Raw genomic sequence first — 56,727 nt, 5'->3', positions numbered from 1 at the left:
TGGCGATTTTGCGCCTTATGAGGATCGCTCTGCGCTTCTAAAGTGGCGTCACCCCGAACGAACGGGCGTCAACTTTCCGGTCAAGGAGCCAGTCATGAGCCGCATCGCCATCCCCGCCATCGAAACCGCCACCGGCGCAACCGCCGACGTGTACGCACAAATCCGCAAGGTCGCCGGCGGCACCGTCCCCAACCTGTTCGCCGCCGTCGGCCATCTCGCGCCGCACGCGCTCGCGGCCGTGCTCAACGCCGAAGGCGCGCTCGCCGGCGGCACGCTGAGCAAGCAGGATCTCGAAACGATCAAGCTGCTGGTCAGCGCCGACGCGGGTCTCGAGGATCGCGCGCCCGCGCAGCACCACGTGATACGGGATCTCGCGCGCAGGCGATCGTTCATACGTGACCGCCCACGGCGCGCCGAACGTGCAGCGGATTTCGAGCTTCCCGGTGACCGTGACGAGCGCCATGAAGCGGCTCAGCCAGTCGGATTCGAGCGTCATGTCGAGTGGTGGATCGGAAGTGCGGCGCACACCGCATGAAGTTTCGATTATCGCGCGGGAAGCCGGTGCAATCGCGCACGCTTCGTGTTCTTCCGCCGCGTCGCCAGTCCCGGCAAGGGTTTTGCTATCATTCCCGCTCCCGGTCTTGCCGAAATGGACATGCCCGCTCGCAGAGTGCCGCCGTCGCGTGGCGTCGATCGCACGCCGTCGATCGCCGACAAACATCGCCGCCCGATCTGCCCGCGGGTGCGTGAACGGGACCCAACCAGCGCGGCATCGACGTGCTGACGGCCTGGCCGTCCCATGCGCCCCTTCTTTCCGGAAACCACGATGCCGCTTGTCTCTTCCCCGCCTGTTCTCGACACGCCGCGCCTCATCCTTGAAGGCCATCCGCTCGGCGACTTCGAAGCGCTCGCCACGATGTGGGCCGAGCCGGTCGTCGTCGAGCACATCTTCAACGGCGAGCCGTCCGCGCCGCGCGACTCGTGGATGCGCATGCTCGCATATCGCGGGCTGTGGCCGCTGCTCGGCTATGGCTACTGGGCGATTCGCGAGAAGGTGTCGGGCCGCTATGTCGGCGATCTCGGCTTCGCCGATTTCCACCGGCTCATCGAGCCGTCGATTCGCGGCGTGCCCGAAGCCGGCTGGGCACTGGCGACGTGGGCGCACGGCAAGGGCTACGCGACCGAGGCGCTCGCGGCCGCGCTTGCATGGCTCGACGGGCAGCAGCGGTTCGAGCGCAGCGTGTGCGTGATCGCGCCGACCAACGTCGCGTCGATCCGCGTGGCGGAGAAAGCCGGCTATGGCGAGCCGGTCCGGATCCGGTTCAACGACGCCGACTCATTGCTGTTTTCGCGCGCGAGCCGGTAGGCTCGATGGCGTACTGGTAATCGCGGGCGGGCCGCATGAGCTTGCGGCGCCGGCGCGTCCTCGTTGCTCACTCCACCGCCGGTTCATAAAGACTGGAAAAGAGCCCGTTGTCCATCGGCCAACAGTTGCCACGCTCATCGAGCAATATCCAGTCACCCGGCTTCACCGGACGCCAGCCTTCCGGCGTGGCGACCGCCCGTGCGCCGTCACGGGTTTCCACCCGATCATGGTCGCCATCAACGAACCACCGTGTTGCATCGACATAACTGATGCGTTTTCGAAATCGCATACCGCCACCAAAACGTTGAGACCTGACAGGCCCTTCCAAAGACTGCCCGTGTATTGAGCATGTGCGTCGCGAGGGGCCATGAAACTCACGAGAGCCACGAAGGGGATCGGGAAGCCATGGCATCCGCCCCGGGCGACAGCGGCTGAGCGGCCAGCCGGGTTTCGTGCAACGCCTTCCGGCCCTCGGTGACGAGGGCTTCCAGCGTTTCCCTTGCGGCGATGGAGATCCGGATATCGGTCTCCCGCATTCTCCCGATCGCCGCATGAACCTCGTCGGGTTGATCGGGCTCGAGCGTCATCAGGAACATCGACCGTGTTTCCGCGGCGCGGACCGCCTCGCTCCAGTCGGCGCGGGCGACCGCGACTTCGATCGCGTTCGTGAGTGAATCGAGACTCCGGATGATTTGAAGCGGCGTCATTTCGCATTCCTATCAGAATATCGTACCGGCCGCACGTTTGCGCCTGGATGGCCCGGGTGACGTCTGCATCGATCCGCAAGCGTTGAGCACCGGCCCTGGCTCGCCGAAGGTACGCAACCAAGGGCGCAACGGCACGCCATCGGTCACCGCCTTCGCCGTTGCATTCTCTCTGGCGACCAACCGGAATCCGATGTGCGTGATGCTCGCCACTGAGCTGCCACGATTGTAAGGAACCGCACCCCACCCGGTTCGTAATATTTTGTAATGATATGTCGAGCAATCTTTACCGGGCTCTGCCCGGACAAGCGAGCAGGACGTTCTCACACGCAACCATTTCGCAAACGTTTTCGCCCGAACGATGCCTCGCCGGGTATCGCTGCCGGATGCGCGCCGGATATCGTTCCGAACCTGTTCCCCCGTCCATCGCGTCGTTCGACGGCGACACGGCGCCGTACCTTCACCCATTCGCATTTTTGCGTGACGGCGATGCCTTGGAGGCACGCAGGTTCACCGAGCGATGCAGATTTCGCCACATTCCACCGAAATGTTTCTCAGTATCATTCGCCTCTCTTCGGCTGCCCCATGATCGGACCGGGCCTGAGCGTTCGCCACCTTCCCGTTTCACCCCTTGTTTAGCGATGCCCATCCGAATCCTGCTCGTCGAAGACGACGTCCATTTGTCCGCGCTGATCGCAGACTATCTGCGCCTGCATCAGTACGAGGTGGACACGCTGTTCGACGGCACCGACGCCGTGTCCGCGATCGTCGCGTGTCGCCACGACCTGGTGCTCCTCGACATCAACTTGCCGGGCAAGGACGGCTTCGAGATTTGCCGCGAGGCACGCATGCAGTACGACGGCATCGTCATCATGATGACGGCGCGCGACGAACCGTTCGACGAGTTGCTCGGCCTGGAATTCGGCGCGGACGACTTTCTCCACAAGCCGGTCGAGCCGCGCATTCTGCTCGCGCGGATCAAGGCCCACCTGCGACGGATCCGCATGCGCCCGGCCGACGTCGCGCCGGCATCGCCTCACCGGTTCGAATTCGGCAAGTTTTCGATCGACCGGGCGGATCGCAAGGTTCGCCTGCCCGACGGTAGCGTGCCTCGCCTGACTTCCACCGAATTCGACCTGCTGTGGGCGCTTGTCTGCCGCGCCGGCGAGGTGGTCAGCCGCGAAGAGCTGACGCAGCTGCTGCGCGGCATCGAGTTCGACGGCTTCGACCGCTCGATCGACGGCCGCATCTCGAAGCTGCGCCGCAAGCTGCATGATGACTTGACGGAGCCGAAGCGCATCAAGACGATCCGCTGCAAGGGCTATCAGTTCAGCAAGCACGCGTGGGAATGATGCGGCCTGCGCGGTGACACGCTGCATCGCGTGCGACCCGTCGTGGCACACGACCACACGCGTCGATCGGCCGCCTACCGGCCATCGCGCGTGCGCCGCCCCTGCAGCCTTCGCCGTTCGGCGTCGGGCATGCCGATGCCGGCATGCAACCGGACACCGTCACGTGCCCTTCGTCTTCTCGCCGAGCACGGAAACGGGTGCCTCCGGATCGCGCGCAAGCCCTTGCGCGAACACCTTCAAGCCTTCGAGCAATGGCGTCAACGCGTCCCACAGCGCTTCGTCGTGCAGCAGCCGATAGACGCCGCGCACGCCGGGTGCGACATGCTCGTGCTGCGACGGCTGCCACGCGCCGACGTGGTGCAGTGCGTCGGCGGCCGCGAACACGGCCTTGCCGAACTGCTCGGGCGGAATGCGCGACAGCGCCGTCAGGAGCACCGCGAGATTCTGCATGCCGCTTTGCATGCCGGGCTTGTCGAACGCATCGACGAACGTGTCGGCCAGCCGCGCGTTCGCGCTGACGACCTCGTTCGCCAAATGGAGGAATCCATGTCGGTGCAGGCTGCCGAGCAAGTGTTCGAGCGCGTCGTGCGCCCCGGGCTCCGCGTGCGGAGGCGTCGTGTCGGGGGATTGACGTTCGGTCATCGGCTTTCTCCGGTTGGGACGCCACGTGGCCGTTGCGACGGCGGCCACGCGCGCCGGTTGCGTCTCGTTCGTCTGACACAGTGCCCGGCAACAGCGGACGCCGTACGCCGCAACGGGCCGGGCTGGCGCTCGAACCGCGCGCCATTTGCGCTGCGCCGGCTGCTGGCAGCGCGTTCATCGGCGAGCCATGCGGCCCGCGTGTCGAGCGGCCGTGCCGGTGCGCGCTGGCCGGGCGCCGACCTACCGCATGTTTCCCGTATGGCCCAGCGAATAGCGCCCCGGCTGCGGCCACACCGTCAGGCCGTGCGGCTCCATGCCGACGGGAATCGACCGGACCGCGCCGCTCGTGGTGTCGATCGCATAGACGACGTCATCGAAGCGGCCCGACAGCCACAGCGTCTTGCCGTCCGCGCTGACGTTGCCCATGTCGGGGCTGCCGCCACCGGGGATCGGCCAGGCCGCGACCACCTGGCGCGTCGCGAAATCGAGCACCGATACGCTGCCCTTGCCGTGGCGCGGCCCGTGGACGAGATGGGAGCCGCGATTCGCGATATAGAGCTTCGTGCCGTCGCGGCTCGGATACAGCCCGTGCGTCCCGACGCCGGTCGGGATGAAGCCGATCTTCGTGAAGCGGTCGCCATCGATGACGTATACGCCGTCTGCCATCATGTCGGCGACATAGAACACCTTGCCGTCCGGCGACACGCGGATGTCCTGCGGCATCCCCTTCCGGTCGAGTTCGAGGTAGCCGACCACCTTGCGATTCACCAGATCGATCTTCGCGAGCTTGCCGCCGAATTCGCACGTGAAGAGCGCATACCGGCCGTCGATCGAAAAGTCGGCATGGTTGATGCCCTTGCATTGCGGCACATCGAGGCTCGATTTCGGCGCCATCGTTTTCGGGTCGCGGAAGTCGAGCCGCGCATGTGCCTCGGCCACCACGATCGCGTCCTTGCCGTCGGGCGTGAAATACATGTTGTACGGATCGTCGACGCTCACTTCCTGGCCGGGCTTGCCCGTCTTCGGATCGATCGGCGTCAGGCTGCCGTTGGTCCGCCCTTCCGCATTGTTCGCGACCCACAGCGTCTGCAGGTCCCATGCCGGCACGACGTGCTGCGGACTGCGGCCGACGGCGAACCTGTCGACGACCTTGTACGTGGCCGGGTCGATCACATAGACGTCGTTCGATCTCAGGTTCGGCACATAGATGCGCGGCAACGCGCCCGATACCGCCGCGCTCATGCGGCCCACCCGCGCCTCGCCGTACAGGTTGTCGGGGTTGATGACGGGCGGCATGCCGGGTACGGCCGCGACGGCGGACGCCGCGATCGCCCCGTGGGCACCGAAGCCGGCCAGCGCTGCCGCGATGACGATCGCGGGACGGGGGAAGCGGATGTGACGGCGAAAGCGCGACGGCATGACGATGTCCCTGTTCGATCGAATGGCACGACGGCAAAGGTGGCGTAACGGCCCGGCTGCGTCAGCGGCCGGCGATGTCCTTTCTGATCGCATCGACGGTGCGCGACACGATTGCGTCGGTGCCGAGCCGGCCGAGTTCGACGCTCGCATGACGCGGATCGCCGCCGTAGACGCCGTCGACGGCACCGGGCTTCGCGGCATGGTGCAGCTCGTCGGCCCTGACCATGCGCGGCGCGACCGCCAGCAGCAGCGACGTATCGGCAAGCCCTGCATGCGTGCCGATATCCGCGGCCGGCACGCCGTGCTCTCGCAGGATCTGGTCATAGCCGTCGGAACTGGTGCCGTAATACTCGGCCGGCACGAACGCGCGTGCTCCCGTGCCGGCCCACGACTTGTTGAGCCGGGCGACGGACTGCCTGATGTCATTCTGGTAGCCGCCGTGGTCGCCGAGAAACACGATGTTCGTGAAGCCATGAACCCGGAAGCTGTTGGCTGCGGACTCGAGGGTTTTTTCGAAGACGTCGTCGGGCACGGTGATCGTGCCTGGAAAGCGCATGTGCGACGTCGGCGGCGCATAGCCCCCTTCGGGCACATAGGCGATGACGGGCGCGACGATCGCGTTGCCGAGGCCTTCTGCGATCCGCTCGGACAGCACCCTGACCCGCGCGTTGTGCTTGCCAAGCGCGACGTACGGCCCGCTTTGCTCGGTCGCGCCGATCGGAATCAGGATGGTGGTCTTGCCGGCCCGGATGCTGTCGCGCAGTTCGGTCCAGGTCATGTCTTCGAGCTGCACCGTTCCCGGCACCTGGGCGAGCGCGGCTTGCGCGACGGTGAAAGCGAGGGCGGCGAAGATGGCGCGTGGCAGGCATTTCATCGCGGATTCTCGACGGAAGGAAAGAAACGACGCTGCGTTCCCTCGCACCATAAACGAACTCGCCCGACTTGTCGCTGACCGCGGCGCAACGATTCACGCCAACGGTCGCGAGAAAGCCATTCGTCAGGATGGCGCGGTGTATCGCGAAGGCTCTCGCTCGTTTCAAGCACGCGACAAGCCGGTTCGATGCATGGACTGCGGCTCCTCGCGCCGGCCTCTCGTCAACGCGAATCAAGCCGGCAACACGGCCACCGCCTTGATCTCGACGATATAGCCGGGCGCGCCGCCCAGCATGTGCGCACCGACGGCCGTCCACGCCGGCTTCGGGTGCGCGGCGAGGTAGCGGTCGCGCACCTGCATGAACAACGGCAGGTCGCGCATGTCGGTATGGAAGGTCGTCAGGTCGACCACGTCGTCGAACGATGCGCCGGCGGCCTCCAGCACCTGCTTCAAATTCTCGAACGCCTGCACGATCTGTGCTTCACGGCCTTCGACGAGCTGCATCGCCGCATCGCGGCCGATCTGGCCGGATACGTACAGCGTATCGCCGACCTTCAGGCCGGGCGCGTAGCCGATCTTCTCGTACACGGCTTCCATTCCCGCCGGAACGATGGCTTTGCGATCACGCATGGGGGGCTCCGTGGCCGGCGTCGTCGCGCCGGCCGGTTGGTTGTCGATGAACACGTTGAACACTTGCAAGCGACGTCACGACGCGCCGCTCAACCCGTATCGCCGCCCGCGACCGGCAGCACCGTGCCGGTGATGTAGCTCGCGTCGTCGGACGCGAGGAACAGGATCGGCGCGATCTGTTCGTCGAGGCTGCCGTAGCGTTTGAAGAACGTCGATTCCGTGACCTGGCGCACGGCCTCGCCCATCCATGCCTGTTCCTGTTCGCTGTCGCCGGCTGCATTGCGCGGCACGCGGCGCGGCGGCGCGCTGGTGCCGCCCGGCGCGGTGGCTACGACACGGATGTTGTGCTCCGCGTATTCCATCGCAAGCGCTGCCGTCAGCGCATTGACGCCACCTTTCGCCGCCGAATACGGCACGCGGCGGATACCGCGCGTCGCGTTCGACGAGATGTTGACGATCGTGCCGCCGCCGCGTGCGAGCAGGTGCGGCAGCACCGCGTGACAGGTATAGAGCGTCGGCATCAGCGAGCGGCGGATTTCCGCATCGATCTGCGCCGGCTCGAATTCGGCGAACGGGCGCATGCGAATCGCACCGCCGACGCCGTTGATCAGGATGTCGATGCCGCCGAACGTCTGCACCGCGTGCGCGATCGCCGCGTGCGCACCGTCGTACGTTTCGAGATCGGCGACGAATCCGGCCGTCTCGCAACCGGTCGCTTCGGCGGCGACTTCGGCGACGAAATCCGCGCGATCGACGAACAGTACCCTGCCGCCTTCGGCCGCCGCGCGCAGCGCGACGCCGCGGCCGATGCCCTGTGCGGCGCCCGTGACAACGATGACCTTGCCAGAGAATCGTTGCATGGTCATGCCGCCTTTGCCGTGACGTTGGGGGTGAACTTCTCGTAGTGGAAGCTGTTCGGCTTCACGCCCTCGTCGTCGAAGTACTTGCGCACCGCGTCGACCATCGGCGGCGGCCCGCACAGGTAGACGTCCACGTCGCCGTCGTTCAGCGCATCGGCCGGGATGTGCTGCGTGACCCAGCCCTTGCGCGCATGGCTCGACGCAGCGTCCGCGACGACCGTCGCAAAGCTGAAGTTCGGCAGCTTCGCCGCGTAGGCTTCGATCGCTTCGACCAGCACGAGGTCGAGATCGCGCGTCACGCCGTAGATCAGGTGCACCTTCTGCTGCGAGCGGCTGCGCGCCAGCACCTCGAGCATCGACAGGAACGGCGCAAGCCCGGTGCCGCCCGCGAGGAACAGCAGCGGCCGCTGCACGTCGCGCAGGTAGAAGCTGCCGAGCGGCCCGTGCAGTTCCAGCGTGTCGCCGGGCTGCGCCGATTCGAGCCACGTGCTCATCACGCCGCCGGGAATCTTCTTGATCAGGAATCCGACCTTCGTATCGCCCGGCGCGGACGAGAACGAGTACGACCGGTGCTGGCCGCTGCCCGGCACGCCGATGTTCACGTACTGGCCCGGCAGGAACACCGGCGCGGCCGCGCTGACGTCGAGTTCGAGCACGATCGCCGCGTCGTTGTGCGGCGCGACCCGCGTCACGGTCGCGGCAAACGCGCTGTGACCGGTCTTGCACGCGACCGACGACGTCGGCACCGCGATCACGCAATCGCTTTGCGGCACCATCTGGCAGGTCAGCACGAGGCCGCCGTCCTTTTCGTCTTCGGTGAGCGCGTCGTCGATGTAGTCGTCGCCGAGGTCGTAATTGCCGCTTTCGGCGCGGCACTTGCAGGTGCCGCACACGCCGTCGGAGCAATCCATCGGCAGGTTGATCTTCGCGCGGAAGGCCGCGTCGAGAACCTTCTCGCCGGCCTTGCAGTCGATGAAGCGGGTTACCCCGTCCTCGAAATTCAGTGCAATCTTGTAGCTGGACATGGCGTCGCCTCCACTTCCTTTCCTTTCATGACGGAACAACGGGCGTCAGACGTGGTACACGTCGAGCACCTGCCGGATATAGTCGTTCTTCAGCACGATCTTCTTGTACGAGATCAGCAGTTCATCGCCCGCCCGGCGCAACGTGACGAACATCGTGCCGAAGAAGTGATCGGTCACGCGGTAGCGGTGGTTCAGCGTGTGAAAGTTGTAGCGCACGTCCACCTCGTCGTCGCGTTCGGCCAGCACCTCGACGTTCGTCACGTTGTGGCTGGTGCGCGGCTCGGGTGTCGATGCGCCGCTGCGCTCGGTCTTGATCCGGAACACGCGATCCTCGAGGCCGCCGCGATCCGCGTAGTACATCAGCGAGATCTGGCTTTGCGGATCGTCGGTTGGCCGGTCGTCGTCATCCCACGCGGGCATCCAGTACGTGACGTCCTCCGTGTAGCAGGTCAGCCACTCGTCCCACTGGCGATCGTCGAGCAGGCGCGCTTCGCGATACAGCGCCGCGCAAATGTTCCGGTGATCGAAGCTCATGCTGCCACCTCCCCGCGTTCCTTCTTCAGCGCATCGCGCATCACCTGCACCCAGTGTTCGTGCTGGCACACGAACAGCCCTTCGTCCTCGCTGCGCTCGCCGGAAATGCGCGGGTTCAGCCCCATCTTCTTTGCGTTCTCGTCGGGCCCGTCGACCCACAGCGGCGCGCCGCGCGACAGGTCGTTCCACATCGCCGTGATGCCCGCATAGCCGGCCTGGCATGCGCGAAACTCTTCGAGATCGTCGGCCGTGCCCATGCCCGTCACGTTGAAGAAGTCCTCGTACTGGCGGATCCGCACCGTGCGATCGGCCTCGCTTTCGCTCTTCGGCGCGAAGCAGAAGATCGTGACTTCCGTCTTGTCGACGCCGAGCGGCCGCACCACGCGGATCTGCGTGCTGAACTGGTCCATCAGGAACACGTTCGGGTACACGCACAGGTTGCGCGTCTGGTTGACGATGAAGTCGGCCTGCACGTTGCCGACGCGCGCCTTGATCTCGTCACGGTGCTGGTACACCGGCCGCACTTCCGGGTTCATCGTCTGCGTCCACAGCAGGATGTGGCCGTTGTCGAAGCCGTACACGCCCGCGACTGACTTGCTCCAGCTGTTCGCGTCGACGGCCTTGGTGCCGTCCTCCTTGCGGCGGCCCATGGTCGCCGCGTAGTTCCAGTGCACGGTGCTGACGTGGTAGCCGTCGCAGCCGTTCTCCATCTGCATCTTCCAGTTGCCTTCGTAGATGTAGGACGAGTTGCCGCGCAGCACTTCGAGCCCGTTCGGCGCCTGGTCGACGATCTGGTCGATGATCACGCGCGCCTCGCCGAGGTAGTCCTCGAGCGGCAGCACGTCGGCGCTGAGGCTGCCGAACAGGAAGCCGCGATAGCTCTGGAAACGCGCGACCTTCTTCAGGTCGTGCGAGCCGTGCGTGTTGAACTGCACCGGATACTCGGTCGTCTTCTCGTCCTTCACCTTCAGCAGCTTGCCGGTGTTCGAGAAGGTCCAGCCGTGGAACGGGCACGTGAAGCTGCCCTTGTTGCCGTGCTTGCGGCGGCACAGCATCGCGCCCTTGTGTGCGCAGGCATTGATCACCGCATGCAGCTCGCCGGTCTTGTCGCGCGTGATCACGATCGGCTGGCGGCCGATCCACGTCGTGTAGTAATCGTTGTTGTTCGGGATCTGGCTTTCGTGCGCCAGGTATACCCAGTTGCGCTCGAAGATGTGCTTCATCTCGAGCTCGTACAGCTCGGCGTTCGTGAAGATGTCGCGGCGGCAGCGGAATACGCCGGCCTCCCTGTCGTCCTGCACGGCGGTGGCGAGCAGGTGATCCAGGTCGTTGGCTTGGTCGATCGTGGCGGACATGTTGGCTCCTCCCATGCGCGTGCCGCGTCCTGCAAGCACGCTCGCATCGGTATCGGTTGAATCTCGCGGAAACCCGGCCGGCGGCGGCGCATCCGCGCCGCGCCGGCGGGCGGTTATGCCGTGGCGGAAGCGCGCAGGCGTTCGACGATCTGGTTGTCCTTGCCCTCGACGCGCGGCGTCAGGACGAAGTTGAACTCGATGTCCTGGTACGCATCGGCCTTCAGCCCGAGCGCGGCGCCGCCGGTCTTCGCGGTGACGGGCGGAATCAGCTCCTCGCGCGTCGCATACGCGAAGTCGTCCCAGATCAGCGGGTCGCCGTCGATGTTGAACTGCGTCGTCAGCTTGCGGTGGCCGTCGCCGGTCACGAAGAAGTGCACGTGCGCCGGGCGGTTGCCGTGGCGGCCGAGGCCGTTCAGCAACTGCTGCGTCGCGCCCTGCGGCGGGCAGCCGTAGCCGACCGGCATCAGCGTGCGGAATTCGTACTTGCCGTCGGCGCCCGTCTTCACCGCGCCGCGCAGGTTGAAATCGCTCTGCTTGCCGGTCGGGTCGAAGTGCGAATAGAAGCCGTGCGAGTTCGCGTGCCAGCATTCGACCAGCGCGCCCGCGACCGGCTTGCCGTCGAGGCCCGTCACCGTACCGTGGATCACGAGCGGGCCCGCGCCGTCGTCCGGGTCGAGGTCGATCTTCGACACGCCGTCGCGCACCGGTGCGCCGGCCACATACAGCGGCCCTTCGATCGTGCGCGGCGTGCCGCCGTCGAGGCCGACCGCCTTGTCCGCGGCATCCATCCGGATGTCGAGATACTTCTCGAGGCCGAGGCCGGCCGCGAGCAGCGCCGCTTCGCCGTCTTGGCCGAGCTTGTTCAGGTAGTTGACGCCGGCCCACACTTCGTCGGGCGTGATGTCGAGATCGTCGATCGCCTTGAACAGGTCGCCGAGCAGCCGCAGCACGACCTGCTGCGTACGCGCGTTGCCGCCCTTCGTGCCGTTCGCGCCCGCGTTCGACGCGGCCTTCAGCAGATCCTGCACTTCCCGGGTATCGAAAACTTTGACGCTCATGATGGTGTCTCCACGTGTATTGGGGGGAATGACGGCCTTTGCCTGGCTAGGGTTATCGCGCGGCTTTCGTCAGCCCGTCGCGGGTGAAACGCCTGACCTTGTCCTCGTCGAGTTCGATGCCGAGGCCGGGGCCGTCCGGCACGGTCAGTTCGAAGTCGCTGTAGTCGAGCGGCTGCGTCAGGATCTCTTCGGTGATCAGCAGCGGCCCGAACAGTTCGGTGCCCCACTGCAGGTTCGCGAAACTTGCGAACAGGTGCGCGGAGGCCACCGTGCTGAACGCGCCTTCGAGCATCGTGCCGCCGTACAGCTCGATGCCGGCGGCGTCCGCGATCGCGGCGACGCGCTGCGCGGCAAACAGGCCGCCGCTCTGTTCGATCTTGATCGCGAACACGTCCGCGCCGTGATGCTTCGCGATGTCGAATGCGCTGTCGGGGCCCTGCAGAATTTCATCGGCCATCAGCGCGACCGGAAAGCGGCGCATCAGGCGCGCCAGCGCCGCGGCCGAGGCCACCGGCTGCTCGACCAGTTCGCAGCCGGCATCGGCCAGCGCCGGAATCGCGCGCGCGGCCTGCGTTTCGCTCCACGCCATGTTCACGTCGACACGCACCGATGCGCGCTCGCCGACGGCCTTCTTGATCTCGGCCACGTGGCGGATATCGACTTCGGGTGCCTTCGCGCCGATCTTCAGCTTGAACACGTTGTGGCGGCGCAGGTCGAGCATCCGCTCGGCTTCGGCGATGTCGGTGGCCGTGTCGCCGGACGCCAGCGTCCACGCGACCGGCAGGCGATCGCGGCGGCGGCCGCCGAGCAGTTCGCTCACCGGCACGCCGAGCCGCTTGCCATGCGCGTCGAGCAGCGCGGTTTCGAGTGCGCTCTTCGCGAAGTGGTTGACCTTCGCGAGCTTGCCGAGGAACGCCATCAGAGCCTGGATGCGCGTCGCGTCCTTGCCGACGATCGCCGGTGCGAGATACGTATCGATCGCGAGCTTCATCGCTTCGGGGCTTTCCGGGCCGTACGCCATGCCGGCGATCGTCGTGCCTTCGCCGACGCCCGTCACGCCGTCGCTGCAGAACACCTTCACGAGCATCAGCGTCTGGCCGTGCATCGTGGCGACCGACAGCTTGTGCGGGCGGATCGTCGGCAGGTCGACGAGGCGGGTTTCGATGCGTTCGAGGGTGACGGAGGACATGGGGCACGCGGTGGGGGTGAAGTTCTTGAGGCGATTTATACGTCTCGGCCGGATCGAGCGTCCAATACTTTTAGGCGACCATTTCAATACCTGTCAGGTATTGAAACTCGAAGATATCGGCGATATTTCGCGACCAACCATACCTCCGATGACAGGTAATACGGTCTCTAAACCATACTGGATCTAGGCGAGCGGCCACCCGCGATGCGGGCCGCCGCAGACGGCAACGGCACCGGTCGCCATACGCGCAGCGACGTAAAAAAGCGGCCTCGGCGGGCCGCTGTCAGGGTTTTCCTGATGCCTCGCCCAGAGGGTTCGTGGGCAAGTTTCGCGACATGCGCGGCCGGCGGCCGGCTTCGAAGCCGCTTCATCAGACCGGCTGTCGGTGCAAGCTCATGCGGCCCCGACAGGATTCCCGGCAGCGAGGCGTGCGCACCGGGTCGCGCACGCCAAGGGTTCGGTGTCAGGGCCATCCGCTGGCCATGCATGCCGGCCGGTTTCGGCGCGAGCGCCGCCGGTTCCGGCGATTCAGCCGCCGCACCGTCCCCGGTGCGGCGTCACGGCGTCACGATGCGCCCTCGAAGGCCGGGTCACCGCCCAGCCTGCCTTCCACCCCATATCCGTCATCCGGCGCCGGCAGCCGGCCGAGCACCCGTTCGACCTCCAGCGCGACCGCGATGAGTTCGCGATCGGTGCCGGCCGCGCCATCCAGCGCGAGGCCGACCGGCAGCCCGGCCGCCGTCAGGCCGGCCGGGACGGTCATGCCCGGTACGCCGGCATTGCTGCCCGGCTCGGTATTCCGGATGTAGGTCGAGAACACCGAAACGGTCTCGCCGTTGAGCATCATCGTGTCGCCCGACGGGATCGGGCATGCGGCGGCGATCGTGGTCGGAAAGACCAGCGCATCGGCACCGCTGTCGGCGAGGCATTGCCGGTACGCGGCACGCGACCGCGTACGCCGGTCGAGCGCGGTGCGGTACGCCGCTTCACCGATGCCGCCGGGGCCGGTGATATGGCGGGCGATCTTCGCGACGTCCGGGCTCCCCACGTTCGCGACGATGTCGTCGACCGACAGGTCGTAGCCGTTCTCGACCAGATACGCGTGCATCGACGAACGGAATTCGAACATCGCGATGACGGCCGGCTCGTCGTCGAAGAACCCCGGATAGTCATTCAGGTCGATATCGACGCACTCGAATCCCGCCTGCGCCAGCTTCGCCACTGCGGCATTCGCGACCGCGTCGACATCCGGCGCGAGGCCGCGCCAGAACGTCGTGCGCGGGACCGCCAGGCGCACCGGGCGCGTCGCGCGACGCGTCGGCATCGACGCCGGCGCGCTGGTGCCGGTGCCGGTGCCGGTGCCGGTGCCGGACAGAATCGCGTCGAGCAGCGCGATGTCCTCGACCGACCGCGCGATCGGGCCGACGGTGTCGCGCGTGCGCGAAATGGGTGCCACGCCGCCCGACGGGTAGCGCCCCACGGTCGGCCGCAGGCCGACGGCGCCGCACAGCGCCGCCGGAATCCGGACCGAGCCGCCGGTGTCCGTCCCGAGCGCGGCGGGCACCACGCCCGCGCCGACCAGCGCGCCCGAGCCGCTGCTGCTGCCGCCCGGAATCCGGTTGAAGTCATAGGGGTTGCGTACCGCACCCGTCACGCGGTTGTTGCCCGATACGCCGAATGCCAGCTCGTGCAGGTTCGCCTTGCCCGCGATCAGCGCCCCGTGCGCCAGCAGCCGCGCCACGACCGGCGCATGCTGCGGCGGCACGCGGTTGTGCAGCGCCAGCGTGCCGTTGCCGGTCGGCATGCAGGCGGTGTCGATGTTGTCCTTGATCGCGATCGGCAGGCCCAGCAGCGCATGCGGGGTGGCCGACGTCGCGAGGCCGCGGTCGCAGCGGGCCGCTTCGGCAAGCAGCCGCGCATCGTCGACGCAGGCAAAGCCGTTCAGGTAGCGCCAGCGTGCGTGCCGCTCGATCAACGCGTACGCATATTCGACACAGGAAAATTCCCGGCGCAGGATCGCGTTCCGGGCTTCGGTGAGCGTCAGGGGTCCCAGGGTGGGCATCGTCGTCGTTCCTCGTCACGGGGGATCGTCACAAGGTAGGGCACGCCGATTTTGACGCCCATCATCACAATGGATGACCCCGGCCGACGGCCGCGCAGCCGGTCACGCCAGCGCGGCCGCCAGGCTCGCGCGGTTGGCGACGCCCTTCTTCGCCATCACGCGCCGCAGATGCGTGCGGACCGTCGACAGCCCGATGCCGAGCGTGCGCGCGACGTCCTTGTCGGTGTAACCGGCGGCGACGAGCCGCGCGACGTCGCTCTCGCGCGCGGTCAGCCCCGCGCACGCATGGCGCCGCCGCAGCAGCGCACGCCGGAAAAACGGCTCGATGCCGTTCAGCAGCAGCTTGTCGCGCTCGGTGAAATCGGGCCGCCCTTGCGCCCGCCAGATGCGCAGGTCGCCGACGTGGGTCGCGCCGTCGAACGCGTAGACGTTGATGCCGTGGTGCATGCCGTCGCGGCGCAGGAAATCGTTGTAGAACTCGGTCCGCTCCAGCGCGGGCCGGCTTACCACCTCGTCGACGCAGGTCGCCACGCGGCGCGCGCGCAGTTGCGCCGTGACCGGATCGATATGCTGGAACCACGCTTCGTAACGTGCGATCTGCAATGGATCGACGTTGTACGCGAACCCGTTGCGCCACAGGCCGGTTTGTTCGTCGCAATCGAACGATGCGGCGAAATCCGCGCGAAGCAGCTGCGTGATTGCCGGCAACACGACCGTCCTCACGTCGACGACCGGCCCCAGTGCTTCCAGGCGGGCGACGATGTCGCCGAACAGCCGGAGTTCCTCCGGCGTGATATCGGACACGGACAGGTTCATGACGGACGGACCCTCGGCAAAAGCCGCTCGACGCGCGGCAGCGGACAACGGACAGCGCCGCATGCACGATAAACGGCGCGCACCGGCCTGTCGAGCGCCTGCGCGATAGCGGCGCCGTCACTCGGGCCGCCGCGACTCCCCTCGCCAGGTCGCCACCCCCAGCTTCGCCACCAGCGCGTCGTACACGACCCTGATGCGCCGGGGCATCGGGCCGCGCCGCGGCCGATAGACGTGCAGCTTCCACGGCTCGGGGTCGAGGCCGGGCAGCAGCCGCACGAGGCGCCCCTTGTCGAGGTACGGCCGGACGAGATACTCCGAGCACTGGCCCAGCCCCACCCCCGCACATACGGCCTCGATCTCCACCTCGGTATCGTCGGTCAGATACGCCGGCGACGACGGGACGAACTGGTGTTCCCCCCGAAACATCCACGGCCACGCCCGCCCGCTCGCGCGATCGATCAGGCAGGTCACCGGCATCGCTTCGAGTTCCTTGCGATTCCTGGGCTCACCCAGCCGCTTGACCAGCGACGGCGCGCCGACGATCCACATCGGCAACGGCCCGACCATGCGCGCGACGAAGCGGTTGTCGCCGATCGCCCCGACGCGCACGCCAATGTCGATCTGTTCGTCGACCACCGGCGAAGGCACGTCCGACAGCCTCAGGTCGGGCACGAGCCCCGGATACCGCTGCATCAGGTCGCTCAGGATCGGCTGGACGTAATGACGGCCCATGCCCGACGGCGCCGTGATCCTGACGACGCCCACCGGCTCGTCGGCCTGGCCGGTCGCGGGCCCGAACAGCCCGTCGACCGCAGCCAGCGCCGTCTGCGCGTCACGCGCGAACGCCTGCCCGAACGCGGTGATCCGGATACTCCGGGTCGTGCGGTGGAACAGCGTTTCGCCCAGCATCTCCTCCAGTTCGCGCACCGCGCGCGTCACGACCTGCGGCGACACGCCCAGACGCGCGGCCGCCTCGCGGAACGTGGGCGCCGCGGCGGCCGCGGAAAAGATCTTCAGGATGTCGAGCCGGTTGAGCATGGCGCCCCCTTCCGACGCGCTTGAGATAACGATCTTAATTCCCGGGATGGGAATTCTGAATGCGCCATTGTTCCATTTTTTTACGACGGGCGAGCGACCACAATGCACATCAAGCGTGCATCGCAACCGATTCGACTCAGCCACATGCGCCGCTTTCATCCATCACTCAGGAGAATTTCATCATGAACGCAAGCACGAAACCGGCCCAACTCGACGGCCGCGTCGCACTGGTGACGGGCGCCAGTTCCGGCATTGGCCGCGCATCCGCGATCGAACTCGCGCGTCGCGGCGCGAAGGTCGTCGTTTCCGCCCGGCGCAAGACCGAACTCGATCAGTTGGTCGACGAAATCGTGACCGCCGGCGGCGAAGCAAAGGCTTTCGTGGCCGACGTCGCGAACGAAGACGATCTGCGCAAGCTCTTCGATTTCACGGCAGCGACCTACGGACGCCTCGACATCGCGTTCAACAATGCCGGCACGGAAGGCGTGTTCGCGCCGCTGCTCGAGCAGGATGCCGAGCGGTTCGACAGGGTGTTCGAACCGAATGTGCGCGGCGTGTTCAATTCGATGAAGTACGCCGCTGAAATCATGCTGCGGCAGGGCTCGGGCAGCATCATCAACAACGCGTCGATGGGCGGGCTCATCGGCTTTGAAAATGCGTCGGTCTACATCGCGAGCAAGCACGCGGTGATCGGGATGACGAAGACCGCTTCGATCGAATGGTTCAAGCGCGGCGTGCGCGTCAACGCACTGTGCCCCGGGCTGATCGAAACGCCGTTCCATCACCGCGGCATCTGGCCGTCGGACGATGCGCAACAGGCGTTTGCCGCATCGACGCCGGCTGGACGCTGGGGCTCGGCCGAGGAAATGGCGACGATCGTCGCGTTCCTCGCGTCGGACGATTCCAGCTATGTATCGGGGCATGCGCTCGTGGCCGACGGCGGTTACTCGGTGGCATGACATGCGAACCGCGAGGCCGGGCCGTGGCCGCCTGCACCGCACGCCGCAACCCGGCGCCGGCTAGGCCACCGCCTGCCTCGCATGCAGCCGCAACGCGAGCCACGCGATCCCGACCGCAACCGCGCCGACCACGCCGCCGAACGTGCCGATCCACGGCAGCCCGAAATCGCTGGCGATATGGTTGCCGATCAGCGCACCGGCGCCGATGCCGACGTTGTACAGCCCGGAGAAGATCGACACCGCCAGGTCGGTCGCCTCCGGCGCCAGCTTCAGCACCCATGCCTGCATGGCCAGCCCGAAACAGACGATCGCCCCGCCCCAGACCAGCGTATGCACGGACAGCGTGACGATGTTCAGCGCGCACGGGAACAGGATCAGCAGGCATCCTGCCAGCGCGACGATCGACCCGAGCAGGAAGTCGTCCGGCCGGTGCGGATAGATGCGGTTGAAGCAGATCGCGGCCGGCATGCCGGCGATGCCGAACAGGATCAGCACATACGTGATCCGGCTGCTGCTCGCGTGATTGACGCTCTGGACGAACGGCTCGATGTACGTGTACGACGTGAAGTGCGCGGACACGACGAGCACGGTGATCGCGTACAGCGCCACCAGCGCGGGCTTGCGCAGGAACACGCCGATGCTGCTGAGCGACCCGGCGCCCTGGCTCGGCAGGACCGGCAACGTCGCGCGCAGCAGCAGCAACGCGACGCCCGCCGCACCGGCGATGATCAGGAACGTGACCCGCCAGCCGAACGTCTCGCCGACCACGCGCCCGAGCGGAATGCCGGCCACCATCGCGATCGCCGTGCCCATCGCCAGCAGGCTGAGCGCGCGGCTTTTCCGGTCGCTCGGCGCGAGCCGCACGGCCAGCGGCACGGAAATCGACCAGAACACCGCATGCGCGCACGCAATGCCCAGCCGGCCGACCATCAGCACCGCGAAATTCCACGCGACGCCGGTCACCACGTGACTGCCGATGAACACCAGCAACGCCCACACCAGCAGCTTGCGACGCTCGACATGGCGCGTGGCCAGCGTCAGCGGCAGCGACACGGCGGCCACCGCCCATGCGTAGATCGTCAGCATCAGGCCGACGTCGGTCGGCTGCATGTGCAGGCTGTCGCCGATCGCGCTGAGCAGCGCGACGGGCACGAATTCGGTGGTGTTGAAGATGAAGGCGGTGAGTGCCAGGGCCAGTACGCCCCACCACGAGTGCTTGGAACTGACGGCGTCCGGTGTGGCCATGCCTGGAATCGACGAGACGAGGGTTTGGGGGCGCGCGGCGCGGAGAACCCGGCCCGGCGATCGCCGCGATTGTACCAGCGGCGCTTGACACGGCGCGGCGCGAGATGGCCGCGGGACATGGTCATGACACGGCCGTGCGCCGATAATGTGCCGACCGGCTTCTCTCGACCCGTTCGCTCGAACCCTATCGAGCCAGGAGATTCACATGCGTATTGAAACGTCTTTTCTGTTCGATCTCGACGGCACGCTCGTCGACAGCGTGTACCAGCACGTGCTCGCGTGGAAGGAAGCGCTCGATGCCGAAGGCATCGAACTGTCGGTGTGGCGCATTCACCGCAAGATCGGCATGAGCGGCGGCCTGTTCCTGAATCAGCTGCTGCGCGAGACATCGGGCGACCTCGACGCCGAGCGCGTCGAGCGGCTCGCCCGGCTGCATGCGGCCGCATACCAGCGGCTGCGCGCGCAGGTCCGGCCGCTGCCGGGCGCGCGCGAACTGCTGGCCGCGCTGTCGGCGGCGGGCATTCGCTGGGCAATCGCGACCAGCGGGCGGATGGAAACGGCCGCCATCAATCTCGAGGCGCTCGGCGTCGATCCGGCGAAGCACGTCGTCGTCACGCGCGACCAGGTCAAGTACGCGAAGCCGGACCCCGACCTGTTCCTGACGGCCGCCGCACAACTGAACGTGCCGATCGAACACACGGTCGTGGTCGGCGACAGCATCTGGGACATGCTCGCGGCCAGCCGCTGCCGTTCGCTCGGCGTCGGGCTGCTGTCGGGCGGATACGGCAGCGACGAACTCGAACGCGCGGGCGCGCTGCGCGTGTACGACGATCCGGCCGATCTGCTGTGGCATCTCGACGAGATTGCCGCGCGGCCTTGAAACGCCTGCTTTGCCGACGGCGCCTTCAGTGGATCGCCGTCGGTTTCGCCAGGCTGCGAACGACCACCGGCCACGCCCCTGCCATAACGATACGCGGCCGGCGAGCGGCTCAATCGTCGTCGATGCGCTTGTCGATCAGATAGCGGCCGCGCTCGATGCCCGCGAGGAGCGCCTCGTTCTCGGTGAGCCAATCGGGGCCGTCGGCTGCCGGCACGGCCAGCTCGATGCGCTCGCCGCTGACATACACCTGCACCTCGTCGCGCCACGCGCCGCTGTCGCTGCGGCGTGCCCACACCCGTATCTCGTGCCCGCGATACGGGTCGCGAACCTGTGCGTCCTGTTGATTTTGCACGCTGGCCTCCAGTGCCTATCTGCGATGAGGATGCAAAAAATGCGCGCCGCCTGATCGCCGCGCGCCCCGTCGGCGCGACGAGCACGCGCCGTGCCCGGCGGCAACCGGCCGGCACGCGGCTTGCGCGCCGATAGCAGGTCGAACCGCTGCGCGTGCCCGTCCAGCGGTTCATCGCCCTGCAACCGGACGACGATCCGCGCCCCGGCGCCCTTCCGGTTCCTCACTCGCGAACCGGCACGCGAATCGGTGGTCCCGACCCTTCGCCAAGGAGCTTCGTGTGAATCCAACGGCCAATCTGCTCTCCCATCTCGTGACGCGCCAGCTGGTCGCGCGCATGCGCTTCGGCGCATGGCTCACGACCGGTCAGCTCGTCGACGCGCAGCGCGTGTGGCTAGCGTGCCATCACGCCGAATGCGGATGGCTTGCGCGGGTCAGGATCGCGGACGCGTCCGCGACGATCGCGCAAGGGATCTACGATATCGCGGTCGCGAACCGCGATCCCGACAGCGGCAAACGCGGGCGGCTCGACGCCGATTCGCCGGAACTGCACGCGCTGCGCGAACGCTGCGATTCGCTGTTGCGGCGCATCGACGACAACCAGGACATCGGCCCGCGATGACCGCGCGATCCTGGATCGTGTAAAAAACGACAGCCCCCGGCCGCCGTCATCCCGCGCAGGCCCCGCCGCACGGGAAACGACCCGGCAGGCACGTGCGTTGCGGCGAACCGGCGTCACCGACCGCCGCCCGCACGCCCCCGCGCCATGGACTCCACGCCGACCTTCGCTCCGCATATCCAGTTCTGCGACGCCCGCCTCGTCGGGCCGCTCGACGCATGGCCACAGACGTTCGCGCATGTCGCCGGCATGGGCTTCGATCACGTGCTCGTCGGCGCCTTCTGGGCCGCGAGCGCCGCCGGCTTTCCGCGCCACGTGGCCGATTTCCGGCGTCCGGCCCAATCGTTCGCGACGCGCGCAAGCGCGCTCGAAACCTTCTCGCGGCTCGCGCAGCTCGCACTCGGCCACGGGCTGCGCCTGCTGCTCGAAGTCGTGCCGGATCGCGTCGCGCGCGAGAATCCGCTGCGCGCCGAGCATCCGGACTGGTACGTCGAGCACACGCACGACGACGCGCTGATCGATCCGCGCGGCACCGCGCACGCGCGCGATGTCGCCCACGCGAACCTCGGCGACGACGCGGCGCGCGACGCGCTGTCCGCGTGGTGGTGCAAGCACCTCGCCGCGTTCGCCGATGCAGGCGCGGCCGGCTTCCTGATCGACGCGCCGCATCATCTGCCGGCCGACTGGTGGCCCGGCTGGCGCGCGGCGCTGCGCCGTGCGCGCCCCGACGTCGCCGTGCTCGCCGGGGTTCCCGGCCATGCGCGCGACGCGCTCGCGCAGCTCGAAGGCGCCGGGTTCGACGCGGTGTTTTCATCGGTACGCTGGTGGGATCTGCGCGCACCGTGGTTCGTCGACGAGCACCGGCTGCTGCGGCGCATCGGTTCGCCGATCGCATTTCCCGACGCGTTCGACGGCACGCGCCTCGCCGGCGACTGGCCCGATGCGCCGGATGACACCGTCGCCCGCGCGTATCGCCGCGCACTGTGGACGGCCGCGGCCGTCGGCACCGGCTGGCTCGTGCCGATGGGCTTCGAGCGCGGCGTCACGGTGCCGCTGATGGCACGCGACGCCGATGCGGCGCGCTACCGCGCCGCGTTCGAACGCGCGCGCTTCGACCTGTCGGGCGCGATCGCCGATGCGAATGCATGGCGCCGCGCCACGCCCATCGCGGCCGCGCGCGGCGAAATCGCGCAGTTGAGCGCGCCTGGCGCACCGGCGACCGCGCTGCTGCGCGGCACGGGGCCGTCGCTCGAACACGACGAAGCGGCGCTGCTGATCGCGTTGAATCCCGGTCTCGACACGGCGGTGACGATCGAGCCCGCGACGATCCTGCCCGGCGTGCCGGGCGGATTCACGCGCGTCGTCACGCACGACGGCACGCAAACCCACCCGCCGTCCGCACTCGAACCGTTCACGCTCGAACCCGGCGCCTACGCGCTGCTGCATGCGTGGCAGGCGCCACCCGTCACGACACGCCGCGACGCCGCGTGCGAACGCGGGGCGCTCGCCGCAGCGCTCGCGGGCGACCGGATCGCGATCGAGCGCGTCGAGCCGTCGGTCGATGGCGGCCGCTTCGCGGTCAAGCGTGTGATCGGCGAGACGCTCGTCGTCCATGCGTCGATCTTCACCGACGGGCATGCCCATCTCGCGGCCGCGCTGCAGTGGCGCGCCGCCGGCGACGACGACTGGCGCGAAATCCCGTTCGAAGCCGAACCGAACGACGGCTGGCACGCGCGCGTCGCGCTCGACCGGCTCGGCCGCCATGAATTTCGCGTGATCGCCTGGCGCGACGACTGGGCGTCGCTCGTCGACGATGTCGCGAAGAAACACGCGGCCGGCCAGGACGTGACGCTCGAACTGCGCGAAGCGCAGCTGCTGCTCGCGACCGCGCTCAAGCTAGCCGACCCGCTCGATGCGCGCGCGCTCGCGCAGATGGAACGGCTCGTCGCCGAATTCAAGGACGCGCCGGCCGACGCGCGGCTCGCGCAGCTCGGCGCGGCGCCGCTGGCCGATGCGTTCGCGGCGCTGCGCTACCGGCCGTTCGTCACGCACGACGAAACGACCTATCCGGTGGACGTCGAGCGCCGCGCGGCGCGCTTCTCGAGCTGGTACGAGATGTTTCCGCGCTCGGCGAGCGACGATCCGCACCGGCACGGCACGTTCGACGACGTGATCGCGCACCTGCCGCGCATCCGCGACATGGGTTTCGACGTGCTGTATTTCCCGCCGATCCACCCAATCGGCACGACCGCGCGCAAGGGGCGCAACAACAGCCTGAAGGCCGGCCCGGACGACGTCGGCAGCCCTTACGCAATCGGCGCGCCGGACGGCGGCCACACGGCCGTGCATGCCCAGCTCGGCACGCTCGAATCGTTCCGCGCGCTGGTCGATGCCGCGCGCAGTCACGGGCTCGAGATCGCGCTCGATTTCGCGATCCAGTGCTCGCCCGACCATCCGTGGCTCGCCGCGCATCCGGGCTGGTTCGCGTGGCGGCCCGACGGCTCGCTGCGCTTCGCGGAGAATCCGCCGAAGCGTTACCAGGACATCGTGAACCCCGATTTCTACGCGCCGGACGCACAGCCCGGCCTGTGGCTCGCGCTGCGCGACGCGGTGCTGTTCTGGGTCGATGCGGGCGTGCGGATCTTCCGCGTCGACAATCCGCACACGAAGCCGCTGCCGTTCTGGGCGTGGATGATCGACGACGTGCGCGGCCGGCATCCGGACGTCGTGTTCCTGTCCGAAGCGTTCACGCGGCCGGGCATGATGTTCCGGCTCGCGAAGGTCGGTTTCTCGCAGTCGTACACGTACTTCACGTGGCGCGAGTCGACGCGCGAATTCATCGACTACCTGACCGAGCTGACGACCGGCCCCGCACGCGAGTTCTTCCGGCCGAACTTCTTCGTCAACACGCCCGACATCAACCCGCGCCACCTGCAGAACGCGCCGCGCACGCAGTTCGTGATCCGCGCGGCGCTCGCAGCGACGCTGGCCGGGTCATGGGGCATGTACTCGGGCTTCGAGCTCGGCGAATCGGCCCCGCTGCCCGACAGCGAGGAGTACGCGAACGCGGAGAAGTACGAACTGCGCGCGCGGGACTGGAGCAAGGCCGCGCATATCGGCGCCGAGGTCGCGCGGCTGAACCGCGCGCGGCGCGCCCACCCGGCGCTGCAGACGCATCTCGGCATCACGTTCGCCGATACGGACAACGACACGGTGCTCGTGTTCGTGAAGGCGACGCCGGCGTTCGACAGCGTGGTCGTCGTCGCGATCAGCACCGACCCGTGGCATCCGCAGGTCGCGAACTTCACGCTCGATGCGTCGCTGTGGCGCGGCTTCGGGCTCGTCGACGGCGAACCGCTCGACGCGCTCGAACAGGACGCCACGCATGCGGAAACCTGGCGCGGGCATCGCCAGTACGTGTCGCTCGATCCGCACGTGCGGCCGTATGCGATCTGGCGGCTCACGCCGTCTCCAGGCGCCGCGCGGGTGGCGGCGCGCGAACCGGGCGACGCCCGGCCACCTTCGGGAGGGCACGGATGATGAAACGCGAAGATTCCCTCGACGACGTACGCCGCGCGCAGTTCCCGTCGCTCGCGCCGGCCGGCACGCCGCGCCGGCGCCGCGCACGCCGCCGCGCGCCGGCGCTCTGCGCGGACGATCCGCTGTGGTACAAGGACGCGATCATCTACCAGGTGCACGTGAAGTCGTTCTACGACTCGAACAACGACGGCATCGGCGATTTCCCCGGCCTGATCGCGAAGCTCGACTACATCGCCGAACTCGGCGTCGACACGATCTGGCTGCTGCCGTTCTACCCGTCGCCGCGCCGCGACGACGGCTACGACATCGCCGACTACCGCGACGTGCATCCCGACTACGGTACGCTCGCCGACGTGCGGCGCTTCATCCGCGAAGCCCATGCGCGCGGCATTCGCGTGATCACCGAGCTCGTGATCAACCACACGTCCGACCAGCATCCGTGGTTCCAGCGCGCGCGCCGCGCGAAACCGGGCTCGATTCACCGCGACTACTACGTGTGGTCCGACACCGACACGAAATACGCGGGCACACGGATCATCTTCCTCGATACGGAGACGTCGAACTGGACGCACGACCCGGTCGCCGGCCAGTACTACTGGCACCGCTTCTATTCGCACCAGCCCGACCTGAACTTCGACAACCCGGCCGTCGTGCGCGAGGTGATGCAGGTGATGCGCTTCTGGCTCGACCTCGGCATCGACGGGCTGCGGCTCGACGCGGTGCCGTATCTCGTCGAGCGCGAAGGCACGAACAACGAGAACCTGCCCGAGACGCACGCGATCCTGAAGCAAATCCGCGCGACGATCGACGCCGAGTATCCGAACCGGATGCTGCTCGCGGAAGCGAACCAGTGGCCGGAAGACGTGCAGGAATACTTCGGCGACGAGAACGAATGCCACATGGCGTTCCACTTCCCGCTGATGCCGCGCATCTACATGTCGATCGCGAGCGAAGACCGTTTTCCGATCGTCGACATCATGCGGCAGACGCCGGCGCTCGCGCCGAGCAACCAGTGGGCCGTGTTCCTGCGCAACCACGACGAGCTGACGCTCGAGATGGTCACCGACTCCGAGCGCGACCTGCTGTGGCAGACCTACGCGAGCGACCGGCGCGCGCGGCTGAACCTCGGCATCCGGCGCCGGCTCGCGCCGCTGATGGAGCGCGACCGGCGCCGCATCGAGCTGATCAACTCGCTGTTGCTGTCGATGCCCGGCACGCCGGTGATCTACTACGGCGACGAACTCGGGATGGGCGACAACATCCACCTCGGCGACCGCGACGGCGTGCGCACGCCGATGCAGTGGTCGTCGGACCGCAACGGCGGCTTCTCGCGCGCCGACCCCGAACTGCTCGTGCTGCCGCCGGTGATGGGTTCGCTGTACGGCTATGACGCGGTCAACGTCGAGGCGCAGACGCGCGACCCGCATTCGCTGCTGAACTGGACGCGCCGCATCCTGTCGACACGCCGCGCATCGCAGGCATTCGGGCGCGGCACGATCCGCTTCCTGCGTCCGGAGAACCGCAAGGTGCTTGCGTACCTGCGCGAGCTGGACGGCCACGATCCGGTGCTGTGCGTCGCGAACCTGTCGCGCGCGTCGCAGGCCGTGGAGCTCGACCTGTCCGGATTCGCAGGCCGCGTGCCGATCGAGATGACGTCGGATTCACCATTCCCGCCGATCGGCCAGCTCCCGTATCTCCTCACCTTCCCGCCCTACGGATTCCTGTGGTTCGTACTGGCCGAGCACGGCCGCGAGCCGTCGTGGCGGCAGCCGCATGCGGAGCCGCTGCCCGAATACGTGACGCTCGTGATGCGGCGCGGCGATACGCGGCCGGACCTCGAGCAGTTGCACACGCTCGCGCACGATGCGCTGCCGTCGTGGCTCGCACGGCGGCGCTGGTTCGCATCGAAGGACCGCACGATCGGCGAGGCCAGGCTGAACGTCGTCACGCCGGTGCCCGGCGAGCCGTTCCAGTATGCGGAGGCCTGGGTCGAATCCGGTGCGCAGGGCGACGTCGAGCGCTACGTCGTGCCGCTCGCAGCCGCGTGGGGCGGCGAAACCTCGCAGCCGCTGTTCGCGCAGCTCGCGCTGGCGCGCGTGCGGCGCGGCCATACGGTCGGCTACCTGACCGACGCGTTCGCGCTGCCGGCGTTCGCCCGCGGGATGCTGCGCAAGCTGCGCGACGGCGCGACGGTGTCGACCTCCGACGGCGGCCGGCTCGCGTTCCTGCCGGAAGACGCGCTCGCCGCACTCGATCCCGGCGACGACGCCGAAGTGCGCTGGCTCGCGGCCGAGCAAAGCAACAGCTCGCTCGTGATCGGCGATGCGATCGTGCTGAAGCTGGTGCGCAAGGTCGCGCACGGCGTGCATCCGGAAGCGGAAATGAGCCGGCACCTGACGCGGATCGGCTACCCGAACACCGCGACGCTCGCCGGCGAAGTCGTGCACGTCGATCCGGACGGCACGCCGCACACGGTCGCGATCCTGCAGCGCTATGTCGACAACCAGGGCGACGCGTGGACGCGCTCGTTCGACTTCCTGCGGCGCGCGGTGGACGAGCTCGCACTGCCGGCCGCGGACGACGACGAGACCGACGAAGCGGACGAAGAACCCGAGGCGCTGCTCGGCTATGCGGCGTTCGCGGGGATCATCGGCACGCGGCTCGGCCAGTTGCACGTCGCGCTCGCGCAGCCGTCCGACGATCCCGCGTTCGCGCCGGAGCACGTGACGCCCGGCCATGTCGACGGCTGGTGCGCGGACGCGCTCGCATCGTTCGAGCGCGCGCTCGACGTGCTGCATACGCGGCTCGATGCGCTCGATCCCGCGATGCGCGAAGCGGCCGACACGCTGCTCGCCTCGCGCGACGCGGCCGTGCGTGCGCTCGGCGAGCTCGTGCCGCGCACGCTCGATGCGCAATGCATGCGGATTCACGGCGATTTCCATCTGGGCCAGGTGCTCGACGTGCAGGGCGACGCGCTGCTGATCGACTTCGAGGGCGAGCCGGCGCGCCCGCTCGAGCGTCGCCGCGCGAAATCGCATCCGCTGCGCGACGTGGCCGGCCTGCTGCGTTCGTTGTCGTACGTGAGCGCGATCGCGCAATTCGCGATCGAGAAGGCGCCGCCGCAGGCGGCCGGCCGCAAGCGCGCGCTATTCGACCGCTTCGGGCAGGCCGCCGCCGACCGCTTCGTCGACTGCTATCGCGCGGCCGCCGAACGGGCCCCCGCGCGTTTCGTCGACCCGCGTTACGCCGATCGCCTGCTCGCGCTGTTCCTGATCGACAAGGCGTCGTACGAGCTGTGCTACGAAGCCGCGAACCGGCCCGACTGGCTGGGCGTGCCGGTCGGCGGGCTCGCGGCGCTGGTCGAACGGCTGCTCGGTGTCGGCGGCACATCCGACGGCGGAGGCACATCATGACCGAGACGCTGTTCGAACAATCCGATATCGACGCGCTGCTCGCCGGCCGTCATCCCGATCCGTTCGCGTGCCTCGGCCCGCACGGCGAGGCCGGCCGGATCGTCGTGCGCGCGCTGCTGCCCGGCGCGAAAAGCGTGCACGCGCTGTCGCCGGAAGGCGCCGAACTCGGCACGCTCGCGTGCGTCGATCGCGCCGGCTGCTTCGCGGGCACGATCGCGCGCAACGGCGGCGCGCTCCACTACCAGCTCGCGATCGACTGGCCGGACGCGCGGCAGGTGATCGACGACGCGTATGCGTTCGGCACGCTGCTCGACGACGCTGCGCTCGCGCGCTTCTCGGCCGGCGACCCGGCCGCGGTGCTCGACTGCCTCGGCGCGACACCCGCGCGCATCGACGACACCGACGGCGTGCGCTTCGCAGTCTGGGCGCCGAACGCGCAGCGCGTGTCGGTGGTCGGCGATTTCAACGGATGGGACGGCCGCCGCCATCCGATGCGGCTGCGGCAGCCATCGGGCGTGTGGGAGCTGTTCGTGCCGGGCATCGGCGCGGGCGAACGCTACAAGTACGAGCTGCGCGCGGCCGACGGGCGCGTGCTGCCGCACAAGGCCGATCCCTGTGCCCGCGCGACCGAAGCGCCGCCGCGCACGGCGTCGGTCGTCGCCGACGTCGGGGCGCTCGACGCGTTCGCGTGGCACGACGACGGCTGGATGCACGCGCGGCCGCGCGTCGACCGCTACCGCGTGCCGTGGTCGATCTACGAGGTGCATCCGGAATCGTGGCAACGCGTGCCCGAGGAGATGAACCGCAGCGCGACCTGGGACGAACTCGCCGACCGGCTGATTCCGTACGTGCAGGGGATGGGCTTCACGCACGTCGAGTTCATGCCGATCGCCGAGTACCCGTTCGGCGGCTCGTGGGGCTACCAGCCGCTCGCCCAGTTCGCGCCGTCCGCGCGCTTCGGGCCGGTCGACGGCTTCGCGCGTTTCGTCGACCGCGCGCATGCGGCGGGCATCGGCGTGCTCGTCGACTGGGTGCCCGCGCATTTCCCCGACGATCCGCATGGCCTCGCACAGTTCGACGGCACGGCACTGTACGAGCATGCCGACCCGCGCGAAGGGCTGCATCCGGACTGGCACACCTGCGTGTTCAACGTCGGGCGCACGGAGGTCGGCGCGTTCCTCGCCGCGTCGGCGCTCGCGTGGGCGCGCCGGTATCACGTCGACGGCATCCGCGTCGACGCAGTCGCGTCGATGCTGTACCGCGACTATTCGCGCAACGAAGGCGAATGGGTGCCGAACGTGCACGGCGGCCGCGAGAACCTCGAATCGGTCGCATTCCTGCGCATGATGAACGACACGCTGCACGGTGCGGCCGCGCCGCCCGGCGTCGTCACCGTCGCGGAGGAATCGACCGCATGGCCGGGCGTCACCGCGCCGACCGGCGACGGCGGGCTCGGCTTCGACTTCAAGTGGAACATGGGGTGGATGCACGACACGCTCGCGTATCTGCGCGAAGACCCCGTGCACCGCCGCTATCACCACGACCGGATGACGTTCGGGCTCGTGTATGCGTTCTCCGAGCGCTTCGTGCTGCCGCTGTCGCACGACGAGGTCGTACACGGCAAGGGTTCGCTCGTCACGAAGATGCCGGGCGACGCGTGGCAGCGGCTCGCGACGCTGCGCGCGTACTTCGGCTTCATGTGGGCGCACCCCGGCAAGAAGCTGCTGTTCATGGGCAGCGAATTCGCGCAATGGGCCGAGTTCGCGCACGACGCGACGCCGCACTGGGACCTGCTCGATGCGCCCGCGCATCGCGGCGTGCAGCGGCTCGTGCGCGACCTGAACCGCACCTATGCGGCCGAACCGGCGCTGCATGCGCTCGACTGCCACGCGGCGGGCTTCGCGTGGCTGATCGGCGACGACCGCGACAACAGTGTGTTCGCGTTCGCGCGCCGCGACGAGGCCGGGCATCTTGTGGTCGCTGTCTGCAACTTCACGCCGGTGCCGCGCACACGCTACCGCGTCGGCCTGCCCGCACCCGGGCAGTGGCGCGAGCTGATGAACACCGATGCTGCGCCGTACGGCGGCACCAACGCCGGCAACGACGGCGCCGTGTGGGCCGAGGCCGTGCCCGCGCACGGCGAGGCCTGGTCGGCGCTGCTGCGCCTGCCGCCGCTCGCGACGCTGTGGCTGCGCCCCGCCTGATTTCCCACGCCCTGGACTCGGAGATCCGCCCCATGCCGACCGCCCTGCCCGCCCGTCTCGAATCCGGCCGCAGCTATCCGCTCGGCGCGACCTGGGACGGCCTCGGGACCAACTTCGCGGTGTTTTCCGCGCACGCGCAGCGCATCCAGCTGTGCGTGTTCGATCCGACCGGCCGCAAGGAACTCGCGCGCCTCGACCTGCCCGAATGCACCGACGAGGTGTGGCACGGCTACCTGCCCAACGCGCATCCGGGCACCGTGTACGGGTTTCGCGCGGACGGCCCTTACCAGCCGCAGCACGGCCATCGCTTCAACCCGACCAAGCTGCTGCTCGACCCGTACGCGCGCAAGCTGGTCGGCCAGTTCCGCTGGTCGGACGCGCTGTTCGGCTATCGCCTGCATTCGAACCGCGCAGACCTGTCGATGGACCGGCGCGACTCGGCCCCCGCGATGCCGAAGTGCGTGGTGGTCGACGAGGCGTTCGACTGGAGCACCGACCGGCGCCCGCGCGTGTCGTGGCGCAACACGGTGATCTACGAGACGCACGTGCGCGGCGCGTCGATGCGGCGCGCCGGGTTGCGCCCGCCCGAGCGCGGCACGTTCGCGGCGTTCGCGCATCCGGCGTTCATCGATCACATGCTGTCGATCGGCGTGACGACGGTCGAACTGCTGCCCATCCATGCATTCCTGCAGCAGCGCGCGCTGGTGCAGCGCGGCCTGCGCAACTACTGGGGCTACGACACGGCCGCGTTCTTCGCGCCGGAGCCCGCGTATCTCGCGACGCGGCGGCTCGACGAAATGCGCATCGCGATCCGCCAGCTGCATGCGGCCGGCATCGAGGTCGTGCTCGACGTCGTCTACAACCATACGTGCGAGGGCAACGAGCTCGGCCCGACGCTGTCGTGGCGCGGCCTCGACAACGCGAGCTACTACCGGCTCATGCCGGACGACCACCGCTTTCATGTCGACGAGACAGGGTGCGGCAACACGCTGAACCTGTCGCATCCGCGCGTCGTGCAGATGGTGATGGATTCGCTGCGCTACTGGGCCACCGCGTTCAACGTCGACGGCTTCCGCTTCGATCTCGGCGTGACGCTCGGCCGCGAGGCGCACGGCTTCGATCCCGGCGCGGGGTTCTTCGACGCCCTGCGGCAGGACCCGGTGCTCGCGCAGCGCAAGCTGATCACCGAGCCGTGGGATCTCGGCCCCGGCGGCTATCAGCTCGGCCGCCACCCGCCCGGTTTCGCCGAGTGGAACGACCGTTTCCGCGACACCGTGCGGCGTTTCTGGCGGGGCGACGCGGGCCAGCGGCCGGAGCTCGCCGCACGCCTCGCGGGGTCGGCCGACCTGTTCAACCACCAGCGGCGCCATACCTGGGCATCGGTCAATTTCATCACCGCGCACGACGGCTTCACGCTCGCCGATCTCGTGTCGTATGCGAGGAAGCACAACGACGCGAACGGCGAGGACAACCGCGACGGCCGCGACGACAACTGCACCGCGAACTGGGGGGTCGAAGGGCCGAGCGACGATGCGGCGATCCGCTCTGTGCGCGCGCGCGTCGCGCGCTCGATGCTCGCGACGCTGTTTACCGCACTCGGCACGCCGATGCTGGTCGCCGGCGACGAGTTCGGCCGCACGCAGCACGGCAACAACAACGCGTACTGCCAGGACAACGAGCTGTCGTGGCTCGACTGGGATCTGGCGCGCGGCGACGAAGCGGTGACGCTGATGCGCTTCGTATCGCGGCTCGCCGCGCTGCGGCGCATGTATCCGGTGATGTCCGCGCCGGCTTACCCGTCCGGCGACCGCCATGCTGCGCCGGGCATGGCCGAGATCGGCTGGTTCGACGAGCGCGGCGACGCGATGACCGTGCCCGCATGGCAGGACCGCGAGCGCCGCGCGCTGACGATGCGGCGCGTCGGCACGGGCCGCACCGGACGCACCGAGGCGCTGCTCGTGATGCTGAACGCGTCGTCCGAGACGATCGTGTTCACGCCGCCCGCGCCGGTGCTCGACTATCGCGTGCTGGTCGACACGGCCACACCGGATGCGGGACCGCGCTCGTGGCCGGCCGACGGGCTCGACGTGGCCGCCCACGCGGCCGTGATCGCGGTGGCCGCCGTGCCGCCCGACCTGTCTTCGGGAGACTCGCCATGAGATCACGCTCCGCCCGTCCATCCGGCTCGCACCCGTTCGAAGCGACGTTCGGCGCGACCTGCGTCGATGTCGACCGCACGCGCTTCCGGGTGTGGGCGCCCGCGAGCCGCACCGCCGCCGTCGAAATCGAGGGCGAACGCACGCCCCCCATCGCGATGACCGCGATCGGCGACGGCTGGTTCGAGGTCGTCGCGCCGTATGGCCCCGGTACGCTGTATCGCTACCGGCTCGATGGCGGTCTCGCGGTGCCCGACCCCGCGTCGCGCTTCCAGCCTGGCGGCGTGCTCGGCCCGAGCCAGGTCGTCGATCCGGCCGCCTATCGCTGGCGCCACGACGCGTGGCGCGGCCGCCCGTGGCACGAGACGGTGCTGTATGAATTGCACCTCGGTGCATGCGGCGGCCATGCGAGCGTCGAGCGGCGCCTGCCGTCGATCGCCGCGCTCGGTGTGACCGCGCTCGAGCTAATGCCCGTCAACGCGTTCCCCGGCATGCGCAACTGGGGCTATGACGGCGTGCTGCCGTTCGCGCCCGATGCGTCGTACGGGCGGCCCGAGGAGCTGAAGGCGCTGATCGATTCCGCGCACGGGCTCGGGCTGCAGGTGCTGCTCGATGTCGTCTACAACCACTTCGGCCCGGAAGGCAACCTGCTGCCGCGCTACGCGCCCGGGTTCTTCCGCACGGACCGGCAGACCGCATGGGGGCCGGCGATCGACTTCTCGCACGAACAGACGAGCGCGTTCTTCATCGAGAATGCGCTGTACTGGCTCGACGAATTCCGTTTCGACGGGTTGCGCATCGACGCCGCGCACGCGATCGACGACGATGCGTGGCTGCGCGCACTCGCGCGCCGCGTGCGCGCGTATGCGGGCGACGCGCGTCACGTGCATCTCGTGCTCGAGAACGAGCGCAACGCAGCGAGCCTGCTCGGGCCCGGCGGCTTCGACGCGCAATGGAACGACGACTTCCACAACAGTGCGCACGTGCTGCTGACCGGCGAGCGCGACGGCTACTACCGCGCGTACGCCGACGCGCCGCTGCGCCATCTCGCGCGCACCCTCGGCGAAGGTTTCGCGTACCAGGGCGAACCGTCGCCGCTGCACGACGGCGCCGCACGCGGCGAACCGAGCGCGCACCTGCCGCCGACCGCATTCGTCGCGTTCCTGCAGAACCACGACCAGATCGGCAACCGCGCGTTCGGCGAACGGCTGCGCGCGCTCGCGAACGACGACGCGGTGCGCGCGACGACCGCGCTGCTGCTGCTCGCGCCGTCGATCCCGCTACTGTTCATGGGCGAGGAAGACGGCAGCACGCAGCCGTTCCAGTTCTTCACCGACTATCGCGGCGCGCTCGCCGACGCGGTGCGCGAGGGCCGGCGCCGCGAATTCGCTGCATTTCCGGCCTTCGCCGACGCCGGGCATCGCGACGCGATTCCCGATCCGAACGACATCGCAACGTTCGTGCGCTCGACGCTGCACGGCAGTAGCGACGAAACCACGCCCGACACCGACGCATGGCGGCATTTCTACCGCAGCGCATTGGCCGTGCGCGCGGCGCTCGTGACGCCGAACCTGCCCGGCGCGCGCGCGCTCGGCGTCGACCTGCTCGCGGGCGACGGCGACCCGCCGGCGCTCCTCGCGCGCTGGCGCCTCGGCGACGGCTGCACGCTGACGATCGCGTTGAACCTCGGCTCGCACGACGCGGTGCTACCCGCGCTGCCGGTCGGCAAGATCGTGTTCGAGACGCCGCCGCGCGCACGCGACCGGCTGCCGGGCCTGCGGCTGCCGCCGCGCGCGTGCATCGTGTGGCGCGACGGTGCGGTCAACCACGATGCGCGGCGGCACCGCGCGAACGGACAGCGTCCATCATGACGACCGACGTGTCGATCGCCGAACTCGCGCGCGCGGCCGGCCTGGAAACCGACTGGACCGATGCGGGCGGCGGCGCGCGGCGGGTGGACGACGGCGCGCTCGCGGCGCTCGTCGACGCGCTCGGTTGGCCGTGCGGCACGGCGACCCAGCGCGTGGCCAGCGCCGCGGCGCTCGCCGACGCAAACGCGGCACCGCCGCAGCACGTCGTCACCGGCGACGCGGGCCTGCCGCTGACACTGCCGGCCGCGATCGCGCCACCGGGTGCGCGCTTCCGGATCACGCTCGAAGCGGGCGGGTATGTCGACGGGCGCGTGGGCGACGCGGGCGAACACGGCACGCTGCCGCCGCTCGCGATGCCCGGCTATCACGCGCTAGACGTCGGCGACCGGCGCATCGGGCTCACGATCGCGCCGCCGCGCCCGCAACCGTTCGACTCGCGCGCGGCGGGCGCCGGCGGCCGCTGGGGCATCGCGGCGCAGCTCTACAGCCTGCGCCGCACCGGCGACGACGGCGCGGGCGACTACACCGCGCTGGCGCGGCTGGCCGCGCACGCGGCACGGCATGGCGCGCAGGCGGTGGCGATCAGCCCGACGCACGCCGGCTATCCGGCGCTGCCCGCGCACGACAGTCCGTATTCGCCGTCGTCGCGGCGCTGGCACAACGTCGCGTATCTCGACTGCGACACGGTGCCGGGCGCCGCTGCCGTGCATCGCGCGCCTGATACCGCGGCCGACGCGCCGCTGATCGACTGGCCGCACGTGCTGCCGCTGAAGCTGCGCCGCCTGCGTGCGTGCTTCGACGCGTGGCGAGCCACTGACGCCCCGTCGCGCGACGCGTTCCAGCGGTTTCGCGCGGCGGGCGGCGCGGCGCTCGACGCGCATGCGCGCTTCGACGCGCTGCAGGCGTTCTGCATCGAGCGCGGAGTCGGCGCGGACTGGCGGCATTGGCCGGCGCCGTGGCGCGAGCCGGGATCGCCTGAGGTCGACGCGTTCGCGCACGCTCATGCCGACACGGTCGCATTCCACACATTCCTGCAATGGCGCGCGTCGCGCGCGCTCTGCGACGCGCAGCACGCGGCGCGCGGCGCGGGCATGGCGACCGGGCTGATCGCCGACCTCGCGGTCGGCTCCGATCGTGCGGGCAGCGACGCGTGGGCGCACGGCGCGACGCTGCTGCGCGGCGTGTCGCTCGGCGCGCCGCCCGACCTGTTCAATGCGGCCGGCCAGACGTGGGGCGTGACGACCTGGACACCCGCCGCGCTGCGCGCGGAGGGCTTCGTGCCGTTCGTCGAGCTGTTGCGCGCGGCGTTCGCGCATGCGGGCGGCATCCGCATCGATCACGTGCTCGGCTTCGCGCGGATGTGGGTCGTGCCGGACGGCGGCTCGCCGCGCGACGGCGCGTACCTGCGCTATCCGGTCGACGATCTCGTGCGGCTCGTCGCACTCGAGGCCGCCCGCCATCGCGCGCTCGCGATCGGCGAGGATCTCGGCACGGTGCCGGCCGGTTTCCGCGAACGGCTCGGCGCGCAGGGCATCGCCGGGATGCGCGTACTGTGGTTCGAGCGCGACGCCGATGGCACCTTTCGGCCGCCGTCGGCATGGGACCGCGACGCGATCGCGATGACGTCGACGCACGATCTGCCAACCGTGGCCGGCTGGTGGCGCGGGGTCGATCTGGCATGGCGGAGGATCGCGGCCGAGGCCGCGAAGCAGTCCGACGACACGGATACGCGCAACGTGGCGCCGCCCGCGCCGGACGAGGCGAGCGCGCACGATCCGCACGGAACGGCGCCCCGCGCGGCCGCCGCGCCCGACACTGCACCGCATCCGGAAGCCGCTCCTGTCACACCGTCACCTGCCGTCGATCCCGACCTCGCCGCCGCGCATGCAGCGCGCGCCACCGAACGTGCGGCGCTGTGGCACGCGTTGCAGTGCGCAGGCTGCGCGCCGGCCGGTGCCACCGCCCCGCCGGCCGACGCACCGCCGGTCGCCGCGATGCTCGCGTACGTCGCGTGCAGCCCGTCGCCGCTCGCGATCCTGCCGCTCGAGGACCTGCTCGCGCTGGACATGCAGCCGAACCTGCCGGGCCCGCCTTGCGGCCACCCGAACTGGCGGCAGCGCCTGCCGCGCGCGATCGACACGCTGTTCGACGCTGATGTGCGCGACCGCATCGCGGCCGTCGCGCATGCGCGCCGCTCTCGGGAATCCGGCCCATGACGCCGCGCGCGACGCTGCGGCTGCAGCTGCATGCGGGCTTCACCTTCGACGACGCGGCCGTGCACGCCGGCTACTTCGCGCGGCTCGGCGTGAGCCACCTGTACCTGTCGCCGGTCGCGACGGCCGAGCCCGGTTCGCGGCACGGTTACGACACCGTGGATTACGGCACGCTCAACGCCGAGCTCGGCGGCGAAGCCGGTTTCGTCCGGCTGGCCGATGCGCTGCACGCGCACGGGCTGGGCGTGATCGTCGACATCGTGCCGAACCACATGGGCGTCGGCGGCTCGTCGAACGGCTGGTGGAACGACGTGCTCGAATGGGGGCCCGCGAGCCCGTACGCGCGCCACTTCGACATCGACTGGCATCCGCCCGACGCGGCGCTCGACGGCAAGGTGCTGCTGCCCTGCCTCGGCACGCCGTACGGCGAGGCGCTCGCGGCCGGCGACATCTCGCTCGGCGCCGAGCCGGCCACCGGACGCTTCTTCGTGTCGTGCCCCGGGCGACGGCTGCCGGTAGCCGCCGCCACCTATGCCGACATCCTGCGCATCGCGAATCGCGCGGACCTGAACGCGCTCGCCGAACGCTTCGACGCCGCACCGCCGCGCGACAGCGCACGACTGGCCGCCGCGCATGCGGCGCTGCGCGATCACGCGGCCGCACACGGCCCGCATGCACTCGACGCGGTGCTGCGCGGCGCCGATCCGCGCCGAGCGCGCTCGCGCGCGTGCCTGCACCGGCTGCTCGAACGCCAGCACTACCGGCTCGCCTGGTGGCGCACGGCGGCCGACGAGCTGAACTGGCGGCGCTTCTTCGACATCGCGACACTCGCGGCCGTCCGCGTCGACGACGACGCGGTGTTCGATGCCGTCCATGCGCTGCCGCTGCGACTTCATGCGGCCGGCTACATCGACGGCCTGCGCGTCGATCATGTCGACGGGCTCGCGGATCCCCGCGCGTATTGCCGGCGACTGCACGAGCGACTTGCCGCGCAGCGCGACGCGCCGCCGTACGTCGTCGTCGAGAAAATTCTCGTGCCCGGCGAAACATTGCGCGCCGGCTGGGCCGTCGACGGCACGACCGGCTACGATTTCATGAACGACGTCGGCGCGCTGCTCCACGATCCGGCCGGCGCCGCGCCGCTGGCCGCGCACTGGGCGCACGTGTCGGGGTCGTCGCGCACCTTCGCGCAGGAGGCGCTCGACGGCAAGCGGCGCGTGCTGATGCGCCAGCTCGCCGCCGAGCATGCGCGCGCCGCCCGTGCGTTGCACGGCATCGCACGCGCAGCGCCCGCGACGCGCGACGTCAGCCTGATCGCAATTCGGCGCGTCCTGGGTGAACTCGCGGTGCAACTGCCCGTGTACCGGCTGTATCCGGCGCGCGATGAAGAACCCGCCGACGCCGATCGCCGCGTGCTCGCACATGCGTACGAACGCGCGTGCGCGGCCGTCGATCCGGACGACCGGTTCGCACTCGATCGGGTCGCCACATGGCTCGGGTTGCCGGTCGCACGCGTGCCGCGCGCGGACGCCGATGCGCTGCATGCGGCGCGCGTCGCGTTCGCGCAGCTCACAGCGCCACTGGCCGCGAAGGGCGTCGAGGATACGGCCCACTATCGCTACGGCCGGCTGCTGTCGCGCAACGAGGTCGGCGCCGACGCAGGCGACTTCAGCCTGTCGCGCGGCGCGTTCCATGCGCGCAACCGGCGCCGTGCCCGCACCGTGCCGCACGGGCTCGTCGCCACCGCCACGCACGACCACAAGCGCGGCGAGGATGCACGTGCGCGACTGGCCGTGCTCAGCGAAATGCCCGACGCGTGGCGCGCGGTGTCGCTCGACTGGTCCGCGCTCAACCGGCCGCATCGCGGTGGCGCGCATCGTGACCTCGCGTGGGCGCCGGGGCCGGCCGCCGAGGCAATGCTGTACCAGACGCTCGTCGGCTGCTGGCCGCCTGAACTTGCGCCCGACGATGCGGCCGGGCTTGCGGCACTTGCCGAACGCGTCACGCAATGGCAGACGAAGGCGCTGCGCGAGGCGAAGCGGCACACCGACTGGCTCGCGCCCGACACGCGCTACGAACGCGATTGCGAAGCGTTCGTCCACGCGATCCTGGCGCCGCGCGGCGCCATCGACTTCGTGCACCGGCTGCACGCGTTCGTCGCGCGGATCGCGCCGGCCGGCGTCGTCAACAGCCTGACGCAGGCCGTGCTGCGGATGGCGTCGCCGGGCGTGCCCGACCTGTATCAAGGATCCGAGTCATGGGATCACTCGCTCGTCGATCCGGACAACCGCCGCGACGTGCCGTTCGCGGCGCTCGCGGCCGAACGGGTCGACGGGCCGGTCGCGTCGTATCTGCCGGCGTGGCCCGATGCACGCGTGAAGCGGGCACTGGTCGAGCGCATGCTGGCACTGCGCGCGCGGTGGCCGGCGACGTTCGCGCACGGCGCGTACGTGCCGCTGCGCGTGCGCGGCCCGCTCGGGCGCCATGCGGTGGCGTTTGCACGGTGCAGCGATGAGGCCGCCGTGGTCGTGGTGGCGACGCGGCTCGCGTGCCGGCTGCTCGGCGAAGCGCCGGAGTTGCCGCGCGTGCCGCCCGCGCAATGGGGCGATACGGCGGTGGTATTGCCGCGCGATGTGAACGGACCTTGGACGGACGGGCTGAATGCGCGGGACGCGATCGACGTGCCGGGACACATGCTGCCGCTCGACCGCTGCCTGGCCGCCTTGCCCGTCGCGGTGCTCGTTGCCGCGCACCCGCCCGTCATGCATCGGTAACGTCGGGCTCGCTCGCGTCGTTGCGCTGCACGCACTGCACGAGTGACAGCCCGTCGGCCGTCAGCGCGGGCCGGCGCTCGCCGGACGCGTCATCGTGCTGCATCACGATCAGGTGCCGTTCGACCAGTGCGACGACATCGTCGCGGTCGATCTGGAGTTGCTCTGGTGCGCGCTGCACCAGGAACAACGTGGCGAATTCATGGGCGGTCAGCATGCTTGTTCCCCGTTGGCGGCTGGACGAGAGGCGCGCCGGCCCGAGGAACGCAGGCAGTCATCATGCCGGTTTGCCCGACGTAGCCGCTGCCTGCGCCACCGGCGCGCGACGCGATGTGGCACCGCGCGGCGGCCGGCGGCCGGTGCAAAGTTTTCAACGGCGTGTAATGCCGGGCGCAAGCCGCGGCACGACGCGCCGGCAACGACGACCGGATCAGGGCCGGATCAGGGCCGCCGCAACCTGGACAGGCCGGCCGGCGCGCGGAAATCGCCGCTGTGCAGCACCACGCCGCCGTTGCCGTCGGCCAGCACGTCCGCGCATGCGGCTTCGATCCGCGCGCGGCCCTGTTCGAACGCATCGCGCAGATCGGCCTCCAGCGCCGACTTCGCGCCGAAATGATCCTCCAGCGCTTCGACCGTGATCGCGCAGGTCTGCGGTTCGCCATCGACAGCGACGACGAAGCACAACTGCAGTTCCGCACCATCGAACACGGGCGGCGCGTCGGCCAGCGTCACGCGGCGGGTGGAATCGGCCGGCATCGTCTCAGGCGCTCCGCGCCAGGAGGTGATCGACCGGCGACGCGCCGTCGACCGCGAGAATGGCGACCATGCAATGATCCAGCTTGCTACTCATGAAACCCTCCGTCCGCGTGGCGGCACAGTCCGGCACTGTCGTGCCATGCCTGTCGCGCAGCAAGCGGCATGCCCGCACGCCCGTTCGCATGGACGGAATCGCCTGGCCGATCGACGCGGTTACTGCAGACGGCACGCGGCGTCGAGCATCGCGTCGGTCAGCTCGACCGTCAGCGTCACGTTCTCGTCGGGCAGGCGGTCGAGCAGGTCCTGCACCGTGTCGTGCAGGATCGCGTGCACGCGCATCCGCGTGCCTTCGTCGAGATCCGCGTAGCGCTCCATCGTGTCGCAGTCGAGCACGAGCACGACCGAATGTTCCGCGGTCTCGGGCGGCGGGTCGGCCGCCTGCGCCCACGCCGCCTGAAACATGACCCTGCCCGTCGCGACGTCGACATGGACCGTCGTATCGAGATCGTCGGTGTCGATCGTCTCGCCGTCGGCATCTTCGTTGTCGATCTCGTCGTTCTCCAGCCAGATCCGGGAATGCGATTGCATGATGTCCTCCTGCTTGATGGCGGGGTGGCGTGTCCTGCCCGTCTTGTCCAGCAACGCCCGTGCCGCCCGCGGCACGGGTTCGTCGCGTTGATGATGCGCGCCATGCGGCACGCGATTTGCGCCGCAAACGCCTGTACTCCGTCCCTTGTGAACCCCTAATGGGAGCCCACGCAATGCCTTCCGCTACCGCTTCCCACGCGCACGGCAAGCGCCTGACGCGACACCCGGGCCGCGCCCGAAACATCGCCCCGCAACACCGCAAGCGCTGGTCCGCCGGCGTCACGCAAACAAGCGATGCGCTCGACATCGAACCCGATATCTTCAAGTCCGACGATCCTGCCGCGATCGCCGCGTCGCTGAAGCATTCGGCCGAACACAGCCGCCGCCGCAAGGCATCGCCGTTCCAGTCGGCGATGTCGATGCTGAACTTCTACGTGAACCGCGCGGGCCGCAACCTGCCGAAAACGCGCCGCGCAACGCTCGAACGCGCCAAGCGGAAACTGCGCGAGGCGTTCGGCCGCAAGCCATGACGGCGCGCGACCCCGTCATCGGCCTGCTGCGACGGCATACATGCACGAGACGCTCTGGTACCTGATCGTCGGCGCGGTGCTGATGGGCATGGGCCTCGCGACGTCCGCACTGCGTCACCTGCCGTGCAGCGCCGCGATGATCTACCTGGCACTCGGCGTCGCGCTCGGCCCGTCCGGCGCGGGCCTGCTGCAGCTCGACATCGGCCGCGATGCACGGCTGCTGCGCGAGATCGTCGAGGTCGCACTGCTCGTGTCGCTGTTCGCGATCGGGCTGCGGCTGCGCGTGCCGCTCACCGACCGGCTGTGGCGCGTGCCGTGCCGCGTCGGCCTGCTCGCGATGGGCCTCACCGTGCCGCTGCTCGCCGCGTGCGCGATGCTCGTACTCGGGCTCGACTGGGCTCCCGCGCTGCTGCTCGCGGCGATCCTCGCGCCGACCGACCCCGTGCTCGCGCACGACGTCCAGGTGCACGACCCGGGCGACCGCGACCTCGTGCGCTTCGCGCTGTCGGGCGAAGGCGGCCTGAACGACGGAATCGCGCTGCCGTTCGCGCTGGCCGGGCTCGTGCTGTGCGGTGCGCACGATGCGACGCACGGGCTGCCGCCGCTGTCGGGCGCGTTCGCGCTCGCCGCGCTGTGGGGCATCGCCGGTGCGGCCGCGATCGGCGGCGGCCTCGGCTGGATCACGACGAAGACGATCGGCTGGCTGCGCACGCGTCACGCCCAGGCGCTCGGCCTCGAAGGCTTCTTCGCGCTCGCGCTGATCGTGCTGTCGTTCGGTGCCGCGCAGTTCGCGCACGCGTTCGGGTTCATCGCGGCGTTCGCGGCCGGGGTCGCGATGCGCCGCGTCGAACATCGCGCGAGCGGCGACCGCACGCCGAGCGAAGTGATCGGCCAGATCGATTCGGCCGACGTCGTCGCCACCGAGAAGCATCCGGAGAAAGCGCATGCATACATGGCCGAATCGGTGCTCGGCTTCACGATCGAACTCGAACGGATCGCGGAAGCCGTCGTGATGACGATGATCGGCAGCGTCCTCATGACGCTGCCGGACCCGCTGCTCACGTGGAGAGCGGCGGTACTGGCCGTCGTGCTGTTCGTCGCCGTGCGGCCGCTCGCCGTGCTGGTCACGCTCGCCGGGTCGCGCGCGACACATCCGCAGCGGCGGCTGATGGCGTGGTTCGGCATCCGGGGAATCGGCTCGTTCTACTATCTGCTGTTCGCGCTCGAACACGGACCATCCGGCACGGTGCGCCCGCTCGCGGCCCCGGTGCTGGCTATCGTGTCCGCATCGGTGATCGCGCACGGGATCTCCGCGACACCGCTGATGAACTGGTATCACCGGTTGCAGCAGCATCGGCGCTGATACGTTCATGATGCGCGGGGCCACGCAATCGGGCTGCCACGCGCGTGGCAGGGTCCGGGCCGTTGAGGGAGGAATCGACATCGACGTGCGTTCGCCGCGTGCGGGGAGGCGACGGCCACGCGGTTCGCCGCACCGCCACCCCGCACACGGCTGCCGTATCAGGGCGCGCGCAGCGCCGCGTCGAGTTCGGCGCGCGTCACGTCGAGCGCCACGTCGCACTCGATCGCCTCGTCCTCGACGCGTGGCTTGCGCTCGTCCACCGCACGCCGCGCGCTGTCGCACAGATGCGTGCGCACGCGCAGCCGGTCGGCCGCGCCGAGCGACGCATAGCGCGTGATCACGTCCGGATCGAACCGAAGATCGACCGAGCAACGCCATTCGCGCGCGCCTTCGTCGGCCGGCACACGCACCCACGACACCTGGATCGTCAGCCGCCCCGATGCGTCGTCCGCATGGACGACGACGGTCGACTGCGACGGGAAGCCGTTCGCGAGCGCATGCTCGAGTTCCGCGATGCGCTGCGACCGGTCGGGCGCGCGGCTCATCGTCGCACGACGCCCAGCAGCAGCGTGACGAGGAAGATCACGACGAAGATATAGAACAGGATCTTCGCGATCTCCGCCGCGCCGGCCGCGATCCCGCCGAAACCGAACACGGCCGCGACGATCGCGATGATGAAGAAGATGACAGCGTATCGCAGCATGGATACCTCCTGGATGGCAGCAGTTGTCAGCACACGTCGTCGCCGTTCACGCATCGTGCTTGTGCTCCGGTTTGCCGCGCCTCGGCGTGGACGCCATTTTTTCGAGTTCCTTTTCGCTCATCGACCTCGCCATCGACTTCGCCGGTGGCTTGAGATCCTTGATCTTCGTCTTGCCGCGCTTGGCAGACAGCGCGGCCCCTGCGGCCCGTTGCTGGGCCTGGGATTTTGCTGGCATGGTTGCGCTCCTGTCGTTGGCGCGCGCGTCGACGCGACGGCCGGCACGCGCGCGCGATCCCGCCGCCCGGCAGCCGTCACGCGGCGGCGCGGCGCCGCAGGTCGGCCGGCGGAATCTTCATCGCCTGGCGATACTTCGTCACCGTCCGACGCGCAAGCAGGATGCCGCGGCCCGCGAGGTTGTGCGCGAGCGCGACGTCGGACAGCGGATCGGTGTGCCGCTCGGCCGCGATCATGTCGCGGATCAGCACCTTCGCCGCCGCGGCCGAGCACACGCCCTTGCCGGCCGCCTCGAGCTTGCGCGGGAAGAAATGCTTGAACTCGAACGTGCCGTGCGGCGTGGCCATGTACTTGTTGCCCGTCGCGCGCGACACGGTCGATTCGTGCAGGTCGAGTTCCTCGGCGATGTCGCGCAGCACGAGCGGCTTCATCGCGATCTCGCCGTAGCGGAAGAAATCGCGCTGACGCGCGACGATGCATTCGCCCACGCGCTGGATGGTGTCGAAGCGCTTCTGCACGTTGCGGATCAGCCAGCGCGCTTCCTGCAACTGCTGGCCGAGCGGCGAATCGCGCTCGCCGCTCGACTGCGCGAACAGCGTCGCATAGCGTTCGTGCAGCCGCGCACGCGGCAGCACGGCCGGGTTGATCGTCACGATCCAGTCGTCGCGCACCTGGCGCACGATCACGTCGGGCACCACGTAGTCGCCGCGCGTGCTGCCGTAGTGATTGCCGGGGCGCGGGTCGAGCCCGCGCACCAGCGCGCAGGCCGCCTGCAGCGTCTGCGGATTGCAGCCGATACGCCGCTGGATCTCGGCCGTCTCGCGGCGCGCGAGCCGCTCGAGATGCTCGCGCGCGATCGCTTTCGCTTCCGCGAGCGCCGGCGTGCCGGCCGGGATCGCGTCGAGCTGCAGCACGAGACACTCGGACAACGAGCGCGCGGCGATGCCGGGGCGGTCGAGCATCTGCACGAGCCGCAATGCAATCGCGAGATCCTGCTCCGACAACAACCGCGCGGGGTCGGCCGCGGCCAGCAGTTCGGCCAGTTCCTGGCGCAGGTAGCCGTCGTCGTCGAGCGCGTCGATCACGATGCGCGCGGCTTCGCGGTCGCGCCGGTTCAGCGGGTAAAGCCGCAGCGCATCGTGCAGTTGCTGATGCAGCGACGGTTCCGCGGCCAGCCATTCGCCGGGCGACAGGCCGTCCGCATTTTCGCCCTGGCGGCTCGTGCCGCGCGTCGCGGGCGCAGCCGTCAACGACACTTCGGACACCTCGGGCACTTCAGGCACCTCGCTGTCCGGTGCGCGTGCGTCGTCGGGCTCGGGCACCGCTTCCGGCGCGGCAGCTTCGGCCTGCGGCCCGCTTGCGTCGGCCGCAGGCTCCTCGTCTGCCTGGCCGTCCTCCAGAAACGGATTCTGGTCCAGCGCCTGTCGCAATTCCTGTTGAAATTCGAGCGAGGACAACTGCAGCAACCGCAGCGACTGCTGAAGCCTCGGCGTAAGTGCCAGATGCTGTCGCATCTGCAGCGCGAGCGAGACGGTCATCGATGGCCCTCCTGACGTTTCGCGGGTTTCGCTTCGTATTCGGTCAGGATTCACGCAGTTTCCATGCCAGACGGGCCGATCGCGCCGCGGCGCGGTTCACGCGGGTTCGTACCCCGTCTTGCAGCCCGCCAGGGCCGCTTTTTTACAAGCCGGCGGCAAGTTTTGGGCACGCGTTTCGCGCACCGTCCCGCCATGCGCATGCCGTGGGTCGAATCAGTACTGCATCGGCGGCGGGGCGCCTTGCGCCCCGTTCGAGCCCGGTGGCGGCACGTCGGCCGGTTCGCCGACATCTGCGCCCGGCGGCATCGTGTTGCCCGGCGATGGACGCGTCTCGTAACGCGTATTCGCATCGGGCATCGTCGTGCCCGGCGGCGCCGCGTGGCCACCGGGCGGCGGGGGCGGCGCGCCGCGCGCGCCGTAGGGGGCAGGCTGCGTGCACGCCGCCAGCGCACACGCGGCGGCCATCATGCATACGCCCGCGCGTATCGTGCGGATCGGTTTCATCGAAATCCTCCTGAGTCCGCTACAGCCGAGGAATCGGTCGAGCCGGTCCACGCAAGTCCGCAATCCGCGTGCCGTCCGGTTGTGCGCCACGCGCGCGCCCCCGCGGTGCGTCGCGCGTTCGGTATGCCGTCCACTGCGATGCCTGTCCGCGCGCCGCTACGCGTCGTACGCGGCCATCACGAGCCACAACTCGCGGCCGTCGTCGCGCACGCGTGCCGCGAGCGCATAGGTGTCGGCGGGCTCACACGCGCGCTGCAGCGCGAATCGCGCCGGCTCGGTCGAGCCGAACGTTTCGTCGCCGAGCGGCCGCACGTCGGCCTTGCCTTCGAACATCCGGCGCTCGGGCCGGTAAATCAGCGGCTCGCGCTTCCATGCCGTGAAGTGGCTCTTCACCGAATCGAAACCGCCGCCGCAAATGTTCAGTTCATAGCGCACGCCCTCTCGCCGTTTCGGAATCGTCATCCTGCCTCCGCTCGATGTGCGCGCGGCCGGCATCGGTCGCGACGCGCGTGATCGTCATCGTGGTCATCCCCGTCGACATGGCAAATCGCGTGCCGCGCGCAAATCCGGGCATGGCCGTTGCGGAAATACCTGGGTCATCGTCATTCGCAGGGCGCCTCGCCATGAAGGATTCGATGCAGCCCGGCCATGACGCGCCGGCGCGGAAGCACGAGGACCGCACGCGCACGCGCCATTCGGAACGCCATCTCGACCAGCAGCTCGACGATCCGTTTCCCGCGAGCGACTGTCCCGCGACCGGCGGCGTCACGCGCATCGAGCCCGACACGCCGCCCGATTCGCCGCCCGATTCGCCATTCGATACGCATGACGAATGACCGCAGCACGACCGGCGCAAACGCGACAACGTCGCGAACACGCTCGAAGGCGTGTCTCGGCCGAGGCGGACGTGACGGCGCGTCGATCGCTGCGGGCGATGGCACCTTTAAAACATCATGCAGATCTCCGGTCGAGGTCAGCCCCGCCTCACCGGAAAAGGCCGTCACGACAGAGGCGCGATGGACGGCCGCAGCGTCAGCCGTCGTGCGTCGTCACGCGCACGATCTTGTCCGCCAGTTCGCGCACGTCGACCGGCTTGCACAGGTAGCCGTCGAACCCGGCCTCGAGCACACGGCGTTCGTCGGCCAGGCCCGCATGCGCGGTCACGGCGAGCACCCGCACCCCGGGTGGCGCACCGCTGCCGTTCATGCCCGCGTGCCGCAACGCGTCGACCAGCCAGAAGCCATCGCCGTCGGGTATCTCGAGATCGGCCAGCACGACGGTCGGCCGCAGGTCGGCGGCCGCCGCGAGCGCTTCGCGGCCCGTCGACGCGATCGCGACGGCCGCGCCGAACGTCGTCAGCGCGGCGGTGAGGCTCTCGCGCGTCGTCGCATCGTCGTCGACGATCAGGATGCGTTGCGTATCGAGCATCGTCGGGTCGCGGTGGCGGCCCGCGCGCGCATTCCCCCACGCCATCGCGCCGATCGGCCGCCAGCCGGCCGGCAGGGTCACCGTGAACGTCGTGCCGCGATTGCGGCCCGCACTCTCGACCGTCACGCTGCCGCCGTGCAGCTCGGCGATATGGCGCACGATCGACAGCCCGAGGCCCAGCCCGCGCCGCGACGATGCGGGCGAATCGTCCGCGCGGCGGAACATGTCGAACACGTACGGCACGAACGCCGGCACGATGCCCTGCCCCGTGTCGGATACGGTCAGTACCACCCGTTCGTCGTCGCGCACGAGCCCGACCGTCACGCGGCCGCCGGCCGGCGTGAACTTGAGCGCGTTCGACACGAGATTCGACAGCATCTGCCGCAATCGCTCGGCATCGCCCGACACGACGCAGGTCGGCGCCGCACAGTCGAACTCGAGCACGATACCGGCCGACGACGCGGCCGTCTGGAACGCACCGACCGAATCGGAGAACAGCCGCACGACGTCCACCGGCATCGCATCGAGCTGCAGCTTGCCGGTGGCAAGCGACGACGCGTCGAGGATGTCACCGACCATCCGCGTGAGCGAACGCGCGCTGCGGTCGATCGCGTCGATCGCCTGCTGCTGCAGCGCGTTGTCGCCCGAATTGCGCAGCACCTCGACCCAGCCGTAGATCACGTTCAGCGGCGTGCGCAACTCGTGCGACACCGTCGCGAGCAGCTCGTCCTTCAGGCGGTTCGACGAATCGGCCTGGTCGCGCGCATCGCGCGCGCCCTGCAGCGACCGCTGCGCGCGCAGGTCGCGGCGGCGCTGTGCGCCGGCTTCGCGCAGCGTCAGCGACAGCGCGACGCATGCGCGCGCGTCGCCGCGTACCGGGCCCGCCGACACCGTCGCACGAAAGCGCCGGCCGTCGCGGCGCACGCACAGCAGGTCGATCGGCCCGACCGCGTCGCGCATGTCGTCGAACGATCTGGCAAGCGGCTTGCGCTTCAGCCAGCGCATCGCAATCAACGATTCGAATGTGCGTCCGCGCGCATGGCCTTCGTCGTACCCGAACATCCGCTGCGCGGCCGGGTTCCAGCTGACAATGCGGCCGTCGGTATCGATGCCGACGATCGCATCCGGCGACGCGTCGACGACGGCGCGCTGCAACCGCGACGCGTCGGCCCGCGTGCGGTCGGCGCTGGCGTCGCGCAGCAGCAGCACGGCGCCGTCGACGTTGCCGTCCGCGTCGCCGAGCGGCGCTGCGACCTCGACGATCGGCACCGGTTCGCCGCCGTCTGCCTGCAGCCAGTGGCGATCCGACACGACGCCCGCGCCGCCGAGCGCGAGATCGAGCGGTGTCGATTGCACGCGCCGGCCGTCGCGATCGACGACCCGCAGCACGTCGCGCGCGGCACGGCCCGTCGCGTCGTCCGGCCGGCAGCCGGCGAGCGCCGCCGCCGCGGCGTTGATGCAGGTGAGCCGCCCGTTCGTATCGATGGCGATCACGCCATGCGGCAGCGCCTGCAGCACGGCTTCGAGCCGCCGGCGCGCGGCCGTTTCACGCCGGAGCGCGGCATCGTTCGTGATGCGCGCGTGGCGCAGCATCGACACGATCGCGCAGACGAGCGCGCAGATCAGCACGAAGGTGCCGAGCCGGACGAGCCGCTCGGGCAACGGCTGCGTATAGGCCGCGGGATCGGACAGGAACAGCGTCCAGACGAGCAAGCCGCTGACCACCGTCGAGACCATCCCGAACAGGAACGACGTCGCCCATGCGGCGCCCGCGAGCAGCGGGTAGTACAGGACGAGCGGCAGGTTCACGCCACCGAAGCGGATCGCGAGCGCCTGCAGCACGGTCGCGATCGCGACCAGCATCACGGCGGTGACGTAATTGCCGGCGCGCATCCGCGATGTGTCGAACATCGCCCGGATTCCCGGCGGCTGGTGCGGTCGGCGCGGCATCAGGATTCCGGCTTGTCCGCTTCGTCTTCGAGCTGCGCGAGCCGGTTGTAGATCGTCTTCAGGCTGACGTCGAGCACCTCGGCCGCCTGCGCCTTCACGCCGCCGCATTGCGCGAGCGTGCCGAGGATCAGCCGCCGGTCGACTTCCTCGAGCGGCGTGCCGAACGGCACGGTCACGCGATCCTCGTGCGAATCGGCCAGGTTCGACAGCTCGTCCATGATCGGCGGCGGCAGCGTATCGATCACGTCCGCATCGCTGAAGATGCTCGCGCGCTGCACGAAGTTGCGCAGCTCGCGCACGTTGCCGGGCCACGCATAGGTCTTCAGCGCTTCGCGCGCGGCCGGCGCGAAGCGCAGGTTCCGGCCGCTTTCCGCGTTGAACTGCTGCAGGAACGCATCGGCCAGCATCGGGATATCGTCGCCGCGCTCGCGCAGCGACGGCAGCGGAATCGGGAACACGTTGATCCGGTGGAACAGGTCGGGCCGCAGCTTGCCGTCCGCCATCGCGGCTTCCGGATCGCGGTTGGTTGCCGCGACGATGCGCACGTCGACGTCGATCTCCCGCGTCGAGCCGAGCCGCGTGATGCGCCCCGTCTCGAGCACGCGCAGCAGCTTGACCTGCGATTCGAGCGGCATCTCGGTGATCTCGTCGAGAAACAGGGTGCCGCCGTCCGCGCGTTCGAAGAAGCCCTTGTGCTGGCGCTCCGCACCCGTGAAGCTGCCGCGGTCGTGGCCGAACATCTCGCTCTCGACCAAGTTCGCGGCGATCGCGCCGCAGTTCACCGCGAGGAACGGGCCGCGCCGACGCAGGCTCAGGTCGTGCACCGTCTGCGCGGCGAGCTCCTTGCCGGTGCCCGATTCGCCCGTCAACAGCACCGACGCCTCGGTGCGCGCGACCCGGCCGATCGCGTCGTAGGCGGCCTGCATCGCGGGCGAACTGCCGAGCATGCGGCCGAAGCGGCCGAGGCGCTGCAATTCCGAACGCAGCTCGGCGATTTCCTCATGCAGTGCCGTGGTGCGCGGCACGCGCGCGAAGATGCTGTTCAGCCGCTGCATGTTCAGCGGCTTCACCAGGTAGTCGGTTGCGCCGCGCCGCAATGCGTCGATCGCGGTTTCGAGGCTCGCGTGGCCGGTGGTCAGCACCATTTCGCAGTGCGAACGCTTCGGCAACGCGTCGAACAGATCCATCCCGTTGCCATCCGGCAGCACGAGATCGCACAGCACGAGATCGGGGGTATGCGTCGAAACGAGCGTGCGCGCTTCTTCGAGCGTCGCGGCCGTATCGCATGAGAGCTGCTGCGTGCGCGCGAGCGCCGCGAGCATCGCTCGCGTATCGGCGTCGTCTTCGACGATCAGCACGTAGGGCATCGTGGCTCCTTGTGAAGCGGCCCGGCGCGCGTATCGGCCAGGGCCGCAGCGGGTAGCAGCGAGATCCGGCCGCAAGCCGCACGACGATACGGCACGATCGATGCGTTCATGCGGACTGGCTGTCCTCCCGCAAAAAGCAGTCCCTGTCAGTATAGAAGAGCGATGTCGCGCATTCGCCGATCATCGAATAAATCTATCTGCACATGTGCCCTGCATTGCCAGATTCAATGCGTCATGATCGGTAAGAATGTCATTGCTTTCGCGCGAATCATGCGGCGTGAAGTCGTCCTGATCACATCTTTTGCGCACTTCTCCGACATCTGCGGTCAAACTTTCCGGCCTGACTTTTCGCATGTCGAAATCGGTTGGCGACGATACGCGGCGGCTCGACGGCTTGCGTTCGCTTCAGACCCTGCTGATTCACTCGCCGTACAGCGGTCGCCCTGCGTGCTTCGTCGGTCAGTCGGTCGCGGCATGACTGCCGCCGTCGCGCGCATTCGAGATCGCTTCGACGAGCTTCAGTTCGTCGTCGATCGACAGCGTCGTGTCGATCACTTCGCCGCCGAACGGTGCGAACGCCGTGCTCAGCGCGTAGATGTCGAGTTGCGTCGCGGCCAGCCCGAGCGACACGGTGCCGGGGCGCGCCTTGCGCGCGACGCGGTCGATCAGCGCGTCGTCCACCGGCCGCTTGCGCCATGCATCGAGCGACGATTCGATGTGCTCGACCACGCTGTCGAGCAGCGAGCCGGGCGGCATGCGAGCGGGGTCGAGTGCATGCGCGCGCAACTGTCCATCGGTTGCGCACTCGACGATCGCAACACCCGACAGCGCGACGACGTGCCGGTCGCGCAACGTATCGAGTACCGCGAGCGCGCGATGGGCGGCCTCGAGGTCCGGATAAGACAATGCAATCAACGTATTCATCCGCCACTCCGTGAAATCAGGCGGCCGGTTCCGGATGCACCGCGCTCAATGCGGCAGCCCGAACGCGGCCTTCAGGCTCGCGACGATCATCTGCATCGCGATCGCCGCGAGAATCATCCCCATCAGGCGCTGCGTCACCGCCGTCACGCGCGGCGACAGGTAATGGCCGATCAGCGGTGCCGACAGCAACGAAACGGCCAGCAACACGAGAAACGCAGCCAGCCCGAGCGCGAACGCGAGTTCCTGCCCGGTCGAGAACGCGCCGTGCCCGAGCACGATCATCGTCGCGATCGTGCCGGGGCCGACGAGCAGCGGGATCGTCAGCGGATAGATCGCGACGCGCTCGGCCGCCGCCGGGTCGGCGCCTTCGTCTTCTCCCGGCGAATGCTGGCGGCTCGGCGCACCATGCAGCATCGACAGCGCGATCAGCAGCACCAGCAGCCCGCCCGCGAGGCGGAAATCGTCGATCGTCAGGCCGAACATGTGCAGGATCGCGCCACCTGCCACAGCCGACACGATGCAGCCAACCGTCACGCCGATCGCGGCCGTCAGCGCGACCTTGCGGCGCACGCCGTCCGCCGCGCCTTCCGTCAGCGACAGGAACACCGGGATGTTCGCGATCGGGTTCATGATCGCGAACAGCGCCGCGAACACCTTGATCGAAAAGGTCAGGTCGAAGGTCACAGGTTCGCTCCCGTCTCGCGCGTCGAATCGCGCGCAGGTTCCGCTGCATTTCCGATGCATGGCGCGCGCCATGCTGCTACGATCGACGCACCGCGTTCACGCACGACGGAGGGCCCCGACCGATGCAAGCCACCGACACCTTCATGGATCACGAGATTCGCGTCGATGCGACGCGCAACGCGAACGGCGCGTGGGTCGCGCAGGTGCGGATCTTCCGCGACGGCGCGCCGGTCGACCTGCCGGCGCCCGAGCTCGTCACGCCCGAATGGCTCACGTGCGACGAAGCGCTGCGCGGCGGCATCGACCAGGGCCGCGTGATGATCAGGACACGCGACCGGTAGCGGCAACGGGCTCATCGGCACGCACCGCGCGACGCGCTCACGCATCGAAATCCAGATCGCCGATCAGGATCTCGCGGTCGCGCTGGGTCCGCGTGCTGAAGTCGACCGGCAATTCCATCTGCCAGCGTTCGATCGTGACCGGCAGCGCCGCGAGATAGCGGTCGAAGCGGCTGCGGTCGGGCTCGGCCAGCAATGCATCGATCGCATCGTCGCGCCACGCGAGCCGCGCATTCAGCCGGTTCGGCAGCCCGACCGTCGACGTGAGGCCGATCACGTCGACACAGGTCGGGCTGCCCTGCCCGTCGTGCGGCACGACGTCCACCCTCACTTCGCCAGGCTGATACAGGCCGAGCACGCGCGCCGCGATGCGCGGCGCAAACTCGGTTTCAAAACGTGCACGGACTTCGGGATTCATCTCGCCTCCGGGTTCGAATCATGTTGTCGCGCCGCGGTCACGCGGCTGCTATCTGCCGCTCGAATGCCGCCTCCGCCTTCAGGCTGTCGAGATCGCGGCCGATCGTCGCGACCGCGAGCCGCGTGTTGCCGCGCCAGTATGCGATCGAGCAATCATGCGCGCCGAGATCGCCATCGATCTCGACACGATCGAATTGCTCCGCATGCCCGACATAGTTGACCGTCAGGTCGTAATGCTGGCTCCAGAAGAACGGCACCGCGTCGAACGGCCGCTGCTGCCCGAGCATGTTGCGCGCGGCGACGATGCCCTGCCGCTCGGCGACGACCCAGTGCTCGACGCGAATGCGCTCGCCCGTCAGCGGGTCGGGCCAGCGCGCGATGTCGCCGGCCGCGTAGATGCCGGGCACACTCGTCTGAAGGAAGCGGTCGACCGTCACGCCGCGCTCGACGGCCAGCCCCGCGTCCTGCGCGAGCGCCACGTTCGGATGAACGCCGATGCCGACCACCACGACATCGGCCGGCAGCACGTCGCCGGTCGACAGCGTCACGCTGTCAGGCGTGATCTGCGCCGGCGTCGCGCCGAGATGGAACACGACGCCGTGCGACTCGTGCAGTGCCTGGATCGTCTCGCCGAGCGCTTCGCCGAGCACGTGCGCCATCGGATGCGCATCGGGCGCGACGACCTGCACGTCGAGCCCGCGCGTGCGCAACGCGGCGGCGGCTTCGAGCCCGATGAAGCTCGCGCCGACCACGACGCAGCGACGCGCCGTTTTCAGCTTGCCGATCAGCGCGTCGCAATCGGCGCGCGAGCGCAGCACGCACACGTGCGGCAGGTCCGCGCCGGGCACGGTCAGCCGGTTCGGCTCGGCGCCCGTTGCAAGCAGCAGCGCGCCGTATCCAACGCGGCTGCCGTCGGCCAGTTCGACCGCCTGCTGCGCGGGATCGATCCGCGCGACACGCGCGCCGCACCGCACGTCGATACGATGATCGGTATAGAAAGAAGGCGCACGCAGCGGCAGCCAGTCGGCGTCGGCCGTGCCGGCGAGATAGTCTTTCGACAGGTTCGGCCGGTCGTACGGCGGATCGGCATCGGCGGTGAGCAGCGTGACGGGATGCGGATAGCCTTCCTGCCGCAGCGTCACCGCGGCCGCGATCGCCGCGGCGCCGCCGCCGACGATCACCACCGACGCGGGCAGTCCGGCCGCATTCAGCGCAGGCGGCGCGGCGGCCGGCCGCGCATCGAGCACAACGGCGCGGCCGGCGCGGCGTTCGACGCGCCAGCACGGCAGCCCGTCGAGCGCCGGCGCGCGCAGCAGTTCGCCGGTGCGCAGGCAGAACGCCGCGTGATGCCACGGGCAGCGGAGCGTGTCGCCCTCCAGCAGGCCATCGGCCAACGGCGCACCGTAGTGCGGGCACTGCGCGCCCACGGCAAACAGTTCGTCGGCGCGGCGCACGAGCAGCACCGCTGCGTCGCCGACATGGCCCTCGATCATTGCACCGTCGGCAAGATCGTCGAGCGCGATGCCTTGCGTGAGATCGGGACGTGCAGACGAGGAATCGCTTCCGGACATGACGTTGCTCCCCCAGAGTCAGGTAACGATCCCATTATCGGCGTCCCTCATGAAAAGAACAGGTACAGACACCCCCGCAGCGCACGCAAACACTGACTGTAGCTTGTACGAGATCCATGGCGGGCGTAGAACGTCATCAACGTTGCGGCGCAACACGCCTGCCGCCTGCGGCGCACGTCGCGCGTCCTGCGCAATCCGCATGCCGCGCGCCTTTCCCCTGTCACCCGGAGTGCTACCCGATGGCCACCGTCCTGTGCGTGCTCTACCCCGATCCGGTGGACGGCTATCCGCCGCGCTACGTGCGCGATGCGATTCCGGTCATCACGCATTACGCGGACGGGCAAACCGCGCCGACGCCGGCCGGCCCGCCCGGCTTCCGGCCCGGCGAACTCGTCGGCTCGGTGTCCGGCGCGCTCGGGTTGCGCGGCTATCTGGAAGCGCACGGCCACACGCTGATCGTCACGAGCGACAAGGACGGCCCCGACTCCGAATTCGAGCGCCGGCTGCCCGAAGCGGACGTGGTGATCTCGCAGCCGTTCTGGCCGGCGTACCTGACGGCCGAACGGATCGCCCGCGCGCCGAAGCTGAAGCTCGCGCTGACGGCCGGCATCGGCTCCGATCATGTCGATCTCGACGCTGCCGCGCGTGCGCACATCACCGTCGCCGAAGTCACCGGTTCGAACAGCATCAGCGTGGCCGAGCACGTGGTGATGACGACGCTCGCGCTGGTGCGCAACTACTTGCCGTCGCATGCAATCGCGCAGCAGGGCGGCTGGAACATCGCCGATTGCGTGTCGCGCAGCTATGACGTCGAAGGCATGCATTTCGGCACGGTCGGCGCGGGGCGCATCGGGCTCGCCGTGCTGCGCCGGCTGAAGCCGTTCGGCCTGCATCTGCACTACACCCAGCGCCACCGGCTCGATGCGTCGGTCGAGCAGGAACTGGGGCTCACCTATCACGCCGATGCCGCGGCGCTCGCGGGTGCCGTCGACATCGTCAACCTGCAGATCCCGCTGTACCCGTCGACCGAGCACCTGTTCGACGCGGCGATGATCGCGCGAATGAAGCGCGGTGCGTACCTGATCAACACCGCTCGCGCGAAGCTGGTCGACCGCGATGCGGTCGTGAACGCCGTCACGGCCGGGCATCTCGCGGGCTACGGCGGCGACGTGTGGTTTCCTCAGCCGGCGCCGGCCGATCACCCGTGGCGCACGATGCCGTTCAACGGGATGACGCCGCACATCTCCGGCACGTCGCTGTCCGCGCAGGCGCGCTACGCGGCCGGCACGCTGGAGATCCTGCAATGCTGGTTCGACGGCAAGCCGATCCGCAACGCATACCTGATCGTCGACGGCGGCACGCTCGCGGGAACGGGTGCGCAGTCGTATCGGCTGACGTGACGCGGCGGGCAACGCGCGACGCGCGGCGGTACGTTCAGTCGAGGCAACAGGCGGCGAGCTTGCCGACTGTCACGACCGCCTGCTCGATCTCCGGCGACCACGGGCTGCTGTAGTTCAGCCGGATGAAATTCCGGTAGCTGTCCGTGATCGAGAACATGTAGCCGGGCCCGATCGTGATCCCCTGCTCCAGCGCGAGCTGGTACAGCCGCATCGCGTCGACCTGCGCGGGCAGCTCGATCCACAGCACGTACCCGCCCGCCGGGCTCGAAATGCGCGTGCCCTCCGGGAAGAACCGCGACACCATCGCGCGCATCAGGTTCGCCTGCTGCGCATACGCCTTGCGAATCCGCCGCAGGTGATGCTCGTAGCCGTCGCGTTCGAGAAACTCCGCGATCGCGAGCTGCGGCAGCGACGGCGTCGCGAGCGTGTTCAGGAACTTCAGCTTCTCGACCTGCTCGCGATAGCGGCCCGGCAGCGCCCAGCCGATCCGGTACGCAGCCGTCAGGCTCTTCGAGAACGACGAGCAATGCAGCACGATGTCGTGGCGGTCGAACGACTTCAGCGTGCTCGGATGCATGTTGCCGAAGTACAGTTCGTTGTACACGCCATTCTCGATGATTGGCAGGTCGGCTTTCGCGGCAAACGCGACCAGCTCGCGCTTGCGCTCGTCGGGCATCTGGAAGCCGAGCGGGTTCTGGAAGTTCGGCATCACCATGCATGCGGCGATCGGCTGCGACTTCGCAATCGCGGCCAGCGCCGCGATGTCGATCCCGTATTCCGGATGCGTCGCAACCTCGATCGCCTTCATCCCCATCCGCTCGATTGCGTGCAGCATCGCGTAGAACGTCGGCGATTCCACCGCGACCGTGTCGCCGGGCTTCGCAACGGCCTGCAGGCACAGGTTGATCGCCTCCGTCGCGCCGACCGTCACGATGATCTCGTTCGGGTCCACCGACATCCCGTTTTCCAGGTAGCGCCGTGCGATCTGCCGGATCAGCCGCGGATGCCCGGGCGGCAGCCCGTCCGTCACGCCCCACAGCGACTTGTCGCGGCCGGCCGCATACGCATAGCGGTTCAGCTTCTCGAACGGAAACAGGCTCGGGTCCGGATACGGCGAGCCCAGCGGCACCGCGTCGTCCGTGCCGATCGAGCGCAGCGTCGACAGCACGAGCCGGCTCACGTCGACCGACGACGAGATCGCGATCGGCTTCGACGGTCGCAGCTCGCGCACCGGCGCATGGCCGTCGTCGCGCCGCAGGTTCACGAAATAGCCCGACTGCGGCCGGCT

51 protein-coding genes are annotated in these 56,727 nt (G+C 69.1%); 17 read left to right on the top strand and 34 right to left on the bottom strand.

Going from position 1 to position 56,727, the window contains the following annotated elements; all coding sequences use genetic code 11:
• Window positions 1–37: 37 nt before the first annotated feature.
• On the bottom strand, window positions 38–463 hold the full coding sequence (locus tag B7G54_RS39660; protein ID WP_244289351.1) for a cupin domain-containing protein: 426 nt from the start codon (window positions 461–463) through the stop codon (window positions 38–40).
• Window positions 464–826: 363 nt separating this feature from the next.
• Between B7G54_RS39660 and B7G54_RS15715 the strand changes: the two genes are divergently transcribed.
• Entirely contained in the window at window positions 827–1,366 is a 540-nt protein-coding gene (locus tag B7G54_RS15715) for a GNAT family N-acetyltransferase (protein ID WP_085040080.1), read from the top strand.
• A gap of 67 nt (window positions 1,367–1,433) precedes the next feature.
• Here the strand turns inward: B7G54_RS15715 and B7G54_RS15710 are convergent, their stop codons facing one another.
• Together B7G54_RS15710 and B7G54_RS15705 are read right to left on the bottom strand one after the other, a co-directional pair.
• A complete protein-coding gene (locus B7G54_RS15710; RefSeq protein ID WP_085039880.1) occupies window positions 1,434–1,655 on the bottom strand; it encodes a hypothetical protein in 222 nt (73 codons plus the stop codon).
• An 85-nt stretch (window positions 1,656–1,740) separates the two neighbouring features.
• The gene (locus B7G54_RS15705) at window positions 1,741–2,073 is read right to left on the bottom strand and encodes a hypothetical protein (protein WP_175130468.1); all 333 of its coding nucleotides are present in this window, start codon (window positions 2,071–2,073) and stop codon (window positions 1,741–1,743) included.
• Between the two features lie 638 nt (window positions 2,074–2,711).
• Between B7G54_RS15705 and B7G54_RS15700 the strand changes: the two genes are divergently transcribed.
• A complete protein-coding gene (locus tag B7G54_RS15700; protein WP_085039879.1) occupies window positions 2,712–3,422 on the top strand; it encodes a response regulator in 711 nt (236 codons plus the stop codon).
• Window positions 3,423–3,581: 159 nt separating this feature from the next.
• Here the strand turns inward: B7G54_RS15700 and B7G54_RS15695 are convergent, their stop codons facing one another.
• The 13 genes from B7G54_RS15695 to B7G54_RS15635 all read right to left on the bottom strand — a co-directional run bounded on the left by B7G54_RS15695 (window position 3,582) and on the right by B7G54_RS15635 (window position 16,924).
• On the bottom strand, window positions 3,582–4,064 hold the full coding sequence (locus tag B7G54_RS15695; RefSeq protein WP_085039878.1) for a DUF1641 domain-containing protein: 483 nt from the start codon (window positions 4,062–4,064) through the stop codon (window positions 3,582–3,584).
• 240 nt (window positions 4,065–4,304) lie between these two features.
• A complete protein-coding gene (locus B7G54_RS15690; RefSeq protein WP_085039877.1) occupies window positions 4,305–5,483 on the bottom strand; it encodes a YncE family protein in 1,179 nt (392 codons plus the stop codon).
• A 61-nt stretch (window positions 5,484–5,544) separates the two neighbouring features.
• Window positions 5,545–6,357 (bottom strand): creatininase family protein, encoded by an 813-nt coding sequence (locus B7G54_RS15685; protein WP_085039876.1) that lies wholly within the window; start codon window positions 6,355–6,357, stop codon window positions 5,545–5,547.
• 231 nt (window positions 6,358–6,588) lie between these two features.
• Window positions 6,589–6,987 (bottom strand): RidA family protein, encoded by a 399-nt coding sequence (locus B7G54_RS15680; protein WP_085040079.1) that lies wholly within the window; start codon window positions 6,985–6,987, stop codon window positions 6,589–6,591.
• A gap of 89 nt (window positions 6,988–7,076) precedes the next feature.
• Entirely contained in the window at window positions 7,077–7,853 is a 777-nt protein-coding gene (benD, locus tag B7G54_RS15675) for a benzoate diol dehydrogenase BenD (RefSeq protein ID WP_085039875.1), read from the bottom strand.
• Window positions 7,850–8,872 (bottom strand): benzoate 1,2-dioxygenase electron transfer component BenC, encoded by a 1,023-nt coding sequence (benC, locus tag B7G54_RS15670; protein ID WP_085039874.1) that lies wholly within the window; start codon window positions 8,870–8,872, stop codon window positions 7,850–7,852. The genes benD and benC overlap by 4 nt, the downstream gene beginning before the upstream one ends.
• A 45-nt stretch (window positions 8,873–8,917) precedes the next feature.
• Window positions 8,918–9,406, bottom strand: coding sequence for a benzoate 1,2-dioxygenase small subunit (benB, locus tag B7G54_RS15665; protein ID WP_085039873.1), 489 nt, complete (start codon window positions 9,404–9,406; stop codon window positions 8,918–8,920).
• Window positions 9,403–10,761 carry a Rieske 2Fe-2S domain-containing protein gene (locus B7G54_RS15660; protein ID WP_085039872.1) on the bottom strand — a complete coding sequence of 453 codons (1,359 nt, stop codon included), beginning with the start codon at window positions 10,759–10,761 and terminating at the stop codon, window positions 9,403–9,405. The genes benB and B7G54_RS15660 overlap by 4 nt, the downstream gene beginning before the upstream one ends.
• A 113-nt stretch (window positions 10,762–10,874) precedes the next feature.
• Window positions 10,875–11,819 (bottom strand): catechol 1,2-dioxygenase, encoded by a 945-nt coding sequence (gene catA / locus B7G54_RS15655; RefSeq protein WP_085039871.1) that lies wholly within the window; start codon window positions 11,817–11,819, stop codon window positions 10,875–10,877.
• Window positions 11,820–11,871: 52 nt separating this feature from the next.
• Window positions 11,872–13,008: a muconate/chloromuconate family cycloisomerase gene (locus B7G54_RS15650; protein ID WP_085039870.1), complete on the bottom strand. Its 1,137-nt coding sequence runs from the start codon at window positions 13,006–13,008 to the stop codon at window positions 11,872–11,874.
• Window positions 13,009–13,573: 565 nt separating this feature from the next.
• The gene (gene iaaH / locus B7G54_RS15645; protein ID WP_085039869.1) at window positions 13,574–15,070 is read right to left on the bottom strand and encodes an indoleacetamide hydrolase; all 1,497 of its coding nucleotides are present in this window, start codon (window positions 15,068–15,070) and stop codon (window positions 13,574–13,576) included.
• Window positions 15,071–15,172: 102 nt separating this feature from the next.
• Entirely contained in the window at window positions 15,173–15,886 is a 714-nt protein-coding gene (locus B7G54_RS15640) for a helix-turn-helix transcriptional regulator (RefSeq protein ID WP_085039868.1), read from the bottom strand.
• Window positions 15,887–16,003: 117 nt separating this feature from the next.
• Window positions 16,004–16,924, bottom strand: coding sequence for a LysR family transcriptional regulator (locus B7G54_RS15635; protein WP_085039867.1), 921 nt, complete (start codon window positions 16,922–16,924; stop codon window positions 16,004–16,006).
• A gap of 182 nt (window positions 16,925–17,106) precedes the next feature.
• On the opposite strand from B7G54_RS15635, the gene B7G54_RS15630 reads away from it, so the two are divergent.
• On the top strand, window positions 17,107–17,883 hold the full coding sequence (locus B7G54_RS15630) for an SDR family NAD(P)-dependent oxidoreductase (protein WP_085039866.1): 777 nt from the start codon (window positions 17,107–17,109) through the stop codon (window positions 17,881–17,883).
• Window positions 17,884–17,943: 60 nt separating this feature from the next.
• Here the strand turns inward: B7G54_RS15630 and B7G54_RS15625 are convergent, their stop codons facing one another.
• Window positions 17,944–19,128 carry a sugar transporter gene (locus B7G54_RS15625; protein ID WP_085039865.1) on the bottom strand — a complete coding sequence of 395 codons (1,185 nt, stop codon included), beginning with the start codon at window positions 19,126–19,128 and terminating at the stop codon, window positions 17,944–17,946.
• Window positions 19,129–19,333: 205 nt separating this feature from the next.
• Here B7G54_RS15625 and B7G54_RS15620 point away from each other — a divergent pair, with 205 nt between their 5' ends.
• The gene (locus B7G54_RS15620) at window positions 19,334–20,008 is read left to right on the top strand and encodes an HAD family hydrolase (protein WP_059524459.1); all 675 of its coding nucleotides are present in this window, start codon (window positions 19,334–19,336) and stop codon (window positions 20,006–20,008) included.
• Window positions 20,009–20,117: 109 nt separating this feature from the next.
• Here B7G54_RS15620 and B7G54_RS15615 read toward each other — a convergent pair whose 3' ends face one another.
• On the bottom strand, window positions 20,118–20,360 hold the full coding sequence (locus B7G54_RS15615; protein ID WP_085039864.1) for a DUF6566 family protein: 243 nt from the start codon (window positions 20,358–20,360) through the stop codon (window positions 20,118–20,120).
• 334 nt (window positions 20,361–20,694) lie between these two features.
• Here B7G54_RS15615 and B7G54_RS15610 point away from each other — a divergent pair, with 334 nt between their 5' ends.
• From B7G54_RS15610 to treY, 8 genes are all read left to right on the top strand, one after another.
• A complete protein-coding gene (locus B7G54_RS15610; protein ID WP_085040078.1) occupies window positions 20,695–20,979 on the top strand; it encodes a hypothetical protein in 285 nt (94 codons plus the stop codon).
• A gap of 144 nt (window positions 20,980–21,123) precedes the next feature.
• Window positions 21,124–24,516, top strand: coding sequence for a maltotransferase domain-containing protein (locus tag B7G54_RS15605; RefSeq protein ID WP_085039863.1), 3,393 nt, complete (start codon window positions 21,124–21,126; stop codon window positions 24,514–24,516).
• Window positions 24,516–27,929: a maltose alpha-D-glucosyltransferase gene (gene treS, locus B7G54_RS15600; RefSeq protein WP_085040077.1), complete on the top strand. Its 3,414-nt coding sequence runs from the start codon at window positions 24,516–24,518 to the stop codon at window positions 27,927–27,929. Before B7G54_RS15605 ends, treS begins: the two co-directional genes overlap by 1 nt.
• Window positions 27,926–30,133 (top strand): 1,4-alpha-glucan branching protein GlgB, encoded by a 2,208-nt coding sequence (gene glgB, locus B7G54_RS15595; protein WP_085039862.1) that lies wholly within the window; start codon window positions 27,926–27,928, stop codon window positions 30,131–30,133. Before treS ends, glgB begins: the two co-directional genes overlap by 4 nt.
• A 32-nt stretch (window positions 30,134–30,165) precedes the next feature.
• On the top strand, window positions 30,166–32,292 hold the full coding sequence (gene glgX, locus B7G54_RS15590) for a glycogen debranching protein GlgX (RefSeq protein ID WP_085039861.1): 2,127 nt from the start codon (window positions 30,166–30,168) through the stop codon (window positions 32,290–32,292).
• Window positions 32,289–34,160 carry a malto-oligosyltrehalose trehalohydrolase gene (gene treZ, locus B7G54_RS15585; protein ID WP_085039860.1) on the top strand — a complete coding sequence of 624 codons (1,872 nt, stop codon included), beginning with the start codon at window positions 32,289–32,291 and terminating at the stop codon, window positions 34,158–34,160. The genes glgX and treZ overlap by 4 nt, the downstream gene beginning before the upstream one ends.
• Window positions 34,157–36,376, top strand: coding sequence for a 4-alpha-glucanotransferase (malQ, locus tag B7G54_RS15580; RefSeq protein WP_085039859.1), 2,220 nt, complete (start codon window positions 34,157–34,159; stop codon window positions 36,374–36,376). Before treZ ends, malQ begins: the two co-directional genes overlap by 4 nt.
• On the top strand, window positions 36,373–39,147 hold the full coding sequence (treY, locus tag B7G54_RS15575) for a malto-oligosyltrehalose synthase (protein ID WP_085039858.1): 2,775 nt from the start codon (window positions 36,373–36,375) through the stop codon (window positions 39,145–39,147). The genes malQ and treY overlap by 4 nt, the downstream gene beginning before the upstream one ends.
• Here treY and B7G54_RS15570 read toward each other — a convergent pair.
• From B7G54_RS15570 to B7G54_RS15555, 3 genes are all read right to left on the bottom strand, one after another.
• Entirely contained in the window at window positions 39,134–39,361 is a 228-nt protein-coding gene (locus B7G54_RS15570) for a hypothetical protein (protein ID WP_085039857.1), read from the bottom strand. The genes treY and B7G54_RS15570 overlap by 14 nt on opposite strands.
• Before the next feature lie 224 nt (window positions 39,362–39,585).
• Window positions 39,586–39,900, bottom strand: coding sequence for a DUF1488 family protein (locus tag B7G54_RS15565; RefSeq protein ID WP_085039856.1), 315 nt, complete (start codon window positions 39,898–39,900; stop codon window positions 39,586–39,588).
• Window positions 39,901–40,113: 213 nt separating this feature from the next.
• Window positions 40,114–40,488 carry a hypothetical protein gene (locus B7G54_RS15555; protein WP_085040076.1) on the bottom strand — a complete coding sequence of 125 codons (375 nt, stop codon included), beginning with the start codon at window positions 40,486–40,488 and terminating at the stop codon, window positions 40,114–40,116.
• A gap of 173 nt (window positions 40,489–40,661) precedes the next feature.
• On the opposite strand from B7G54_RS15555, the gene B7G54_RS15550 reads away from it, so the two are divergent.
• Window positions 40,662–41,018: a DUF3175 domain-containing protein gene (locus B7G54_RS15550; protein ID WP_085039854.1), complete on the top strand. Its 357-nt coding sequence runs from the start codon at window positions 40,662–40,664 to the stop codon at window positions 41,016–41,018.
• Window positions 41,019–41,058: 40 nt separating this feature from the next.
• Window positions 41,059–42,381: a cation:proton antiporter domain-containing protein gene (locus B7G54_RS15545; protein WP_085039853.1), complete on the top strand. Its 1,323-nt coding sequence runs from the start codon at window positions 41,059–41,061 to the stop codon at window positions 42,379–42,381.
• 158 nt (window positions 42,382–42,539) lie between these two features.
• On the opposite strand, the gene B7G54_RS15540 is transcribed toward B7G54_RS15545, so the two are convergent.
• The 6 genes from B7G54_RS15540 to B7G54_RS15515 all read right to left on the bottom strand — a co-directional run bounded on the left by B7G54_RS15540 (window position 42,540) and on the right by B7G54_RS15515 (window position 45,822).
• The gene (locus tag B7G54_RS15540) at window positions 42,540–42,926 is read right to left on the bottom strand and encodes a DUF3022 domain-containing protein (RefSeq protein ID WP_085039852.1); all 387 of its coding nucleotides are present in this window, start codon (window positions 42,924–42,926) and stop codon (window positions 42,540–42,542) included.
• Window positions 42,923–43,084, bottom strand: coding sequence for a DUF1328 domain-containing protein (locus tag B7G54_RS15535; protein ID WP_011349711.1), 162 nt, complete (start codon window positions 43,082–43,084; stop codon window positions 42,923–42,925). The genes B7G54_RS15540 and B7G54_RS15535 overlap by 4 nt, the downstream gene beginning before the upstream one ends.
• A gap of 46 nt (window positions 43,085–43,130) precedes the next feature.
• Window positions 43,131–43,319 (bottom strand): DUF3008 family protein, encoded by a 189-nt coding sequence (locus tag B7G54_RS15530; RefSeq protein WP_085039851.1) that lies wholly within the window; start codon window positions 43,317–43,319, stop codon window positions 43,131–43,133.
• A 76-nt stretch (window positions 43,320–43,395) separates the two neighbouring features.
• Window positions 43,396–44,856, bottom strand: a complete 1,461-nt coding sequence (locus tag B7G54_RS15525; RefSeq protein WP_085039850.1) for an RNA polymerase factor sigma-54 — start codon at window positions 44,854–44,856, stop codon at window positions 43,396–43,398.
• 213 nt (window positions 44,857–45,069) lie between these two features.
• Complete coding sequence (locus B7G54_RS15520; RefSeq protein WP_085039849.1) at window positions 45,070–45,360, bottom strand: hypothetical protein; 291 nt, start codon at window positions 45,358–45,360, stop codon at window positions 45,070–45,072.
• 156 nt (window positions 45,361–45,516) lie between these two features.
• A complete protein-coding gene (locus B7G54_RS15515; protein WP_085039848.1) occupies window positions 45,517–45,822 on the bottom strand; it encodes a hypothetical protein in 306 nt (101 codons plus the stop codon).
• Between the two features lie 161 nt (window positions 45,823–45,983).
• Here B7G54_RS15515 and B7G54_RS15510 point away from each other — a divergent pair, with 161 nt between their 5' ends.
• Window positions 45,984–46,196, top strand: coding sequence for a hypothetical protein (locus B7G54_RS15510; RefSeq protein ID WP_085040075.1), 213 nt, complete (start codon window positions 45,984–45,986; stop codon window positions 46,194–46,196).
• 196 nt (window positions 46,197–46,392) lie between these two features.
• On the opposite strand, the gene B7G54_RS15505 is transcribed toward B7G54_RS15510, so the two are convergent.
• From B7G54_RS15505 to B7G54_RS15490, 4 genes are all read right to left on the bottom strand, one after another.
• Window positions 46,393–48,699 (bottom strand): ATP-binding protein, encoded by a 2,307-nt coding sequence (locus tag B7G54_RS15505; protein WP_085039847.1) that lies wholly within the window; start codon window positions 48,697–48,699, stop codon window positions 46,393–46,395.
• A 38-nt stretch (window positions 48,700–48,737) separates the two neighbouring features.
• Window positions 48,738–50,105, bottom strand: coding sequence for a sigma-54-dependent transcriptional regulator (locus B7G54_RS15500; protein WP_085039846.1), 1,368 nt, complete (start codon window positions 50,103–50,105; stop codon window positions 48,738–48,740).
• A gap of 459 nt (window positions 50,106–50,564) precedes the next feature.
• On the bottom strand, window positions 50,565–51,029 hold the full coding sequence (locus tag B7G54_RS15495) for a DUF1269 domain-containing protein (protein WP_085039845.1): 465 nt from the start codon (window positions 51,027–51,029) through the stop codon (window positions 50,565–50,567).
• Window positions 51,030–51,074: 45 nt separating this feature from the next.
• Window positions 51,075–51,713 carry a MarC family protein gene (locus B7G54_RS15490; RefSeq protein ID WP_085039844.1) on the bottom strand — a complete coding sequence of 213 codons (639 nt, stop codon included), beginning with the start codon at window positions 51,711–51,713 and terminating at the stop codon, window positions 51,075–51,077.
• 122 nt (window positions 51,714–51,835) lie between these two features.
• Between B7G54_RS15490 and B7G54_RS15485 the strand changes: the two genes are divergently transcribed.
• Window positions 51,836–52,054 (top strand): DUF6566 family protein, encoded by a 219-nt coding sequence (locus B7G54_RS15485; protein WP_034209283.1) that lies wholly within the window; start codon window positions 51,836–51,838, stop codon window positions 52,052–52,054.
• Between the two features lie 37 nt (window positions 52,055–52,091).
• Here the strand turns inward: B7G54_RS15485 and B7G54_RS15480 are convergent, their stop codons facing one another.
• Both B7G54_RS15480 and B7G54_RS15475 read right to left on the bottom strand, forming a co-directional pair.
• Window positions 52,092–52,469: a DUF5594 family protein gene (locus tag B7G54_RS15480; RefSeq protein WP_085039843.1), complete on the bottom strand. Its 378-nt coding sequence runs from the start codon at window positions 52,467–52,469 to the stop codon at window positions 52,092–52,094.
• Between the two features lie 37 nt (window positions 52,470–52,506).
• Window positions 52,507–54,039, bottom strand: a complete 1,533-nt coding sequence (locus tag B7G54_RS15475) for an FAD-dependent oxidoreductase (RefSeq protein WP_085039842.1) — start codon at window positions 54,037–54,039, stop codon at window positions 52,507–52,509.
• A gap of 239 nt (window positions 54,040–54,278) precedes the next feature.
• Here B7G54_RS15475 and B7G54_RS15465 point away from each other — a divergent pair, with 239 nt between their 5' ends.
• A complete protein-coding gene (locus tag B7G54_RS15465) occupies window positions 54,279–55,439 on the top strand; it encodes an NAD-dependent formate dehydrogenase (protein ID WP_085039841.1) in 1,161 nt (386 codons plus the stop codon).
• A gap of 34 nt (window positions 55,440–55,473) precedes the next feature.
• Here the strand turns inward: B7G54_RS15465 and B7G54_RS15460 are convergent.
• Window positions 55,474–56,727: aminotransferase-like domain-containing protein (locus B7G54_RS15460; protein WP_085039840.1), on the bottom strand; the 1,254-nt coding region annotated here is incomplete at its 5' end.

The sequence above is a fragment of the Burkholderia puraquae genome (assembly GCF_002099195.1).
Lineage (GTDB): Bacteria > Pseudomonadota > Gammaproteobacteria > Burkholderiales > Burkholderiaceae > Burkholderia > Burkholderia puraquae.
This window is presented reverse-complemented; position numbering and strand designations above follow the sequence as displayed.

Bases quoted from the DNA above. Each gene is read 5' to 3' on its own strand.
- B7G54_RS39660 (WP_244289351.1), bottom strand. From the start codon at position 463: ATGGCGCTCGTCACGGTCACCGGGAAGCTCGAAATCCGCTGCACGTTC.
- B7G54_RS15715 (WP_085040080.1), top strand. From the start codon at position 827: ATGCCGCTTGTCTCTTCCCCGCCTGTTCTCGACACGCCGCGCCTCATC.
- B7G54_RS15710 (WP_085039880.1), bottom strand. From the start codon at position 1,655: ATGCGATTTCGAAAACGCATCAGTTATGTCGATGCAACACGGTGGTTC.
- B7G54_RS15705 (WP_175130468.1), bottom strand. From the start codon at position 2,073: ATGACGCCGCTTCAAATCATCCGGAGTCTCGATTCACTCACGAACGCG.
- B7G54_RS15700 (WP_085039879.1), top strand. From the start codon at position 2,712: ATGCCCATCCGAATCCTGCTCGTCGAAGACGACGTCCATTTGTCCGCG.
- B7G54_RS15695 (WP_085039878.1), bottom strand. From the start codon at position 4,064: ATGACCGAACGTCAATCCCCCGACACGACGCCTCCGCACGCGGAGCCC.
- B7G54_RS15690 (WP_085039877.1), bottom strand. From the start codon at position 5,483: ATGCCGTCGCGCTTTCGCCGTCACATCCGCTTCCCCCGTCCCGCGATC.
- B7G54_RS15685 (WP_085039876.1), bottom strand. From the start codon at position 6,357: ATGAAATGCCTGCCACGCGCCATCTTCGCCGCCCTCGCTTTCACCGTC.
- B7G54_RS15680 (WP_085040079.1), bottom strand. From the start codon at position 6,987: ATGCGTGATCGCAAAGCCATCGTTCCGGCGGGAATGGAAGCCGTGTAC.
- benD (WP_085039875.1), bottom strand. From the start codon at position 7,853: ATGACCATGCAACGATTCTCTGGCAAGGTCATCGTTGTCACGGGCGCC.
- benC (WP_085039874.1), bottom strand. From the start codon at position 8,872: ATGTCCAGCTACAAGATTGCACTGAATTTCGAGGACGGGGTAACCCGC.
- benB (WP_085039873.1), bottom strand. From the start codon at position 9,406: ATGAGCTTCGATCACCGGAACATTTGCGCGGCGCTGTATCGCGAAGCG.
- B7G54_RS15660 (WP_085039872.1), bottom strand. From the start codon at position 10,761: ATGTCCGCCACGATCGACCAAGCCAACGACCTGGATCACCTGCTCGCC.
- catA (WP_085039871.1), bottom strand. From the start codon at position 11,819: ATGAGCGTCAAAGTTTTCGATACCCGGGAAGTGCAGGATCTGCTGAAG.
- B7G54_RS15650 (WP_085039870.1), bottom strand. From the start codon at position 13,008: ATGTCCTCCGTCACCCTCGAACGCATCGAAACCCGCCTCGTCGACCTG.
- iaaH (WP_085039869.1), bottom strand. From the start codon at position 15,070: ATGCCCACCCTGGGACCCCTGACGCTCACCGAAGCCCGGAACGCGATC.
- B7G54_RS15640 (WP_085039868.1), bottom strand. From the start codon at position 15,886: ATGAACCTGTCCGTGTCCGATATCACGCCGGAGGAACTCCGGCTGTTC.
- B7G54_RS15635 (WP_085039867.1), bottom strand. From the start codon at position 16,924: ATGCTCAACCGGCTCGACATCCTGAAGATCTTTTCCGCGGCCGCCGCG.
- B7G54_RS15630 (WP_085039866.1), top strand. From the start codon at position 17,107: ATGAACGCAAGCACGAAACCGGCCCAACTCGACGGCCGCGTCGCACTG.
- B7G54_RS15625 (WP_085039865.1), bottom strand. From the start codon at position 19,128: ATGGCCACACCGGACGCCGTCAGTTCCAAGCACTCGTGGTGGGGCGTA.
- B7G54_RS15620 (WP_059524459.1), top strand. From the start codon at position 19,334: ATGCGTATTGAAACGTCTTTTCTGTTCGATCTCGACGGCACGCTCGTC.
- B7G54_RS15610 (WP_085040078.1), top strand. From the start codon at position 20,695: ATGCGCTTCGGCGCATGGCTCACGACCGGTCAGCTCGTCGACGCGCAG.
- B7G54_RS15605 (WP_085039863.1), top strand. From the start codon at position 21,124: ATGGACTCCACGCCGACCTTCGCTCCGCATATCCAGTTCTGCGACGCC.
- treS (WP_085040077.1), top strand. From the start codon at position 24,516: ATGAAACGCGAAGATTCCCTCGACGACGTACGCCGCGCGCAGTTCCCG.
- glgB (WP_085039862.1), top strand. From the start codon at position 27,926: ATGACCGAGACGCTGTTCGAACAATCCGATATCGACGCGCTGCTCGCC.
- glgX (WP_085039861.1), top strand. From the start codon at position 30,166: ATGCCGACCGCCCTGCCCGCCCGTCTCGAATCCGGCCGCAGCTATCCG.
- treZ (WP_085039860.1), top strand. From the start codon at position 32,289: ATGAGATCACGCTCCGCCCGTCCATCCGGCTCGCACCCGTTCGAAGCG.
- malQ (WP_085039859.1), top strand. From the start codon at position 34,157: ATGACGACCGACGTGTCGATCGCCGAACTCGCGCGCGCGGCCGGCCTG.
- treY (WP_085039858.1), top strand. From the start codon at position 36,373: ATGACGCCGCGCGCGACGCTGCGGCTGCAGCTGCATGCGGGCTTCACC.
- B7G54_RS15570 (WP_085039857.1), bottom strand. From the start codon at position 39,361: ATGCTGACCGCCCATGAATTCGCCACGTTGTTCCTGGTGCAGCGCGCA.
- B7G54_RS15565 (WP_085039856.1), bottom strand. From the start codon at position 39,900: ATGCCGGCCGATTCCACCCGCCGCGTGACGCTGGCCGACGCGCCGCCC.
- B7G54_RS15555 (WP_085040076.1), bottom strand. From the start codon at position 40,488: ATGCAATCGCATTCCCGGATCTGGCTGGAGAACGACGAGATCGACAAC.
- B7G54_RS15550 (WP_085039854.1), top strand. From the start codon at position 40,662: ATGCCTTCCGCTACCGCTTCCCACGCGCACGGCAAGCGCCTGACGCGA.
- B7G54_RS15545 (WP_085039853.1), top strand. From the start codon at position 41,059: ATGCACGAGACGCTCTGGTACCTGATCGTCGGCGCGGTGCTGATGGGC.
- B7G54_RS15540 (WP_085039852.1), bottom strand. From the start codon at position 42,926: ATGAGCCGCGCGCCCGACCGGTCGCAGCGCATCGCGGAACTCGAGCAT.
- B7G54_RS15535 (WP_011349711.1), bottom strand. From the start codon at position 43,084: ATGCTGCGATACGCTGTCATCTTCTTCATCATCGCGATCGTCGCGGCC.
- B7G54_RS15530 (WP_085039851.1), bottom strand. From the start codon at position 43,319: ATGCCAGCAAAATCCCAGGCCCAGCAACGGGCCGCAGGGGCCGCGCTG.
- B7G54_RS15525 (WP_085039850.1), bottom strand. From the start codon at position 44,856: ATGACCGTCTCGCTCGCGCTGCAGATGCGACAGCATCTGGCACTTACG.
- B7G54_RS15520 (WP_085039849.1), bottom strand. From the start codon at position 45,360: ATGAAACCGATCCGCACGATACGCGCGGGCGTATGCATGATGGCCGCC.
- B7G54_RS15515 (WP_085039848.1), bottom strand. From the start codon at position 45,822: ATGACGATTCCGAAACGGCGAGAGGGCGTGCGCTATGAACTGAACATT.
- B7G54_RS15510 (WP_085040075.1), top strand. From the start codon at position 45,984: ATGAAGGATTCGATGCAGCCCGGCCATGACGCGCCGGCGCGGAAGCAC.
- B7G54_RS15505 (WP_085039847.1), bottom strand. From the start codon at position 48,699: ATGTTCGACACATCGCGGATGCGCGCCGGCAATTACGTCACCGCCGTG.
- B7G54_RS15500 (WP_085039846.1), bottom strand. From the start codon at position 50,105: ATGCCCTACGTGCTGATCGTCGAAGACGACGCCGATACGCGAGCGATG.
- B7G54_RS15495 (WP_085039845.1), bottom strand. From the start codon at position 51,029: ATGAATACGTTGATTGCATTGTCTTATCCGGACCTCGAGGCCGCCCAT.
- B7G54_RS15485 (WP_034209283.1), top strand. From the start codon at position 51,836: ATGCAAGCCACCGACACCTTCATGGATCACGAGATTCGCGTCGATGCG.
- B7G54_RS15480 (WP_085039843.1), bottom strand. From the start codon at position 52,469: ATGAATCCCGAAGTCCGTGCACGTTTTGAAACCGAGTTTGCGCCGCGC.
- B7G54_RS15475 (WP_085039842.1), bottom strand. From the start codon at position 54,039: ATGTCCGGAAGCGATTCCTCGTCTGCACGTCCCGATCTCACGCAAGGC.
- B7G54_RS15465 (WP_085039841.1), top strand. From the start codon at position 54,279: ATGGCCACCGTCCTGTGCGTGCTCTACCCCGATCCGGTGGACGGCTAT.